Origin of the sequence: Streptomyces olivaceoviridis (assembly GCF_014650115.1) — a bacterium.
Lineage (GTDB): Bacteria > Actinomycetota > Actinomycetes > Streptomycetales > Streptomycetaceae > Streptomyces > Streptomyces olivaceoviridis.
The window spans coordinates 1-57,098 of record NZ_BMUI01000024.1; the positions used below are offsets into that span (position 1 = coordinate 1).

Sequence of the window (57,098 nt, forward strand, 5' to 3'; positions counted from 1 at the left end):
TCCACGTGGAAGATCTCCTGGTGGATCCGGTCCCGGGCCACGCCCAGTGCGCGCAGTGCCTGCTCCGCGCCCCGCACCAGCCCGTACGGCCCGCACAGGAACCAGCCCGCCACCTCGCCCACCGGCAGCAGCGCGGGCAGCAGCCCGGTGAGCCGCTCCCGGTCGAGGCGGCCGGACGGCAGGCCCGCCTGCTGCTCCTCCCGGGAGAGCACGGTCACCAGCTGGAGCCGCTCCGGGTAGCGGTCCTTCAGGTCGGCGACCTCCTCCAGGAACATCGTCGACGCGGCCGTGCGGTCGCCGCGTATCAGACAGAACCGGGCCGCCGGCTCGCGCGCCAGCAGCGTGGCGACGATGGAAAGCACCGGGGTGATGCCGCTGCCGCCGACGACCGCCGCGTACAGGCCCGGCGCCGGTTCCAGCGTGAAACGGCCCGCCGGGGTCATCACCTCCAGCTCGTCCCCGACGTTGATCTCCTTCAGCGCGTACGCCGAGAAGGCCCCGCCCTCGACCAGCCGCACCCCCACCCGCAGGCTGTCCGGGCCCTCGCCGTCCGGATCGGGGGCGGGGGAGCAGATCGAGTAGGTGCGCCGGATCTCCGTGCCGTCGACCCGGCGGCGCAGCGCGAGATGCTGGCCGGGCGCGTGCCGGTACTCCTCGCGCAGGTCGGGCGGGACGGAGAAGGTGAGGGCGACGGAGTCGTCGGTGATCCGGTCGACCGCGGCCACCGGGAGCGGGTGGAAACGGGCCATCACAACTCCTTGAAGTGGTCGAACGGTTCACGGCAGGCCAGGCAGCGGCGCAGCGCCTTGCACGCGGAGGAGGAGAACCGGCTCAGCAGTTCGGTGTCGGCCGACCCGCAGTGCGGGCAGCGGACCGGTTCGGTCGCGGTGTCCGTGGCGCGTAGGTCCAGGGCGACCGGCGTGGCGTGCAGGGCCTGCGTGGCGTGCGTGGCTTGCGTGGCGTGCGTGGCTTGCGTGGCGTGCGGGGCTTGTGTGCGGGTCGGGCCGAGGGTCAGCGGCACCGGGCCGTCCCCATGGCGCACCCGCGGCGGGGCGATGCCGAACTCCCTGAGTTTCTCGCGCCCTTCGGAGGTGATGTCGTCGGTGGACCAGGCGGGGCTGAGCACCGTGCGGACGGTGACCTCGCGCATGCCGTGGGCGCGCAGCACCCGCTCGATGTCGAGGCTCATCGCCTCGATGGCCGGGCAGCCGGTGTAGGTGGGGGTCAGGTCGACCTCCACCGCGTCGCCGGTGTGGACACGTACCGCGCGGAGCACGCCCAGTTCGCGCAGTGTGAGCACGGGCAGTTCGGGGTCGGGCACCGCGCCGGCCAGCTCCAGCAGCCGCTCCTCCAGGGAGGTGGCGGTCACCATGACGCCCCCGGGTGGCTGCGGTGCAGGTGCTGCATCTCGGCAAGCATCCGGCCGAACGGCTCGGTGTGCAGACCCTGCCGGCCGGCGCCCGCCGACCAGGCTCCGGTGCGCGGGCCCTGCGGGACCGGGAGGCCGGCCCGGCCGAGCACGTCGGTGACGGACTCCAGCCAGCGCTCCTCCAGGCGGGCCCAGTCGGCGGTCAGGCCCTCCACCGGCTGGAACATCTCGCCGGTGAACCGCCACAGCGCGTCGCAGGCCCGCCGCATCCGCTCGTGGCTGGTCTCGGTGCCGTCACCGAGCCGCAGCGTCCACTGCTCGGCGTGGTCGCGGTGGTAGGCGACCTCCTTCACCGCCTTCGCGGCCAGTGGCGCGAACGGGCCGTCGCCCGGGGCGAGTTCGGCGTAGAGCAGCTGCTGGTAGGTGGAGAAGTACAGCTGGCGGGCGATGGTGTGCGCGAAGTCGCCGTTCGGCTGCTCGACCAACTGGAGGTTGAGGAAGGCGCGTTCCTCGCGCAGATAGGCCAGTTCGTCCTCGTCGCCGGCCAGGGACAGCAGCACCCGGGCCTGCCCGAGCAGGTCCAGGGCGATGTTGGCGAGGGCGACCTCCTCCTCCAGGACGGGGGCGTGCCCGGCCCACTCCCCCAGGCGGTGGGAGAGCACCAGGGCGTCGTCGCCGAGAGCGAGCGCGGCGGTCACCGGGACGGGGGCGGAGCCGGTGGCGGGGCGGGCCGCGGGGCCGGTGGCGGTCACAGGTGCTTCACCCCTTCCGGGATCTCGTAGAAGGTCGGGTGCCGGTAGGGCTTGTCGGCGGCCGGCTCGAAGAACGGGTCCTTCTCGTCCGGCGAGGACGCGGTGATCGCGGCGGCGGGGACGACCCAGATGGAGACGCCCTCGCCGCGCCGGGTGTACAGGTCGCGGGCGTTGCGCAGGGCCAGCTCGGCGTCGGGCGCGTGCAGGCTGCCGGCGTGGGTGTGGGAGAGGCCGCGCCGGGAGCGCACGAAGACCTCCCACAGGGGCCAGTCGGTGGTGCTCATGCTCGCGTCGCTCCTGTCTCACCGGTGCCGCCGGTGTGCTTGGCCGCGTAGGCCGCGGCCGCTTCCCGTACCCACGCGCCCTCGTCGTGGGCGCGCCTGCGCTGGGTGATCCGCTGGTCGTTGCAGGGGCCGTTGCCCTTGAGGACCTCCCAGAACTCCGTCCAGTCGATCGGACCGAAGTCGTAGTGCCCCCGCTCCTCGTTCCACCGCAGCTCCGGGTCGGGGAGGGTGAGGCCCAGGGACTCGGCCTGCGGGACGCAGATGTCCACGAAGCGCTGGCGCAACTCGTCGTTGGAGTGGCGCTTGATCTTCCACTCCATCGACTGCGCGGAGTGCTGGGACTCGTCGTCGGGCGGGCCGAACATCATCAGTGACGGCCACCACCAGCGGTCCACGGCGTCCTGGGCCATGGCGTGCTGCTCGGGGGTGCCCTTGCCGAGGGCCAGCAGCAGTTCGTAGCCCTGGCGCTGGTGGAAGGACTCCTCCTTGCAGATCCGCACCATCGCGCGGGCGTAGGGGCCGTAGGAGCAGCGGCACAGGGGGACCTGGTTGGTGATCGCGGCGCCGTCCACCAGCCAGCCGATCGCGCCGACGTCGGCCCAGGTCAGGGTGGGGTAGTTGAAGATCGAGGAGTACTTCTGGCGGCCACTGTGCAGTTTGTCGAGCAGTTCGTCGCGGCTGGTGCCGAGGGTCTCGGCCGCGCTGTACAGGTACAGGCCGTGGCCGGCCTCGTCCTGGACCTTGGCCATCAGGATCGCCTTGCGGCGCAGGGAGGGCGCGCGGGTGATCCAGTTGGCCTCCGGCTGCATGCCGATGATCTCGGAGTGCGCGTGCTGGGCGATCTGCCGGACCAGGGTCGCGCGATAGGCGTCGGGCATCCAGTCGCGTGGTTCGATGCGTTCGTCGGCGGCCACGGCCGCGTCGAAGGCGCGCTGGTAGGCCGCCGTGCCGACGGTGTCCGGTGTGCCGTCCGCCTCGGTGCGGGCCGTGCGCTGCGCGGCTGCTGTGGCCATGCGATCCCCCTGACCTCGGGCTCTGCGGTGAACCTCGTCCGCTCCGTACGTCCCCGGACAAGGTCCCGACCGATCGTTCGGTCCGTGCGTAGTCCATGGTGTGCCGGGCCGCGGTGGGTGTCAACCGCTGTGGAAAACTGCGCCCACAGCCTGTGGACAAGGGCGGACAAGGCACGGCAGGTCGGACGCGCGACCGACGTCAGGAGCGGTGGCGCGTGGCGAGGACCACCACGGTGGCCCGTACCCGGGGCTGCGCCCGGTGCCCGGGGCTGAGTACCGTTCCGTGCGAGCGCCGAGAAGTGGCCCTCGTGAACCATGCGACGCCTGTGACGGGCGTCGCGGCCCCGCGCCGCCCCGCCCAGCCGACCGCCGGGCCGGACGACCGGGCCGCACGAAGCGCACGAGCCGAACGACTGACCAGCCATATGAGCCGAAGCGGGGGACGGGACGGAATGGACGCGTACGACGAGGACTCGCGGGGCCCGCAGGGCCCGGACGGGCCGGCCGGGGCGCGTCTCCCGGAAGAACCCGCGCAGCCGCCGGCCCCGCCGCCCGCCGAGGCGCCCCGGCCCCGCACCGGCGTCGCCGCGCTCTCCCCCGGCTACCAGGTCGGTGCGGCGCTGGCGCTCGCCGTCGTCGCCGTGGCCGCCTGTGTGCACCTGCTGATGGTCTTCCTCAGCCTCGCGCCCGCGAACACCGTGACGAAGCAGCACGGCAAGGCGATAGAGGAGTGGGTGTACCCGGAGTTCGAGCAGAACTGGAAGCTGTTCGCCCCGAACCCGTTGCAGCAGAACATCGCCGTACAGGTCCGCGCCCAGGTGCGGATGCGGGACGGCAGCCTGCGCACCACCGGCTGGACCGACCTGTCCGCCCAGGACGGCGCCGCCATCGACGGCAACCTGGCGCCCAGCCACACCCAGCAGAACGAGCTGCGCCGGGCCTGGGACTTCTTCACCGCCACGCACGCCGCCGACAACCGCCCCGTCGGCCTGCGCGGCTCCCTGTCCGAGCAGTACCTGCGCCGGATCGTGGTGATGCGCCTGTACCGGGACGATCCGACGAGCCGGGAAGGCGTGATACAGCGCGTGCAGGTCCGTTCCAGCACCACCAATGTGCAGCCGCCGCCGTGGAGCCGTGAGCGGATCTCCGACAAGCCCGTCTACCGCCTGTTGTCCTGGTGGTCCGTGACCGCCGACGAGGCCGCCGGAGGTGTGCGGTGAACCGTCTCTCGCTGACGCTGTCGCGCGGTATCGCCCGGGTCACCGAGGCGGCCCTCGGGCCCTACCAGAGCGCTGTGATCCGGATCGGCTTCGCCGGGACCTGGCTGCTGTTCCTGCTGCGCGAGTTCCCGCACCGCCAGGAGCTGTACGGCCCCGCCGGACCGTGGGGCTGGAACCTCGCCAGACAGTTGACCGCCGACAACCACGCCTTCACGGCGCTGCTGTGGTCGGACGGACAGCTCTGGTTCGAGTGCTGCTACGCGCTGGCCATCCTCGCCAGCGCGGCCCTGGTGCTCGGCTGGCGCACCCGGACCGCGTCCGTGCTGTTCATGGTGGGCGTGCTGTCGTTGCAGAACCGCAGTGTGTTCATCGGTGACGGCGGCGACAACGTCCTGCACCTGATGGCCATCTACCTGGTGTTCACGCGCTGCGGACAGGTGTGGTCCCTCGACGCGCGGCGGGCGGCCCACGGCGCGGCGGCACGCGCGCGGGGCGAGCGGGAGCCCGCCGACCGGGTGGGACCGGTGCTGTGGGCGGTGCTCGGCCTGGCGCTGGGCACGGCGACGGTGACCGGCCGGTTCGACAACGGCTGGCTGATCCAGGCGCTGCTGTGGACGGTCTGGGCGGTGCTCGGCCTGTGGTGGGCCGTCGGACGCCGGGAGGCCTGGCGGCAGCCGCGGACGCTGCTGGACGTCATCGCCAACATCCTGCACAACGGCGCCCTGGTCGTGATCATGGCGGAGGCCTGTCTGATCTACGCCACGGCCGGCTGGTACAAGGTGCAGGGCTCGCGCTGGCAGGACGGCACGGCCGTCTACTACCCGCTCCACCTGGACTACTTCTCGCCCTGGCCCGGCCTCGCCGACCTGATGTCGTCCAGCGGCACGATCCTGATGATCGTGGCCTACGGGACCGTCATGGTGCAGGTCGCCTTCCCGTTCACCCTGTTCAACCGGCGGGTCAAGAACGTCCTGCTGGTGCTGATGATGACCGAGCACGCGGTGATCGCCGTCGTCCTCGGACTGCCGTTCTTCTCGCTGGCGATGATCACCGCCGACGCGGTCTTCCTGCCGACGTCCTTCCTGCGCCGGCTGGGCGACCTGGCGGCACGCGCGCGGGGGCGGTTCGCCCGGCGCGGCGGCCGTACGGTCCCCGCGCCGCGCTCCCCGGAGGAGAGCACGGCGGACCACGTAGGGTTCACCTCATGAGCGATCCGCTGAGCCGCTGGCGCGAGCACGCGGACACCGCCGTGCTGCTCGACGGCTTCCACGTCCTGAAGCACGCGCTGCGCTTCGGGGCCGAGGTACCGGTCGCGGTCACCACCGACCGGCGGGCCGCCCTGGGCCTCGCCGAGGAACTGGCCGGGGACGTGCGCGACACCCTGGACGCCCTCCTCGTGGAGGTGCCCGGCCAGGCGTACGCCTCCATCGTCCCGCGCCCCCATCCGACCGGTGTGGCCGCCCTCGCGCTGCGGCCGTCCCGTGAGGCCGGCCTGCGCGCGCTCGCCCGCACGCCCCGCACCGCGCCCGTCGTGGTCCTGGACAACCCCCGCAACCTGGGCAACGCCGGGGCCGTGATCCGGCTGGCCGCCGGTTTCGGGGCGACCGGTGTGGTCACCACGGGCACGCTCGACCCCTGGCACCCCACGGTGGTGCGCGGCGGCGCGGGCCTGCACTTCGCGACCGCCGTCGAGCGCCTGGGCGTCGACGAGCTGCCCGCCGGGCCGCTGTTCGCCCTCGACCCGGAGGGTGAGGACATCCGCGGCACCAAGCTGCCCGACGACGCCCTGCTGGCCTTCGGCTCGGAACGCTCCGGCCTGTCGCCGGAACTGCGCGCCCGGGCCGACCACCTGCTGCGCCTCCCGATGCGCCCCCAGGTCTCCAGCTACAACCTGGCCACCAGCGTGGCGATGACGCTGTACCACTGGAGCGCGACCGGCGCCGCGCCCACGGCCTAGGCCTCCCGGCGCACCTCCACCACCCGGAAGCGGTTGGCGACGAACGCGCCGTCGGTGAGGGCCGCGTTGGCCGCCGGGTTGCCGCCCGAGCCGTGGAAGTCGGAGAACGCGGCCGTCTGGTTGACGTAGACCCCGCCGGTCAGGTTGAGGGAGAGCTGGGCCGCCTCCTCCATGCAGACTTCCTCGACGGCACGCTCGGTCTCCGCGTCCGTGGTGTACGCGCCGACCGTCATCGCGCCCTTCTCGCGGACCGTGCGGCGCAGCAGCTCCACCGCGTCCGTCACCGAGTCGACGGCGACGGCGAAGGAGACCGGGCCGAAGCACTCGCTCATGTACGCGGCCTCGTCGTCCGGCTTGGCGCCGTCCAGCTTGACGACGACCGGGGTGCGGACCACCGCGCCCGGGAACTCCGGGTTGGTGACCTCGCGGGAGGCGAGGGCGACCTCGCCGAGGCCGGCCGCGGCCTCCAGGCGGGCCTTGACGTCCGGGTTGACGATCGCGCCCAGCAGCGCGTTCGCCCGCGCGTCGTCGCCGAGCAGCCCGTCGACCGCGCGGGCGAGGTCGGCGGTGACCTCGTCGAACGTCTTGGGGCCCTGGTCGGTGGCGATGCCGTCGCGGGGGATGAGCAGGTTCTGCGGGGTGGTGCACATCTGGCCGCTGTACAGGGACAGCGAGAACGCCAGGTTGGACAGCATGCCCTTGTAGTCGTCCGTGGAGTGCACGAGCACCGTGTTGACGCCGGCCTTCTCCGTGTAGACCTGCGCCTGGCGGGCGTTGGCCTCCAGCCAGTCGCCGAAGGACGTCGACCCGGTGTAGTCGATGATCTTGATTTCCGGGCGGGTGGCGAGGGTCTTCGCGATGCCCTCGCCGGGGCGTTCGGCGGCCAGCGCCACCAGGTTCGGGTCGAAGCCCGCCCCGGCCAGGACCTCCCGGGCGACCTGGACGGTCAGCGCGAGCGGCAGCACCGCGCGCGGGTGCGGCTTGACCAGGACGGCGTTGCCGGTGGCGAGGGAGGCGAACAGGCCCGGGTAGCCGTTCCAGGTCGGGAAGGTGTTGCAGCCGATGACCAGGCCGATGCCGCGCGGGACCGCGGTGAACCGCTTGGTGAGGGTCAGCGGGTCGCGCTTGCCCTGCGGCTTGGTCCACTCCGCCGACTCCGGGGTGCGGACCTGCTCCGCGTACGCGTACGCCACCGCCTCCAGGCCGCGGTCCTGGGCGTGCGGGCCGCCCGCCTGGAACGCCATCATGAAGGCCTGCCCGCTGGTGTGCATGACGGCGTGCGCGAACTCGTGCGTCCGGTCGCTGATCCGCTTGAGGATCTCCAGACAGACCACCGCCCGGACCTCCGGGCCCGCGTCCCGCCAGGCCCGCTGCCCGGCCCGCATGGCCGGGAGCAGCACGTCGACGTCCGCGTGCGGGTACGTGACGCCCAGCTCGATGCCGTACGGCGAGACCTCGCCACCCACCCAGTCGTCCGTGCCGGGCTGGTCGAGGTCGAGGCGGGTGCCCAGCACGGCGTCGAAGGCGGCCTTGCCCGCCGCGGCGTCCAGGCTTCCGCTCTCGCCGTAAGCCTTGGGGTGCTCGGGGTGCGGGGACCAGTACGCGCGGGTGCGGATGGCCTCCAGGGCCTGGTCGAGCGTGGGCCGGTGATTTTCGATCAGCTCGGGCGCGGTCAGTTCGGCGGCCATGCGGGACCAACTCCTCGTCTGGAGAACTCGTCGTCGAGTTCGGACCTGGCAGAAAGAGCAGCGGGATGGGACGGTCAGAGCTAGAGTAACCGAACGATCGGTCGGTACAAGGGGGTCCGCCGCATCTGTGGAAAACCCCGTGCGGGAGGATCGCGCACATGACAGGACTCGACCTCAGCAGCCCCGTGGCCGTCGTCGGCACCGGCACCATGGGCCAGGGAATCGCCCAGGTCGCGCTGGTCGCCGGGCACCCCGTGCGGCTCTACGACGCCGCACCCGGGCGGGCCCGGGACGCGGCCGGAGCGATCGGCGCCCGGCTCGACCGGCTCGTGGCCAAGGACCGGCTCACGGCAGCCGCCCGCGACGCCGCCCGCGCCCGCCTGGAGCCCGTGGACAACCTCGCGGACCTGGCCGACTGCGGGCTGGTCGTGGAAGCCGTCCTGGAGCGGCTGGACGTCAAGCAGCGGCTCTTCGGCGAACTGGAGGAGATCGTCGCCGAGGACTGCCTGCTCGCCAGCAACACCTCCTCGCTCTCGGTGACGGCCGTCGGCGGCGCCCTGCGCAACCCCGGCCGCTTCGTCGGCCTGCACTTCTTCAACCCGGCGCCGCTGCTGCCGCTGGTCGAGGTGGTCTCCGGGTTCGCCACCGACGTCACGTCGGCCACGCGCGCGTACGAGATCGCCCGCGCCTGGGGCAAGACGCCGGTGGCCTGCGCGGACACCCCCGGCTTCATCGTCAACCGCATCGCCCGGCCCTTCTACGCCGAGGCGTTCGCGGTCCACGAGGCCCAGGCCGCCGACCCCGCCACCATCGACGCGGTGCTGCGGGAGTGCGGCGGCTTCAAGATGGGCGCGTTCGAGCTGACCGACCTGATCGGCCAGGACGTCAACGAGTCCGTCACCCACTCGGTGTGGCAGTCCTTCTTCCAGGACGCGCGCTTCACCCCCTCGCTCGCCCAGCGCCGGCTGGTGGAGTCCGGACGGCTCGGCCGCAAGAGCGGACGCGGCTGGTACGACTACGCCGACGGCGCCGAGCGGCCCGAGCCGCACACCGCCGACAAGGAGCAGCCGCCCGCCTACGTCATCGCCGAGGGCGGTCTCGGGCCGGCCGCCGAACTGCTGACCCTGATCCGCGAGGCGGGCATCCGGGTCCGCGAGGAGGACGAGGACCACGGCACCCGCCTGGTGCTCCCCAGCGGCGGCCAGCTCGTCCTCGCCGACGGCCAGACCTCGGCGGAGTTCCGGGACGTCGTCTACTTCGACCTCGCCCTGGACTACCGCACGGCCACCCGCGTCGCCCTGTCCGCCGCCCAGGACACCTCGCCGCGGACCCTCGCCGAGGCCACCGGCCTGTTCCAGGCGCTCGGCAAGGACGTCAGCGTCATCGGCGACGTCCCCGGCATGATCGTCGCCCGCACGGTCGCCCGGATCATCGACCTCGCCCACGACGCCGTCGCCAAGGGCGTGGCCACCGAGGAGGACATCGACACCGCGATGCGCCTCGGCGTGAACTACCCGCTCGGGCCCTTCGAGTGGGACCGCAGGCTCGGCCGCGACTTCGCCTTCGACGTCCTGGACGAGATGCACGAGCGCGACCCCTCCGGACGCTACGCGCCCTCCCTCGCGCTGTACCGCCACGCGTATGCCACCGACAAGCGGGAGGGCACCTCATGACCACGGCCAAGCGCGACACCTACACCCCGGAGACGCTGCTCTCCGTCGCCGTCCGCGTCTTCAACGAACGCGGCTACGACGGCACCTCCATGGAGCACCTGTCCAAGGCGGCCGGCATCTCCAAGTCGTCGATATACCACCACGTCAGCGGCAAGGAGGAGCTGCTGCGCCGGGCCGTCAGCCGCGCCCTGGACGGCCTGTTCGCCATCCTGGAGGAGGAGCACGCGCGCGCGGGGCGTCCGGCCGGACGGCTGGAGCACGTCGTGCGCCGCATGGTCGAGGTGCTCATAGCCGAGCTGCCCTATGTGACGCTGCTGCTGCGCGTGCGCGGCAACACCGAGACCGAGCGCTGGGCGCTGGAACGGCGCCGCGACTTCGACCACCGGGTCGCCGAGCTGCTGAAGGCGGCGGCGGCCGACGGGGACGTACGCGGCGACGTGGAGGTCCGCCTGGCCACCCGGCTGGTCTTCGGGATGATCAACTCGATCGTGGAGTGGTACCGGCCGGACACGCGGGGCGCGAGCGGCCAGGAGGTGGCCGACGCCGTCGTCCGGCTGGTCTTCTCGGGGCTGCGCCAGGACTGACCTCAGCCCTCCGGCTCCAGGTCCTCCTCCTCGAACACCAGCAGAGTGCGGGTGCTGAGCACCTCGGGGATCGCCTGGAGCCGGGTCAGCACCAGCTCGCGCAGCGCCCGGTTGTCGGGTGTGTGCACCAGCAGCAGCACATCGAAGTCGCCGCCCACCAGGGCGATGTGGGAGGCGCCGGGCAACTGCCTGAGCTGCTCGCGGACCGTGCGCCAGCTGTTCTGGACGATCTTCAGCGTGATGTACGCCGACGTGCCGTGACCCGCCCGTTCGTGGTCCACGCGCGCGCTGAAGCCCCGGATCACCCCGTCCTCGACGAGCCGGTTGATGCGCGCGTAGGCGTTGGCGCGCGAGACGTGGACGCGCTCGGCGACGGACCGTATCGAGGCCCGGCCGTCCGCCTGGAGGATCTTCAGGATGTCCTGGTCGATGGCGTCCAGCGGGCGCGGGGGCGGCAGCGCCGCGCCGTCCTGCGGCCCGGCGGCCATTTGTTCAGCTCCCATGTCCCCCCGCTTCCTCGCCATGGACGTCCTGCTGTCATTCCAGGTTGTGGAGAACCGTTTGTCCACAGCCTGGAGGCACCTGTAGCCAAAATGTGCCGACGACCGAACAATCGGTTGGTGAGGCGGGTCACAGGCGACGTGCCTCCCGTAGCCACCCCCACGAGGAGGTGCCGTCATGACGGTTCTGGAGCAGCGGGGCGCGTACCGGCCATCGCCGCCGCCCGCCTGGCAGCCCCGTATGGACGCCGCGCCGCTGCTGCCCGACGCCGAGCCCTACCGCGTCCTCGGCACCGAGGCGGCCGGCAAGGCCGACCCCGGCCTGCTGCGCCGGCTGTACGCCGAGCTGGTGCGTGGCCGCCGGTACAACACGCAGGCCACCGCCCTCACCAAGCAGGGCCGGCTCGCCGTCTATCCGTCCAGCACCGGCCAGGAGGCCTGCGAGATCGCCGCCGCCCTGGCACTGGAGGAGCGCGACTGGCTCTTCCCCAGCTACCGCGACACGCTCGCCGTCGTCGCCCGGGGCGTGGACCCCGCCGAGGCGCTCACCCTGCTGCGCGGCGACTGGCACCACGGCTACGACCCCTACGCCCACCGGGTGGCCCCGCTGAGCACCCCGCTCGCCACCCAGCTCCCGCACGCCGTCGGCCTCGCCCACGCCGCCCGCCTCAAGGGTGACGACGTGGTCGCGCTGGCCATGGTCGGCGACGGCGGCACCAGCGAGGGCGACTTCCACGAGGCGCTGAACTTCGCCGCCGTCTGGCAGGCACCGGTCGTCTTCCTGGTGCAGAACAACGGCTTCGCCATCTCCGTACCGCTCGCCAAGCAGACCGCCGCGCCCTCCCTGGCCCACAAGGCCGTCGGGTACGGCATGCCGGGCCGGCTGGTCGACGGCAACGACGCCGCGGCCGTGCACGAGGTCCTCGGCGACGCCGTACGGCACGCGCGCGCGGGCGGCGGCCCGACCCTGGTGGAAGCGGTGACGTACCGCGTCGACGCCCACACCAACGCCGACGACGCCACCCGCTACCGGGGCGAGGCCGAGGTCGCGGCCTGGCGCGCCCACGACCCCATCGAGCTGCTGGAGCGCGAACTGACCACGCGCGGGCTGCTGGACGACGCCGGCATCGAGGCGGCCCGCCAGGACGCCGAGACGATGGCCGCCTCCCTGCGGGAACGCATGAACCGGGACCCCGAGCTCGACCCCATGGACCTCTTCGACCACGTCTACGCGGAGACCACCTCCCAACTGCGCGAACAGCGCGCCCTGCTGCGTGCCGAGCTGGAGGCCGAGCAGGAGCAGCACGGCGAGCCCGGCCCACCGGAAGGCGGGGCCCGATGACCACCGTCGCCGTCAAGCCCGCCACCATGGCGCAGGCCCTCACGCGCGCGATGCGCGACGCGATGGCCGCCGACCCGACCGTGCACGTCATGGGCGAGGACGTCGGCACCCTCGGCGGGGTCTTCCGCGTCACCGACGGGCTCGCCAAGGAGTTCGGCGAGGACCGCTGCACCGACACCCCCCTCGCCGAGGCCGGCATCCTCGGCACCGCCGTCGGCATGGCCATGTACGGCCTCAGGCCGGTGGTGGAGATGCAGTTCGACGCCTTCGCCTACCCGGCGTTCGAGCAGCTCGTCAGCCATGTCTCCCGGATGCGCAACCGCACGCGCGGCAGGATGCCCCTGCCGATCACCGTCCGCATCCCCTACGGCGGCGGCATCGGCGGCGTCGAGCACCACAGCGACTCCTCCGAGGCCTACTACATGGCGACGCCCGGGCTCCACGTCGTCACCCCCGCCACCGTCGCCGACGCCTACGGGCTGCTGCGCCGGGCCATCGCCTCCGACGACCCGGTCGTCTTCCTGGAGCCCAAGCGGCTGTACTGGTCGAAGGACAGCTGGAACCCCGAGCAGCCGACGGACGTCGAGCCCATCGGCCGGGCCGTGGTCCGCCGGACCGGCCGCAGCGCCACGCTCATCACCTACGGCCCCTCGCTGCCGGTCTGCATGGAGGCCGCCGAGGCCGCCCAGGCCGAAGGATGGGACCTGGAGGTCGTCGACCTGCGCTCCCTGGTGCCGTTCGACGACGAGACGGTCTGCGCGTCCGTCCGGCGCACCGGCCGCGCCGTCGTCGTCCACGAGTCCACCGGGTTCGGCGGGCCGGGCGGCGAGATCGCGGCCCGCGTCACCGAACGCTGCTTCCACCACCTGGAGGCGCCGGTGCTGCGCGTGGCCGGGTTCGACATCCCCTACCCGCCGCCCATGCTGGAGCGGCACCACCTGCCCGGTGTCGACCGCATCCTGGACGCCGTGGCCCGGCTGCAATGGGAGGCCGAGGGCTGATGGCTCAGGTGCTGGAGTTCAAGCTGCCCGACCTCGGTGAAGGGCTCACCGAGGCGGAGATCGTCCGCTGGCTGGTCCAGGTCGGGGACGTGGTCGCCGTGGACCAGCCGGTGGTCGAGGTCGAGACGGCCAAGGCGATGGTCGAGGTGCCCTGTCCGTACGGCGGTGTGGTCACCGCCCGCTTCGGCGAGGAGGGCGCCGAACTGCCCGTCGGCGCCCCGCTCCTGACGGTGGCCGTGGGCGAACGGGCACCGGAGCCGGAGGGCTCCGGCAACGTCCTGGTGGGGTACGGCACCCAGGCCCCGGCGGCCCGCCGGCGCCGGGTGCGGGCGGGCACGGCCGCGGTCGACGGACAGGGCGTCCGGAGCGCGACCGAGGGCAGCGGACAGGCGGCGCCGACCGGAACCCCGGGCAACGGGCAGGCCGCCCGGCGCGGGACCGCCCGGGCCGGCGCCCACGCCCCCGCACGCGTGGCCGCACCGGCGGCGGCGCAGGCACCCGCCCCCGCTTCCGCCCCCACCGCCGCGCCGGCCAGGCCCACCGCCGCCCCCACCGAGGGCCCGGTCCCCGTGATCTCCCCCCTCGTGCGCAAGCTCGCCCGGGACAACGGCGTCGATCTGCGGCGGCTGGCCGGGTCGGGGCCGGACGGACTCATCCTGCGCGCGGACGTCGAGAACGCGCTGCGGGTCGGGGCGGCACCGGTCCGCACGGCCGAGGAGCCGGTCGTACGGACACCCGCGGCGCCCGTCGCGCAGGGCGGCGGGACCCGGATCCCGCTCAAGGGCGTGCGCGGTGCCGTCGCCGACAAGCTCTCCCGCAGCCGCCGGGAGATCCCGGACGCGACCTGCTGGGTCGACGCCGACGCGACGGAACTCATGCGCGCCCGCGCCGCGATGAACGCGGCCGGAGGCCCGAAGATCTCGCTCCTCGCGCTGCTCGCCCGCATCTGCACGGCCGGCCTCGCCCGGTTCCCCGAGCTGAACTCCTTCGTCGACACCGAGGCCCGCGAGGTCGTCCGGCTCGACCAGGTCCACCTCGGGTTCGCGGCGCAGACGGAACGCGGCCTGGTCGTGCCGGTCGTCCGGGACGCCCACGCGCGCGACGCCGAATCCCTGACCGCCGAGTTCGCCCGGCTCACCGAGGCGGCCCGCACCGGGACGCTGAGGCCCGGGGAACTCACCGGCGGCACCTTCACGCTGAACAACTACGGCGTCTTCGGCGTCGACGGCTCCACCCCGATCATCAACCACCCCGAGGCGGCGATGCTCGGCGTCGGCCGCATCGTCCCCAAACCGTGGGTGCACGAGGGCGAGCTGGCCGTCCGCCAGGTCGTCCAGCTCTCGCTCACCTTCGACCACCGGGTGTGCGACGGCGGTACGGCGGGCGGCTTCCTGCGGTACGTGGCGGACTGTGTGGAACAACCGGCGGTGCTGCTGCGCACCCTGTGAGACCCGGCCGTCCCCGAGACACGGGTTCGGGAGGAGGAACCGGCACGACATACTCGGAGGATGACCGACACCGCCCCCGCCGCACCCGGGACCCCCGCGTCCGGGACCCCCGCGCCGTACGACGCCGTCGTGCTGGCCGGCGGTGCCGCCCGGCGGCTCGGCGGGGCCGACAAGCCAGGGCTCCGGGTCGGTGGCCGCGCGCTGCTCGACCGGGTGCTCGCGGCCTGCGCGGACGCCGGCGTGACCGTCGTCGTGGCCGCGCCCCGGCCCACCGCACGCCCGGTGCGCTGGGCACGCGAGGAGCCACCCGGCGGCGGACCGGTCGCCGCGCTGGAGGCCGGCCTGCGGCTCACCACCGCCGGGTACACCGTCGTCCTCTCCGCGGACCTGCCCTTCCTGGAACAGCCCACGCTGCGCCGTCTGTTGACCGCCCTTCAGGACACCGGGGCCGACGGTGCGCTGCTCGCCGACGCCGACGGCCGTGACCAGCCGCTCGTGGCCGCCTACCGCACCCCCGCCCTGCGCCGCGAGCTGACCGCCCTCGCCGCCACGCACGGCGGCCTCTGCGGACTGCCGCTGCGCCGGCTGACCGGTGCCCTGCGCCTCACCCGCGTCCCGGACCCGCTCGCCTCCTTCGACTGCGACACCTGGGACGACATCGCGACGGCCAGGGCACGCATCAGGGAGCATGGGTCCGTGTTGGATGAATGGATCTCCGCAGTCAAGGACGAGTTGGGCATCGAACTGGACGTCGACACCGGCGTCCTCCTCGATCTGGCCCGGGACGCCGCGCACGGCGTGGCCCGGCCCGCCGCCCCGCTGACCACCTTCCTCGTCGGCTACGCCGCCGCCCAGGGCAAGGGCGGCCCCGAGGCCGTCGCCGAGGCCGCGCGCAAGGCCGCCGCACTGGCGCTGCGCTGGGAGGAAGAGAACGGTGGGGGCAGTGCGGACGCGAGGAGCGGGGGCCCGAGCGCCCCGGACGCCGGATGACCGCCCCCGGCACCCGGGCCGAGGCGTCCGCCGAAGACACCGACGACCTCGACGTCGAGGAGGCTCTGGCGCTCGTGAGGGATGCCCACAGGGAGCCGCGGGACGACAGCACGGACGACGGTGCGGGCCGGGCGTCCGCCCCGGCCGGCCAGTCGCCCGGTGCGCGGCCCGCGGAACGGCACCGGGCCACCCCCTGGCCCCAGGCCCGGGAGGCGGCGGCGCGTGCCGCACGTTCCCGCGCCCGCCGCGCCCCCGTCTCCGTGCCGCTCGGCGACGCCCTCGGGCTGGCCCTGGCCGCGCCCCTGGACGCGCTCACCGACCTGCCCTCCTTCGACACCTCGGCGATGGACGGCTGGGCGGTCGCCGGGCCCGGACCCTGGCAGGTGCGCGAGGAGGGTGTGCTCGCCGGGCACACACAGCCCGGACCCCTCACCGACGGCGAGGCGGTCCGCATCGCCACCGGTGCCCGTGTCCCCGCCGACACCACCGCCGTCCTGCGCACCGAGCACGGCCGGATCGACGCCCAGAGCCGCCTGCACACCACCCGCGAGATGCTGCACGGCCAGGACATCCGCCCGCGCGGCCAGGAGTGCCGCAGCGGCGACCAGCTGCTGCCCGTCGGCACCCTGGTCACCCCCGCCGTCCTGGGCCTCGCCGCGGCGGCCGGCTACGACACGGTCACCGTCGTCCCCCGCCCCCGCGCCGAAGTCCTCGTCCTGGGTGACGAGTTGCTCACCGAGGGCCTGCCGCACGACGGGCTGATCCGGGACGCCCTCGGCCCCATGCTGCCGCCCTGGCTGCGCGCGCTCGGCGCCGACGTCATCGCCGTACGCCGGATCGGCGACGACGCCAAGGCCCTCCAGAAGGCCGTCACCCGCTCCGCCGCCGACCTGATCGTCACCACGGGCGGCACCGCGGCCGGGCCCGTCGACCACGTCCACCCGGTCCTGGAACGCGTCGGCGCCGAACTCCTCGTCGACGGCGTCAAGGTGCGCCCCGGCCATCCCATGCTGCTGGCCCGCACCAAGGACCACCAGCACCTCGTCGGCCTGCCCGGCAACCCCCTGGCGGCCGTCTCCGGCCTGCTCACCCTCGCCGAGCCGCTGCTGCGGACCCTTGCCGCACACCCCGCCCCCGAGCCGTACACGCTGCCGCTCCGGGAGGCGGTGCACGGGCACCCGCACGACACCCGGCTCATCCCCGTGGTGCTGCGCGGTGACCACGCCATGCCGCTGCACTACAACGGTCCGGCCATGCTCCGGGGCGTCGCCGCCGCCGACGCGCTGGCCGTCGTACCGCCGGGCGGGGCCCGACAGGGCGAGGAGGCCGAGCTGCTGGACCTGCCATGGGCGACCGCCGGAATCGGGGTGTGTTTCACGTGAAACTTCCGGGCCATGACGCCATCGCCCGCCAGGCGGGCGAACATCTGGTGACCCATCGGGTGAAACTCCCGAGAACAGTGGTGGAGCGTCCGATCCGCCAGGTCGTCAAGCGGCTCGTCATGGCCCTGGTGGTGCTGGTCGCCACCGCGTTCGTCGTCTACGCCGACCGCGAGGGCTACCGCGACAGCTCCGACGGCCCCGTCGATCTGCTCGACGCGTTCTACTACGCGACCGTCACCCTCTCCACCACCGGATACGGCGACATCACCCCGGTCAGCGACAGCGCCCGGCTCACCAACATCCTCGTCATCACACCCCTGCGCGTGCTGTTCCTGATCATCCTGGTCGGCACCACGCTGGAGGTCCTCACCGAACGCACCCGTGAGGAATGGCGCCTGAACCGCTGGAGGTCCACCTTGCGCGACCACACCGTCGTCATCGGCTTCGGCACGAAGGGCCGGTCGGCCATCCAGACCGTCTGCGCTACCGGGCTGAAGAAGGAGCAGGTGGTCGTGGTCGACCCCAGCTCCAAGGTGATCGACGCGGCCACCGCCCATGGCTACGCGGGCGTCATAGGCGACGCCACCCGCAGTGACGTCCTCAAACGGGCCGAGGTGCACAAGGCCCGGCAGATCATCGTCGCCCCGCAGCGCGACGACACCTCCGTCCTGGTCACGCTGACCGCCCGCCAGCTCAACCGCACCGCCAAGATCGTGGCCGCGGTGCGCGAGGAGGAGAACGCCCCGCTGCTCAAGCAGTCCGGCGCCGACGCCGTCATCACCAGCTCCGGCGCGGCCGGCCGCCTGCTCGGCCTGTCCGTGCTCAGCCCCGCGGCCGGCATGGTCATGGAGGACCTGATCCAGCAGGGCAGCGGGCTGGACCTCGTCGAACGGCCGGTGGTCCGCGGCGAGGTCGGCAAGACGCCGCGCGAGACGGACGACCTGGTGGTGAGCGTCCTCCGCGGACACCGGGTGCTCGGCTACGACGATCCGTCCGTCGGCACGCTCCAGCTGACGGACCGGCTCATCACCATCGTCCGCGCCACCCCCGGAACCCAGGTCACCCCGGACATCCGCCCGCTGCCACCAGGATGACCGGTCGCCGGGGGAGTAGCGTCACCGGCATGCATGCGATCACGATTCCCGAACCTGGTGGTCCCGAGGCACTGGTGTGGGACGAGGTCCCCGATCCGGTGCCCGGCGAGGGCGAGGTGCTGGTCGAGGTGGTGGCCAGCGCCGTCAACCGTGCCGACATCCTGCAACGCCAGGGCTTCTACAACCCCCCGCCCGGCGCCTCCCCCTACCCCGGCCTGGAATGCTCCGGCACGATCGCCGCGCTCGGCCCCGGCGTCTCCGGCTGGGCCGTCGGTGACCCGGTGTGCGCGCTGCTCGCGGGCGGCGGCTACGCCGAGAAGGTCGCCGTACCGGCCGGACAGCTGCTGCCCGCGCCCGAGGGCGTGGAGCTCACGCGCGCCGCGGCACTGCCCGAGGTGGTCTGCACGGTCTGGTCCAACGTGTTCATGGTCGCCCACCTGCGTCCCGGCGAGACGCTGCTGGTGCACGGCGGCTCCAGCGGCATCGGCACCATGGCGATCCAGCTCGCCAAGGCCGTCGGCGCCAAGGTCGCGGTGACCGCCGGGACGAAGGAGAAGCTCGACCGGTGCGCCGAACTGGGCGCGGACGTACTGATCAACTACCGCGAGCAGGACTTCGTCGCCGAGATCAAGCAGGCCACGGACGGCGCGGGCGCCGACGTCATCCTCGACAACATGGGCGCGAAGTACCTGGACCGCAATGTCCAGGCGCTCGCCGTCAACGGACGCCTCGCCATCATCGGCATGCAGGGCGGTGTGAAGGGCGAGCTGAACATCGGCACGCTGCTCAGCAAGCGGGCCGCGATCAGCGCGACCTCGTTGCGCGCCCGCCCGCTGGGGGAGAAGGCCGCCATCGTCGCCGCCGTACGCGAGCACGTGTGGCCGTTGCTCGCCGCCGGGCACGTCGGCCCGGTCGTGGACCGCGAGCTGCCGATGCCGGAGGCGGCCGAGGCGCACCGGCTGGTGGAGGCGAGCGGCCACATCGGCAAGGTGCTGCTGGTCGCGCCGTAGCGGGAGGCGGTGCGGGGCGGTGCTGCGAGGCCCCGGCCGTTCCGGGCCGTCCAGGCAGGGCGCGGGCCGTCCCGGGCGGTCAGCTCTTGCGGAGTCTCAGGCCGAGGAGGGCCAGCCCCAGGCCCAGACCGATGAGGACCAGGCCGCTGCCGAGCGGGAGGATGCGGAGCACCGGCTCCGTGGGGGCCTCTCCCGGTGGGGCCGCCTGCTCGGCGGCGGGCCCCTGCGGGGAACCGGTGGGGTCCGGGCCGGTCTCCAGGGGCGAGGGGGAGATGCCCGGCACCTCCGCGGTCTCCGGCTCCTCCGGCTGGGCGGCAGGGGTGGCGGGAGGGGGGTCGTCGTCGCCCTCGTCCTCGATCTCGGGCCCGTCCGGCCGCCCCGGCCGTATCCGTCCCTCACCGGCCCGGCTGCCCGCCCGGGACGGCTCTACGGAGGCGAGAGGGCGGTAGGGGCGGACCGACGCCGAGGCGGAGTCGGACGGCATCGGGACGGCGGCGGACGTCTCCTCCGAGGACGTCTCGTCGGACGCGTCCTCCGAGGAGGTCTCGTCCGGGGACGTCTCGTCGGACGTCTCCTGCGGGGACGTCTCCTCCGAGGACGCTTCCTCCGGGGACGCCTCCTTGGGGGGACCCTGGTCCGGGCGTCCGCGGTCCGGGGCGGTGTGCTCCGGAGCCGTGTGCTCGACGGGCGCGTGCTCCGGCACGGCCGTCCGAGGACGCGCGTGCCCCGGGGCCGTGCCCTGCCTGGTTCCCTGCCGTGTGCCGGCCTGCTCCCGGTGTCCGGTGGCGGGCGGGCGGGCGGTGTCCGGCTCCGCGGCGAGGACGGGCGTGCCGCCGTACGCGACGGCGGTGCCGGGCGCCGGCAGCGCCGTCGCCGTGAGGACGACCAGCAGCCGGAGACAGCGCAGCGTGAGTCGTGGGCGTGCAGTCACGTCGGTGACCTCCCGGGGCCCAGGTGCCGTGACCGATGGAAAACCGACGGGAACAAGCCTCACATTCCATGGCGACGAAGGCATTCCGGATTGGGCCGTCGGGTCTAAACGGTGGATCAGCCCCACGAGGGGGCACCACGGTGATGAGGTGGTGGCGTGCGAGAGAATGGCGGCATGGAGATGCCGAGGAACGAACGGTCGCCGGGGAACCCCCAGATCCTTGTCGTGGGTCAGGACGGGATGGCGCTCGGCGGTGGCGACGGGCACGAGGACTCCCGTGAGACCCCGGTGACGGAGCAGGTGGAACAGCCGGCCAAGGTCATGCGGATCGGCAGCATGATCAAGCAGCTCTTGGAGGAGGTGCGGGCCGCTCCCCTCGACGAGGCCAGCCGGGTGCGACTCAAGGAGATCCACGCCAGCTCGGTGAAGGAGCTGGAGGACGGCCTGGCCCCCGAGCTGGTCGAGGAACTGGAACGGCTCTCCCTGCCGTTCACCGACGACGTCACCCCGAGCGACGCGGAACTGCGGATCGCGCAGGCACAGTTGGTGGGCTGGCTGGAGGGTCTCTTCCACGGGATCCAGACCACGCTGTTCGCCCAGCAGATGGCCGCCCGGGCCCAGTTGGAGCAGATGCGCCGCGCGCTCCCGCCGGGCGTGACCGGCCACGAGGGCGGCGACGACCAGCACACCGGCGGTCGCTCGGGCGGGCCGTACCTGTAAGAACCGTAAGAACCCCTGACTCGGCCAGACACACCAAGGGCCCGGCGGACGACCGCCGGGCCCGACTCGTGCCCCGGACCGCCGGGGGGCGGCTCACTGCGGCGGATTGCCCGTCGACACCCTCAGCTCGATGGTGCCCACGTCGTCCTGGTCGACGTCGGTGCCCTGTTCGGGGAACTGGTTGAGGACCGTCCCGTCACCCCAGGTGTTGTCGTTCTCATGCTTGATGTCCCACTTCCAGCCCGCGGCCTGGAGGCACTGCTTCACGGAGCCGATGTCCTTGTACCGGAAGTCGGGCAGCTCGATCTTGTCCGGATCGCTGTAGGACTCCTGCGGGTCGGTGCACTTGGTCTTGTCGATCCGCCGGGTGGTGTCCGGACCGCGGTAGCCCGTCTGGTGCGACGCGGACGCGGAGGCGCTCGATCCGCCGCTGCCGCCCCTGGTGCCCTCGCCGGTGTTCCTCAGCGTGAGCGCGACGATCAGGCCGACGGCCACGACGGCCGCCACCGCGACCGATCCGACGACCACCGGTCGCCTGTTCCGGCCGCCATCGGGCCGGCCCGTCTGCTGCGGCGCCATCGTGTACGGCGGCGGGGTCGGGGCGGCGCCCCGCGGGCCGTAGCCCACGGGCGTCGTCTGGTAGCCGCCCTGCTGCGGGTAGCCGTAACCCGGGGCGGGATTCGGGTGGCCGTACGGGTTCGGAACCGGTGCCGGAGCCGGCGGGTACGGCGTCTGCACCTGCCCGTGCGGCGCAGCCGGGGCCGTCCGGTCCACCGGCGGGAACACCGCGGAGCCGACGCCCGAGCCGCTCTGCGCCGGTCCGGCGCCCGGCACGATGCTCGGCGGGGCCGCCTGGAGGGAGGCAGCGATCCGCAGGCACTCGTCGCGCATGGACTCGGCGGTCGGGAAGCGCTCGTTCGGGTTCTTCCTCAGCGCGCGGGCGACCAGCGCGTCCACGGCGGGCGGCAGCGCGCGGTTGACCGAGGAGGGCGCCACCGGCTCCTCCTGCACATGCGCGTACGCGATGGCCAGCGGCGAGTCCGCGTCGAACGGCAGCCGCCCGGTGACCAGCTGGAACAGCATGATGCCGACCGAGTACAGGTCGGAGCGGGCGTCCACGCCGCGGCCGAGGGCCTGCTCGGGCGAGAGGTACTGCGGGGTGCCGACGACCATGCCGGTCTGGGTCATCGAGGTGACGCCGGACTGCATGGCGCGGGCGATGCCGAAGTCCATGACCTTGACCACGCCCCGCCTGGTCACCATCACGTTGCCCGGTTTGATGTCGCGGTGGACCAGCCCCTTCTCGTGGCTTATCTCCAGGGCCGCGAGCACGTCGGCGGTGACCTTCAGGGCCTTGTCCGCGGGCATCGCGCCGTACTGGCGGATGTCCTCCTCCAGGACGGAGCCCAGCGGCCGGCCCTCGACGTACTCCATGACGATGTACGGCGTCGCCATGCCGTTCAACTCGTCCTCGCCCGTGTCGAAGACGGAGACGATGTTGGTGTGCGTGAGCTTGGCCACGGCCTGGGCCTCGCGGCGGAAGCGCTCGCGGAAGGCCTGTTCCCGGCCGAGTTCGGTGTGGAGCGTCTTGATGGCGACCTGGCGGTCCAGCACGGCGTCGTACGCGAGGTGCACGGAGGCCATGCCGCCCTCGCCCAGCAAGTCGCGCAGCTGGTAGCGGCCCCCGGCCAGCGCCTGCCCCGCGTACCGGCCGTGTGCGCCGTCCTGGCTCATCTCTCCGCGTCCCCCACCGGCCGTGCGGCGCCGTCAGCCGGCGGACAGGCCTTGATCGAATGTGTCATTCCCGGCCAAGTCTGCCCGAGGGCCCCGGCACGTCAAGCTCGGTGCCCGTTCCGTGACCGTACGCGCAAGAAGCGTCGCGCAAGCGTTACAGGGGACGGACGACCGGCGCACAGAATTTGCACGACAACGCGTGCTAGAGGTTTCATGACCGGTCCGTCTCGGGTCGGTCCCGGTTGCCGTTCCGAACCGGTGGCCCCCGCGGAGGCTGTAGCGTGGCGGACGGAGACCGTGACAACACCGCGCGCACCGCGGGCAGAAACGACGGCGAGGACTGATGGCACAGACGCAGCGCTCTCAGGGCCCGTCCGACCCCGAGGCGACTGGCGGCGGCATGTCAGACGCGCCGGAGATGTGGGGCAACGGCGGGCTCGTCGGCGACGGCCGGTACCGGCTCACGCACCGGCTGGGCCGGGGCGGCATGGCCGAGGTGTTCGCGGCCGAGGACGTCCGTCTGGGCCGGACGGTCGCGGTCAAGCTGCTCCGCGCGGACCTGGCCGAGGACCCGGTCTCCAAGGCCCGCTTCACCCGCGAGGCACAGTCGGTCGCCGGCCTCAACCACCACGCGATCGTCGCCGTGTACGACTCCGGCGAGGACACGGTGGGCGGCCAGTCCGTGCCGTACATCGTCATGGAGCTGGTCGAGGGCCGCACCATCCGCGACCTGCTGCTGAACGCCGAGGCGCCGGGCCCCGAGCAGGCCCTGATCATCGTCTCCGGCGTGCTGGAGGCGCTCGCCTACTCGCATCAGCACGGCATCGTGCACCGTGACATCAAGCCGGCGAACGTCATCATCACCCACAGCGGTGCCGTCAAGGTGATGGACTTCGGCATCGCCCGCGCCCTGCACGGCGCGTCGACGACGATGACGCAGACCGGCATGGTCATGGGCACCCCGCAGTACCTCTCCCCGGAGCAGGCGCTCGGCAAGGCCGTCGACCACCGCTCCGACCTGTACGCCACCGGCTGCCTGCTGTACGAACTCCTCGCGCTGCGGCCCCCCTTCACCGGCGAGACCCCGCTGTCGGTGGTCTACCAGCACGTCCAGGACATGCCGGTGCCGCCGTCGCAGGTCTCCGAGGGGACCTGCCCGCCGGAGCTCGACGGCCTGGTCATGCGCTCGCTCGCCAAGGACCCCGACGACCGGTTCCAGACGGCCGAGGAGATGCGCGGGCTCGTCCAGTACGGCCTCCAGATGCTCTACGACCAGGGCGGGCACACAGGCACCTGGAACACCGGCCCGGTGGAGGCGCACGACGGGCGGCAGACCCCGGCGGGCGGCTTCGCCGGGACGACCGTCATGCCGCACCCGGCGGACGCCTCGGGCACCACGCAGATCCCGCAGCCGATCCTGCCCGCGGGCTACGGCAGCGGCGACGACGGCGGCTTCGAGGGGCACGGCAACAAGGGCGGCGGACGCGGCAAGCTGTGGCTCCTCGCCGTGTTCGCGGTCATCGCCATCGCGGCGGGCGTGGCGCTGGCGCTGAAGGGCGCGGGCGGCAGCGGCGGCAACGGCACCGACATCGAGCCGACGAAGACCCACTCCACGAGCACGAAGCACGAGTCGCCGACCCCGACCCCGACCGACGACAAGACCGACCAGCAGCCCTCGGACCCCGAGACGAACAGCGGCTCCGACACGGGCACCGGCTCCGGCTGGCCGCCGGCGACGACGCCGTCGTACACCCCGTCGAGGACGGCGAGTTCCACCCCGAGCACCGAGCCGTCGCAGCCACAGACCTCGCAGTCGCAGCCCACGGACCCGACGAACGGCGGCACGGACGCGGGGACGGACGCCGGCGGCACGGACGCAGGTGGCACGGACACCGGTGGCACGGACACGGGCGGCACGGACACCGGTGGCACGGACGCGGGTGGCACCACGACGGACGGCAGCACCGGCGTCACCACCGGTTGAAGGACACCCACGGCGGCCGGGACGGCGTCCCCCTGAGGTGACGCCGCCGGTCCGCCGCACGCATGCGCCCTGCCCGGTCACGTCTCATCACCCGCGCGGGGCTTCTCGCTCGTCCGGGACCTGATGTCCGCCTGTCGGCGGCGCCTATTGCACGAACGCGTCGCACACCGCGTCGTACCCGCGGGTCCACCACACCGCGAGGGCCGACGCGGCCGGGAACTGGGTGTCCGCGCGCGTGTCGCCGCGCTCGTAGTGCCAGCGCAGCATCCAGAAGTCGTTCAGCCGCTCCCACCACACCCGGTGCACGGCCGCGGACAGTTCCGAGGGCGTGGCGCCGGCCGCGCGCCGGTACGCGCGCGCGTAGGCACGCACTTTCGGCAGGTCCAGGGTCCCGCCGGGCGCCACGAAGAAGATCGCGGCGGCGCGTACGGCCTCCTCCGCGCGCGGCTGCACACCGAGCCGGTCCCAGTCCACGATGGCGGCCGGGGCGTCGTCCTTGTAGAGCAGGTTGAACGGGTGGAAGTCGCCGTGCACCCAGCCCACCGAACCGCCGCGCGGCGGGCGCCGGTCCGCGTGCTGTTCCAGGAGCGCGCGGCGTTCCAGCAGCCGGTGCCGGGCGAGTTCGTCGAAGGCGTCGGCGGGGCGGTGCCGGCGCACATGGGCGAGCAGGTCGTCGATGAGGGCGAAGGTGTCGGCCGGGTCCGCGCTCTCCACCGGGTGGGGGCTCGTCGCCGGGCGCGTGCGCCCCTTGGGGGGCATCACGCGCTCCAGACAGGCGTGCACGGCGCCCAGGAGCGCCCCCAGACGCGCGCTCTCCCCTCGGGTGAGCTGGCCGCCGTGCCGGTGCCTGCCGTCGATCCAGGGGTGCAGGGCGTAGGCGTGGCCGCCGACGACGGCGACCGTGCGGCCCTCGCGGTGCGCGAGCGGTACGGCGACCGGGACGCCGAGGTCGGCGAGGCGCTGGGTGGCCAGGTGCCGGCGTTCGATGGCGGCCGGGTCGGCGGTGTCCGGGTCGAAGTGGTGCTTGAGGAAGTAACGGCCGCTCGTGGTGCACAGCCGGTAGCCGCGGTTGAGCAGGCCCTGGTCGACCGGGTCACAGGCAAGGGCGGTACCCGCGGCGTACAGGCGGAGCAGGGCGCCCAAGGGGAGTGCGTGGGGCACGGGGGGTGGTACACATGAGCGCGGCACGCGCCAGATGCTAGGGCACGCGCGGCCCCTGTGAGCTGGGGCTTGTCACAGGCAGTCGCCAGCGGTCGCTTTCGGTCACGAGGTGGGCGTTTCCGTCTCCCGCGCGGGCCGCAGCGAGGTCTTCGTCCGTACGCGCCCCAGGGCCTCATCCGTATGCAGGAGAAATACCGCGACTTTTCCCTCTTCGTGTGCGAGGCCGGTCTCACATGAAACTCTTCCCGTGACCTGGGTGCGCGGGATAACGTGCGGTTGCTCCGGACTGCCGCAAGGCTGTGACCAGCGCGCTTCCACATCGCCTCGATTTACTTGGAAATCCAAGCAAAATCGCAGGTCAAACGGGGTTTCACAGAAATGTGGGGCACTGGGTAACGTGATGGTTGCAGGGCGCTCGCCGGGGCACCTGTCACGCCTGTTCCCGGCCGAGTGGCACCCACCCCGTGCCCGGTGGTCGAAACAGGTGAGCCGCACTGGCCTACCGGCAACCCCGGGGGCCGGAACGACGGAGGAGCACACGTGACCGTGGAGAGCAGTGCCGCGCGCAAGCCGCGACGCACCGCCGCAGGCAAGGCCGGCACCACCGGCGGCAAGACCGGCACCGCCGGCGCCGCGACCGGAGCCACCGGCACCAAGCGCACCACCCGCAGCACCGCCAGGAAGAGCACCGATCCGGAGCTCGTACAGCTCCTGACGCCGGAGGGCAAGCGGGTCAAGAACGCCGAGTACGACGCCTACGTCGCCGGCATCACCCCCGAAGAGCTGCGCGGCCTGTACCGCGACATGGTGCTCACCCGCCGCTTCGACGCCGAGGCCACCGCCCTCCAGCGCCAGGGCGAACTGGGCCTGTGGGCGTCCCTGCTGGGCCAGGAGGCCGCCCAGATCGGCTCCGGCCGGGCCACCCGCGAGGACGACTACGTCTTCCCGACCTACCGGGAGCACGGCGTCGCCTGGTGCCGCGGCGTCGACCCGGCCAACCTGCTCGGCATGTTCCGCGGAGTGAACAACGGCGGCTGGGACCCGAACAGCAACAACTTCCACCTGTACACGATCGTCATCGGCTCCCAGACGCTGCACGCCACCGGCTACGCGATGGGCGTCGCCAAGGACGGCGCGGACTCGGCGGTCATCGCCTACTTCGGCGACGGCGCCTCCAGCCAGGGCGACGTCGCCGAATCGTTCACCTTCTCCGCGGTCTACAACGCCCCCGTGGTGTTCTTCTGCCAGAACAACCAGTGGGCGATCTCCGAGCCGACCGAGCGCCAGACCCGCGTCCCGCTCTACCAGCGCGCGCAGGGCTACGGCTTCCCCGGCGTCCGCGTCGACGGCAACGACGTCCTGGCCTGTCTCGCGGTCACCAAGTGGGCGCTGGAGCGCGCCCGCAACGGCGAGGGCCCCACCCTGGTGGAGGCGTACACCTACCGCATGGGCGCCCACACCACCTCCGACGACCCCACTCGCTACCGGGGCGACGAGGAGCGGCTGGCCTGGGAGGCGAAGGACCCGATCCTGCGGCTCCGCCGGTACCTGGAGGCCTCAAACCACGCGGACGAGGGATTCTTCGCGGAACTTGAGACCGAGTCCGAGGCGTTGGGCAAACGAGTGCGCGAAGCGGTCCGCGCCATGCCCGACCCGGACCACTTCGCCATCTTCGAGAACGCGTACGCGGACGGGCACGCGCTCGTCGACGAGGAGCGCGCCCAGTTCGCCGCCTACCAGGCGTCGTTCGCCGATGAAGGGGGTCACTGAGATGGCCGAGAAGATGGCGATGGCCAAGGCCATCAACGAGTCGCTGCGCCGTGCCCTGGACACCGACCCCAAGGTGCTGATCATGGGTGAGGACGTCGGCAAGCTCGGCGGCGTCTTCCGGGTGACGGACGGGTTGCAGAAGGACTTCGGCGAGAGCCGGGTCATCGACACCCCGCTCGCCGAGTCCGGCATCGTCGGCACCGCGATCGGCCTGGCCCTGCGCGGCTACCGCCCGGTGGTGGAGATCCAGTTCGACGGCTTCGTCTTCCCGGCCTACGACCAGATCGTCACCCAGCTGGCCAAGATGCACGCCCGCTCGCTGGGCAAGGTCAAGCTGCCGGTCGTCGTCCGCATCCCCTACGGCGGCGGCATCGGCGCGGTCGAGCACCACTCGGAGTCGCCGGAAGCGCTGTTCGCGCACGTGGCCGGCCTGAAGGTGGTCTCCCCGTCCAACGCGTCGGACGCGTACTGGATGATGCAGCAGGCCATCCAGAGCGACGACCCGGTGATCTACTTCGAGCCCAAGCGGCGCTACTGGGACAAGGCCGAGGTCGACTTCGAGGCGATCCCCGCCCCGCTGCACAAGGCGCGCGTGGTCCGCGAGGGCACCGACCTGACGCTGGCGGCCTACGGCCCCATGGTGAAGCTGTGCCAGGAGGCGGCGGACGCGGCGGCCGAGGAGGGCAAGTCCCTGGAGGTCCTGGACCTTCGCTCGGTCAGCCCCCTCGACTTCGACTCCGTCCAGGCCTCGGTGGAGAAGACCCGCCGCCTGGTCGTGGTGCACGAGGCACCGGTGTTCTTCGGCTCCGGCGCGGAGATCGCCGCCCGGATCACCGAGCGCTGCTTCTACCACCTGGAGGCACCGGTCCTGCGGGTCGGCGGCTACCACGCCCCGTATCCGCCGGCGCGCCTGGAAGAGGAGTACCTGCCGGACCTGGACCGTGTGCTCGACGCCGTCGACCGCTCGCTGGCGTACTGAGGAGAGGGTCGTGACGACGATGACGGACGCGTCCGTACGCGAGTTCAAGATGCCCGACGTGGGCGAGGGACTCACCGAGGCCGAGATCCTCAAGTGGTACGTCCAGCCGGGCGACACGGTGACGGACGGCCAGGTGGTCTGCGAGGTGGAGACGGCGAAGGCGGCCGTCGAACTGCCCATTCCCTACGACGGCGTGGTCCGCGAACTGCGCTTCCCCGAGGGCACCACGGTGGACGTGGGCACGCCCATCATCGCGGTGGCGGTGGCCGGGGCCGGCGGTGCCGCGCCGGAGGCCCCCGCCGAGCAGCCCGCGGCGGCACCCGCCCCGGCGAAGGACGAGCCGAAGCCGGAGGGCCGTCAGCCGGTCCTCGTCGGGTACGGCGTGGCGGCCTCCTCCACCAGGCGCCGCCCGCGCAAGGGCCCCGAGGTCACCGTCCCGGCGCCGGCGCAGGCGGTCCAGGCGGAGCTGAACGGCCACGGCGGCGCGGTCGCCGGGAAGTCCCGCCCGCTGGCCAAGCCCCCGGTGCGCAAGCTGGCCAAGGACCTGGGCGTCGACCTGGCCGCGATCACCCCGTCCGGCCCGGACGGCGTCATCACGCGTGAGGACGTCCACGCGGCGGCCACGCCCCGGACGGCCGAGCCGGCCGCCCCGGTCACGGCGGCGCCCGCCGCTCCCGCGGCCCCGGCGCCCGTGGCGTCGTACGACACCGCGCGGGAGACCCGCATCCCGGTCAAGGGGGTCCGCAAGGCCACCGCGCAGGCGATGGTCGGCTCGGCGTTCACCGCGCCGCACGTCACCGAGTTCGTGACGGTGGACGTGACCCGCACGATGAAGCTGGTCGAGGAGCTGAAGCAGGACAAGGAGATGCAGGGCCTGCGGGTGAACCCGCTGCTGCTGATCGCCAAGGCCCTGCTGGTCGCCATCAAGCGCAACCCGGACATCAACGCGTCCTGGGACGAGGCGAACCAGGAGATCGTGCGCAAGCACTACGTCAACCTGGGCATCGCGGCGGCCACCCCGCGCGGTCTGATCGTCCCGAACATCAAGGACGCGCAGGACAAGACGCTCCCCGAACTGGCTCAGGCGCTGGGCGAGCTGGTGTCCACGGCGCGCGAGGGCAAGACCTCCCCCGCGGCGATGCAGGGCGGCACGGTGACCATCACCAACGTCGGCGTCTTCGGCGTCGACACGGGCACCCCGATCCTCAACCCGGGCGAGTCGGCGATCCTCGCGGTCGGTGCGATCAAGCTCCAGCCGTGGGTCCACAAGGGCAAGGTGAAGCCGCGTCAGGTCATCACGCTGGCCCTGAGCTTCGACCACCGGCTGGTGGACGGCGAGCTGGGCTCGAAGGTGCTCGCGGATGTCGCGGCGATCCTGGAGCAGCCGAAGCGGCTGATCACCTGGGCCTGACCGCCCGACGACTCGCCGGCGCACGGCGAAGGGCCCGCCGCACGGGGTGCGGCGGGCCCTTGTCGTCGGTGCGTCAGCCGAGCTTGGCGAAGCCGTAATTGAGGAGCTTCTTCGCGTCCGCCTCGCGCTGGGCGATGGAGGAGGAGGCGAGGACGGTGCCGATGACCGTCTTGCCGTTCCGGGTCGCGGCGAAGACCAGGCAGTACTTGGCCTCGGGGCCGGAACCGGTCTTCACGCCGATGGTGCCGCTGTAGCTGCTGAGGAGCCCGTTGGTGTTCTTCCACGGGTTCATCGTGCGGGTGCTGCCCGTCTTGGTGATCGTCTTCGCGGTGTACGACTTCGTCTTGACGATCGTGCGGAACGTGGAGCTCTTCATCGCGCTGCTGGCGATCTTCGTCAGGTCGCGCGGCGTCGAGTAGTTGGAGCCGTTGCCGATGCCGTCGAACGAGTCGAAGTGGGTGTTCTTCAGACCCAGGTTCCTGGCGGCGGTGTTCATCTTGCCGATGAAGGACTTCACCCGCGCGGCCCGCGTGGAGCCGGAGCCGAACTTGTCGGCGAGCGCGTAGGCGGCGTCGCAGCCGGACGGCAGCATCAGGCCGTACAGCAGCTGGCGGACCGTCACCTTGTCGCCGACGATCAGGTGGGCCTGGGAGGCGTTGTTCTTGACGACGTAGTCGCTGTACGCCTTCTGGATCGTGACCTTGGCGTCGAGGTTCAGGTTCGACTGCGCGAGCACGACCTTGGCGGTCATGATCTTGGTGGTGGAGCCGGTGGAGCGCCTGGTGTCCGCCGCCTTCCCGTACAGCGTCTTGGCGTTGGCGTTGTTCATCACGAACCCGCCCTTGGCCACGATCGTCGGCGCGGTGACGGCCTGTGCGGGCGCTGCGGTGAGGGCACCGGTCGCGAGCAGCGCGCCGGACGTGACGGCGACGGCAGTTGCTCTGCGGAGGCGGATGCCCTTGATGCCGGTAATCAAAGTGATGTACCTCGAATGTCTTGAATGCCCCTGGAATGCGGCCGAGTTGAGGTGGCAAGCGGGAGGGGGCCGCATAGGTGTGACACGTAAGTAGCACAGAAGGTTGTGCGGTTGCCGAGAGAGACGTGCGTCACGTCCGCATGGTGGACGGTCCCGCCCTTGCGTACGTGTTGTATCTATGCTGTGGGCATGAACACGGCCGTCGAGCAGTCCGCCCCGCAGTCCCTCAAGCCGCCACCCGCCGCCGACCGCGTGTACACCCACGTCAAGCAGGGTGTGCTCGACCGCCGCTACGAGGGCGGCACCCTGCTCACCGAGGGGGAGCTGGCCGAGGCCGTCGGGGTCTCGCGCACGCCCGTCCGGGAGGCGCTGCTGCGGCTGGAGGTCGAGGGCCTCATCCGGCTCTACCCGAAGAAGGGCGCCCTGGTCCTGCCGGTCTCCGCGCAGGAGATCGCCGATGTGGTGGAGACCCGGCTGCTGGTCGAGGAGCACGCGGCCCGCAAGGCGGTACCCGCACCGGCGGGCCTGCTGGAGCGGCTGGCCGAGCTGCTGGAGCAGCAGAAGGCGCAGGCCGCCGCCGGCGACCTGGCCGCCGCCGCGGTCACCGACCGCTGCTTCCACGCCGAGATCGTGCGCAGCGGGGGCAACGAGATCCTCTCCCGGCTCTACGACCAGCTGCGCGACCGGCAGCTGCGGATGGGCGTCGCCGTCATGCACTCCCACCCCGACCGGATCGCCAAGACGCTCGCCGAGCACGAGGAGATCCTGGACGCGCTGCGCGCCGGTGACGCCGAGGCGGCCGTCGGGATCGTGCACCGGCATGTGGGCTGGTTCTCGCACCTCGCACGGGGTGAGGTCCGATGAGCCTTCCCGGGCGCGGCGCCACCCTTCCGGGCGATCCGCCGGGCGGGCGCCGGGCCGTCGCCGTGTGGTCCATAGGCGTGGCCGTCTACTTCGTCGCCGTCATCTTCCGTACGTCGCTGGGGGTGGCCGGCCTCGACGCGGCCGACCGCTTCCACGTGGGCGCCTCCGCGCTCTCCACGTTCTCCATCCTCCAACTGCTGGTCTACGCGGGCATGCAGATACCCGTCGGCCTGCTCGTGGACCATCTCGGCACCAAGAAGGTGCTGAGCATCGGTGCGGTGCTCTTCACCGCCGGACAGCTGGGCTTCGCCTTCTCCCCCTCGTACGGCACCGCGCTCGCCTCCCGGGCGCTGCTGGGCTGCGGCGACGCGATGACCTTCATCAGCGTGCTGCGGCTCGGCACCCGCTGGTTCCCGGCCCGGCGCGGCCCGCTGGTCGCGCAGCTCGCGGGCCTGGTCGGGATGGCGGGCAACCTGGTCTCCACCCTGGTCCTGTCCCGGCTGCTGCACGGCATCGGCTGGACCCCGGCGTTCGCGGGCAGCGCGCTGGCGGGCGCGGTCGTCCTCGTGCTCACCCTGCTGTTCCTGAAGGACCACCCGGAGGGGCAGGAGCCGGAGCCGTCCCCGCACCGGGGCGCGGCCTACGTCCGCCGGCAGATCGCCGCGTCCTGGCGGGAGCCCGGCACCCGGCTGGGCCTGTGGGTGCACTTCACCACCCAGTTCCCGGCGATGGTGTTCCTGCTGCTGTGGGGCCTGCCGTTCCTGGTCGAGGCGCAGGGCCTCAGCCGCGCCACGGCCGGCGAGCTGCTCACTCTCGTCGTGCTGTCCAACATGGTGATCGGGCTGGTCTTCGGCCAGATCGTCGCCCGGCACCACGCGGCGCGGCTGCCGCTGGCGCTGGGCACGGTGGCCGCCACCGCGCTGCTGTGGGCGGCGACCCTGGCCTACCCCGGGGAGCACGCGCCGATGTGGCTGCTGCTGGTGCTGTGCGCGGTGCTCGGGGCGTGCGGTCCGGCGTCGATGCTCGGCTTCGACTTCGCCCGGCCGGCCAACCCGCCCGAGCGACAGGGCACGGCGTCCGGCATCACCAACATGGGTGGCTTCATCGCCTCCATGACGACGCTCTTCGCGATCGGCGTGCTGCTGGACGCGACCGGGGACGACTACACCGTGGCGTTCAGCGCCGTGTTCGTGCTCCAGGCGCTCGGGATCGGTCAGATCCTGCGGCTGCGGGGGCGGGCGGCCCGGCGGGAGCGCGAGCGGCTGGTCGCCAGCCGCGTGGAGACGGTGCACGTGCCCGCGGCGTGAGCCGCGGGGCATCCCGCCCGCCCGTGCTTCTCCGGTCGGCCGGGAGGCCGGCCGGGTGCCGTCACGGCGTCACCGCGAAGTGGCGCAGGATGGCCGCCGCCAGCTCCTGGTCGCCCTCCGTCTTCACCCGGTCCGCCACCGCCTCGGGGCTCACCCGGCCGCAGGCCAGACGGACGTAGGTCTCCCAGTCGAGGGTGAGGGTGGCCGCCGGGCCGAGGGCGGGGACGGTCTCCAGGGTGCCGCGGCCCTGGATGTCCACGCGGACCGTGCGCAGGAACTCGACCGGGCCGTGCACGTCGAACACGATCGCCGAGCTGCGCGGGGCGTTCGCGTCGTGCGCCACGACCTTGGGCAGCGCCTCCAGCAGGACGTCCCGGGTGACGTAGGCGCCCGGCGAGTCCAGGTTGCCGGGGCGGCCGAGGGCCGCGCGCAGGTCCTGCTCGTGCACCCACACGTCGAACGCGCGGGCGCGGTAGGCCTGTTCCAGGGTGATCTCCGTGCCCAGCGGCCCGCGCACCTTGGTGCCGGGGTCCCGGGCCTCGTTGCGCAGCTGGCGGTTGCGGCGGATGACCGTGTACTCCAGCTCGGCCGTCATCTCCGGCGCCGTGTGGTGGCGGCGGACGTCGACCTGCATCTCCATGTAGCGCTGGTGCTCGGTGGTGACGTGGAAGAGGTCGCGGGGCAGGGAGTGGATGGGGCGCGGGTCGCCGAGCATCTCGCAGTCCAGGCCGATGACATGGGACACGACGTCCCGCACCGACCAGCCGGGGCAGGGTGTCCGCCGGTTCCACTCGCCTTCGACGAGCGACTGCACCATCTCGGATATCGCTTCGATGGAGTGGGTCCAGGCGTCGGCGTAGGGCTGGAGGGTGGGATGCAGACTCACGGAACGGGACCCCTCGGCGGTCGGTACACGGGCAGGTTGTGGCGGCATGGCCAGCGGGCGGCTGCACTTCGGCGGGTGTCTTGGAGTCCCCCAGGTTCTCGACTGTGCTCGAACTGGGGGCACCCCCAAGTTACGCTGCTGAAAGGCACCCCGGCAGTGCTTTCGTGTGACGATCGTAGGCCCGTGTGGACGACTCGAATGCCAGGACGGTGGTAGTGTGCGCGCCTCGCTGATCCAGATCGCCGTGGACGAGGGCGAACCGGTCGACTCCCGGCGCCGGCGCGTGGCCGCGCTGGTGCGGGAGCAGAGCGGAGCCGACCTCGTCGTACTGCCCGAACTGTGGACCACCGGTGCCTTCGCCTTCGAGGAGTTCGGCCGGGCGGCCGAGCCGCTCGAAGGGCCGACGTACGAGGCGATGGCCAAGGCGGCGAGCGACGCGGGCGTGTGGCTGCACGCCGGCTCCGTTCCCGAGAGGGACCCTGACGGCACCCTCTACAACACGTCCCTCCTCTTCTCCCCCTCCGGTGAGCCGGCCGCGGCCTACCGCAAGATCCACCGCTTCGGATTCGACAAGGGCGAGGCGGTGCTGATGGGCGCCGGCCGGGACCTGGTGACGGTCCGGCTGCCCGGGACCACGCTCGGCCTGGCCACCTGCTACGACCTCCGTTTCCCCGAACTCTTCCGCGGTCTGGTCGACGCCGGCGCCGAGACGCTGGTGATCCCGGCGGGCTGGCCCGAGCGGCGACGCGCGCACTGGACGCTGCTGGCTCAGGCGCGGGCGGTGGAGAACCAGGCGTTCGTGCTCGCCTGTGGAACGGCCGGGACCCACGCCGGAGTTCCGCAGGCGGGTCACTCGATCGTGGTGGATCCGTGGGGCGAGGTGCTCGCCGAGGCCGGCCCCGGAGAAGAGGTCCTCACGGTCGACCTGGACCCGGCGAAGGTCGGCGCGACCCGCGAACAGTTCCCGGCGCTCAAGGACCGGGTGCTGGGTCTGGAACCGCCCCGGCGCCCGTGCTAGTCCCCGTCAGTCCTCCTCTTCCTTCTCGGCGAGGTGGATCACGCACACCGCCACCGCGATCAGCAGCGCCGGGTCGGCGTCCTCCCGTACGACGTCCACGCCGTACGTGTCGCGGACGCTCAGCCAGCGGCGGGAGATCACCGCGAGGAGTTCGCCGTCGTACTCGACGGCGAACTCGCGGTCCAGGATCTTTCCGCTGACGTCGAGTTCGGTCCCGTCCACCAGGGAGACCCGGTAGTGGTTGCGCAGCAGGGACAGCCGCTTGCGCCGGATCCTGGCCAGGGGCTCGCCCTCGCGTTCGATCAGCATGGTGTCGCGCAGGGCGAACATCTTCTGGTGGATGTCGATCAGGACCCGCCCCTCGGTGTCCTTCAGCTCGAAGGTGTCCCGCAGGCGCATCGCCTTGCCGTCGACGAGGAACACCTTCCGGCCGTGTTCGTCCTCGATCCACCAGTCGTCACCGATGCCGAGGATCCGGTCGCGTACGAGGAATCTCATACGGGTCATGCTTCCCCGGCGCCGGTCGATCGTCACAGGTCGTGCCGGTTCGTCAGGCCGGCCCGAGGCGTCGTGCGTGACCCCGACGCCGCACCGCCTGGGGCGAGCGGGCCGGATCGCGGGCGACCGCGGACCCGGGCCCGGGCCCGTCTCACGCCGTCCTGACCCGGCCCTGCCGACCGGCCGCACCTTCCACGGGCGCCGCCCCGAACCGCCTGCGGTACTGCGAGGGGCTCAGCCCCGTCTCCCGCCGCAGCCGCGCCCGCAGATTGGCCGCCGTGCCCAGGCCGCTGCGCGCCGCCACGACGTCCAGCCGCTCCTCACCCCGCTCGATCAGCCGGCACGCCAGCGCCACCCGCTCCGCGGTGAGCCAGGCCAGCGGGGTCGTACCCAGCTGGCTGCGGAAGCGCCGGTGCAGCGTGGCGGGGCTGACCGCCGCGCGGGACGCCAGGCCGGCCACCGTCAACGGCTCGTCCAGCCGTTCCTGCGCCCACGCCAGCAGCGGGCCGAGGGACTCGTCGGGCACCTCGGGCACCGGCCGCTCCACGAACTGCCGCTGCCCGCCGTCCCGGTGTGCGGCGAAGACGAGCCGCCGGGAGACGTGGTTGGCGATCTCCGCGCCGTGGTCCCGGCGGACCAGGTGCAGACCGAGGTCGAGCGCGGAGGCGCTGCCGGAGGCGGTGAGGATGTCGCCGTCGTCCACGAAGAGCACGTCCGGTTCCAGGCGCACCGCGGGGAAGCGGGACCGGAAGGACTCCGCCCACATCCAGTGACAGGCCGCGCGGCGCCCGTCCAGCAGCCCGGCCTCCGCGATCGTGAACGCGCCCGAGCAGAAGCCGACGAGGCGGGCGCCACGCGCGTGTGCCCGGCGTACGGCGTCCAGGACGCGCTCCGCGCGCGGGACCTCGGTGTCCGGGCGGTTCGGCACGATCAGCGTGTCGGCCTCCTCGGCGGCCTCCAGGCCGGCCACTCCGCCCAGCGTGAAGAAACCGTCCCGCATCCGGGTGTGCGGCTCGGCCGCGCACAGCCGGAAGTCGTACAGGTCCCGCCCCAGCTCGGGCCGTGGCAGCCCGAAGATCTCGATGGCACAGCTCATCTCGAAGGGGTTGGAGTTCTCGTCGACCACCAGGACGACACGGTGAGAGGATCCTTGCGGCATATGCGATTCCTAGCACTCGTGCGGCGCTCCGTCACCCCTCACGATGAGCGCATGGAACCGATCTCCCTGGACGCGGCCCTCGCCTCCTTCTCCGAGCAGTGGAGCCCCCGCATCGTCACCGCCGTCAACGACTACGACGTCCGCGTGGCGAAGGTGGAGGGCGCACACCTCTGGCACGCGCACGAACACACCGACGAGTTCTTCCTGGTCCTCTCCGGTGAGCTGCACATCGGCCTGCGCGAACCGGCCGGCGAACGCACGGTGGTCCTGCCCAGGGGGTCGGTGTTCACCGTCCCGCGCGGCACCGAACACAAGCCGTACGCGCCCGTGCCCACCGAGATCCTGGTCTTCGAGCCCACCGGGACGCTGACCGTCGGCGACCGGCACGAGGAGGTCCCCGGCCACGTGGACGCGACCACGGGTCACGCGCTGTCGTGACCCGATCCTGACGGGACGCCGGAATCCACCGGGACACCAGGTGTTCCGTGGATGAACTTCCGGTTCCCCCACGGGCGTTGGCCAACCAACGGGGCCGGCCCCGAGTCGAACGGTGCGGACGCCGGCGGAAGCCGGCCGAACAGTCCGCCCGTTCCTCCCGGAGGTCCACCATGTCCGCTCGCGCCCACCACCGCCGGCCCGTCCGCGCGCTCGCCCTGGCCGTCGGCACGGCCGCCGCGCTGGCCGTGCCGTTCGCCCTGTCCGGCACCGCGTCGGCGGCCACCTCGCCCGCCACCGCCGAGGTCAACCCGTACGACTGGCAGCTCACCTACAGGGCCGCCCCCGGCCAGACCAACAAGGCCAGCGTCACCGCGTCGCTCACCGCCGACCGCACCGGCATCACCTACGTGATCGACGACGCCGTCGCGATCAAGGCGGGCCACGGCTGCGCCCACCCGGACGGCGCGGACCACACGAAGGTCTCCTGCACGGTCACCATGCTCGACAGCCAGGACCCGTACGCCGCCCTGGTCGTGGACCTCGGCGACCGCGACGACACCCTCACGTACAAGAACGCCACCGACCAGATCTACTACTACGCCCAGATCTCCCTGGGCCCCGGCAACGACAAGGCGACCGACTCCGGCCGCCTCGACGGCGCCTACGTCTCGGGCGACGCGGGCAACGACCGGCTGACGGTCGGCAAGGAGGGCCTGGCCTGGGGCGGCGACGGGAACGACACGATCAACGCGAGCGGCGGCGACAACATCGTGCAGGGCGGCAAGGGCGACGACGTGCTGCACGGCGGCGCCGGCGCCCAGGACCTGGCCGGTGACGACGGCAAGGACACGATCACCGGCGGCACCGGCGACGACACCCTGTACGGCGGCAAGGGCGACGACGTCCTGTACGGCAACAGCGGCAACGACAGGCTGTACGGCAACAGCGGGAACGACAGGCTCTACGGCGGCCCGGGCCGGGACACGCTCTCCGGCGGCCCCGGCCGGAACGTGGTCCACCAGGGCTGACGGCCGCGCCGGTCACGGGCGGGCCGCCCCGCGCCCGGGTTATCCACAGGCGCCGAAACGGCTGTCGGCGTCAGGTGGCACTCTTGGAGCCATGACCGACTCCGCACCCCGACGCGCCCGAGTCCGCGCCCCCGAGCTGATCGGAAAGGGCGGCTGGCTGAACACGGGAGACCAGCAGTACACCCTCGCCGACCTGCGCGGACGCATAGTCGTCCTGGACTTCTGGACCTTCTGCTGCATCAACTGCCTGCACGTCCTGGACGAGCTGCGCGAGCTGGAGGAGAAGCACCAGGACACGCTCGTGGTGATCGGGGTGCACTCGCCGAAGTTCGTGCACGAGGCGGAGCACCAGGCGGTCGTGGACGCCGTGGAGCGCTACGGCCTGGCGCACCCGGTCCTGGACGACCCCGAGCTGGCCACCTGGAAGCAGTACGCGGTCCGCGCCTGGCCGACGCTCGTGGTGATCGACCCCGAGGGGTACGTCGTCGCGCAGCACGCGGGCGAGGGGCATGTGCACGCCATCGAGCGGCTGGTGACCGAGCTGGAGGCCGAGCACGAGGCCAAGGGCACCCTGCGCCGTGGCGACGGGCCGTACGTCGCACCGGAGCCGGAGCCGACGGCGCTGCGCTTCCCGGGCAAGGCCCTGCTGCTGCCGTCCGGCACCTTCCTGGTCAGCGACACCACCCGGCACCAGCTGGTGGAGCTGGCCGAGGACGCCGAGACCGTCGTACGACGCATCGGCTCCGGCACGCGCGGATTCGCCGACGGCGGTCCGCGGGAGGCGTCCTTCAACGAGCCGCAGGGCCTCGCCCTCCTCGACGACGGCTCGGTGGTGGTCGCCGACACCGTCAACCACGCCCTGCGCCGCCTGGACCCGGTCACGGGCGAGGTGACCACCCTGGCGGGCACCGGGAAGCAGTGGTGGCAGGGCTCGGCGACCTCCGGCCCGGCCCGCGAGGTGGACCTCTCCTCGCCGTGGGACGTGGCGGTCTTCGGCGGCAAGGTGTGGATCGCGATGGCGGGTGTCCACCAGCTGTGGACGTACGATCCGGCCGAGCGCACGGTCGCCGTGGCGGCCGGCACCACCAACGAGGGCCTGGTGGACGGGCCCGCGGCCGAGGCCTGGTTCGCCCAGCCCTCCGGCCTCGCGGCCACCGCCGACCGGCTGTGGCTCGCCGACTCCGAGACGAGCGCCCTGCGCTGGGTCGGCCTCGACGGGCAGGTGCACACCGCCGTCGGCACCGGCCTGTTCGACTTCGGCCACCGGGACGGCGCCGCCGGCCAGGCCCTGCTCCAGCACCCGCTGGGCGTCACCGCCCTGCCGGACGGCTCGGTCGCCGTCGCCGACACCTACAACCACGCCCTGCGCCGCTACGACCCGGCGACCGGCGAGGTCACCACGCTCGCCACCGATCTGCGCGAGCCCAGCGACGCCGTCCTGGTCGGTGAGGACATCGTGGTCGTGGAGTCGGCCCGGCACCGGCTGACCCGGCTGCGGCTGCCGGAGGAGGCGGTGCGCGTGGAGTCGGTCGCCCACCGCACCCAGCGCGCCGCGACCGAGGTCGTCCCCGGCGCACTGCGCCTGGACGTGATCTTCCAGGCCCCGGCCGGCCAGAAGCTCGACATGCGCTACGGCCCCTCGACCCGGCTGCTGGTCTCCGCCACCCCGCCCGAGCTGCTGCTCAAGGGCGAGGGAGCGGACACCGACCTGTCCCGCGACCTGGAACTGAACCCGGACGTCACGGAGGGCGTCCTGCACGTCTCCGCGATGGCGGCGTCCTGCGACGACGATCCGGCCAACGCGTACCCGGCCTGCCACGTCCATCAGCAGGACTGGGGCGTCCCGGTCCGCCTCACCGAGGGCGGTGCGGACCGGTTGCCCCTGGTGCTGGCCGGGATGGACGACGCCGCCCCCGGACAGGGCTGAGCGGCGCGGTCGGCGGGCACGGTGCCGGGCAACGGTCGAACCCACCTGCACGGGCCGGTGGGTTCAGCCGTCAGACGCCGTAGCCGTCGGAGTAGCCGTCGACGCGGTGGTGGCGGGGTTCCTCCTCCACCACCGGCGTCGTCGGCGGGACCACCACGCGGCGGCGCCGGGCTATTCCGCTGAACGTCGCCACGCCGATCAGGCCCACGGCCATCAGGATCAGGCCGACGACAGTGAGGTTGACGCCCTGCATGTGCCAGTCGGTCGCGAACGTCAGAATGGCCCCCACGGCGATGAGGATGATGCATCCGCCGAGACCCATGAGACCTCGCCTCCCCTTCTGGTTCCGGAATCTCCGGTGCCCTCCGGGTACCCGGCGAGGCCCCGACTAGCCCTCCAGGAAGGCGGTCAGGGCGTTCGCCAGGAGGAAGGGGTCGTCGGCGCCGCACAGTTCACGGACGCTGTGCATGGAGAGGATCGCCACGCCGATGTCGACCGTGCGGATGCCGTGCCGGGCCGCGGTGATCGGGCCGATGGTGGTGCCGCACGGCATGGAGTTGTTGGAGACGAAGCTCTGGAAGGGGACGTTCGCCTTCTCGCAGGCAGCGGCGAACACCGCGCGGCCCGAACCATCGGTGGCGTAGCGGTTGTTGACGTTGACCTTGAGGATCGGACCGCCGTTGACCCGCGGATGGTGCGTCGGGTCGTGCCGCTCGGCGTAGTTGGGGTGCACGGCGTGGCCCGTGTCGGAGGACAGGCAGACCGTTGCGGCGAAGGCGCGGGCCCGGTCCTCGAACGACCCGCCGCGCGCGAGGACCGAGCGCTCCAGGACGGTGCCGAGCAGCGGGCCGTCCGCGCCGGTGTCCGACTGGGAGCCGTTCTCCTCGTGGTCGAAGGCGGCCAGAACCGGGATGCGGGTGAGCGCGGCACCGGAGGCCGCCGCGGCGACGAGGGCGGCGACGCCGGCGTGCACGGACAGCAGGTTGTCCATCCGCGGACCGGCGACCAGCTCGCGGTCCCGGCCGAGGTAGGCGGGCGGCTCCACCGGATACGTCATCAGGTCCCAGCCGGCCACCGAGCCCGCCGTCAGCCCGGCCTCCTGCTCCAGAAAGGCGATGAGTTCGCCGTCCCGCACCTCGTTGCCGAGGCCCCACACCGGCTGGAGGTGCCGCTGCTTGTCCAGCTTGAGCCCCTCCGAGCTGACCGAACGGTCCAGGTGGATGGCGAGCTGCGGCACCCGCAGCAGCGGCCGGTCCACGTCGACCAGGACCGAGGAGCCGTCGCGCAGGGTCAGCCGGCCGGCCAGGCCGAGATCCCGGTCCAGCCAGGAGTTCAGCAGCGGGCCGCCGTAGATCTCGACGGCGACCTGGCGCCAGCCGTGCGCCCCGCTGTCCGGGCGCGGCTTGACCCTGAGGTTCGGGGAGTCGGTGTGCGCGCCGATGATGTGGAAGGGGGTGTGCGGCTCGGCGCCCTCGGGCACGTACCAGGCCACGATCGCGCCGCCGCGCAGCACGTACTTGCCGCCGTACGTCCCGTCCCAGGCGTCCGTCTCCGCCACCTGCCGGAAGCCCGCCTTCTCCAGCCGGGCGGCGGCGTTCGCCACGGCGTGGTACGGCGTCGGGCTCGCCGCCAGGAAGGACATCAGGTCGTCGGTGTGGCCGCGGTCGAAGGTGAGAGGCGCGCGCGAAGCGCTCCCGGGAGGGGCGGCGGCGGATGACGGGCGGGCTGGTGCGCTCATGGGATTCACCTTAACGACGTGCACGGGCCCGCTCCCGGTAAGGAGCGGGCCCGTGCGAGGAATCGGCGGGGTCGTCCGGAACGTCCGGACGGGCCGTTTAGAACGCCGCCTCGTCCAGCTCCATCAGGTCCAGCTCGACGCCCGCGGCGACCTTGCGGGCGAGGGTGACGCCCGGCAGGACGTTCGCCGCGAAGAACTTCGCCGCGGCGATCTTGCCCGTGTAGAACGCCTTGTCCTTCGCCGAGGCCGTGGCCAGCTTCTCGGCGGCGATCGCGGCGCCCCGCAGGAGCAGGTAGCCGACGACGACGTCACCGGAGGCCATGAGCAGGCGGGTGGTGTTCAGGCCGACCTTGTAGATGTTCTTGGTGTCCTGCTCGGTGGCGGCGAGGTCGGTCAGCATCAGGCCGACGATCGCCTCCAGCTCCACGGCCGCCTTGGCCAGGTGCTCGCGGGCGCCGGCCAGCTCCTCGCCGCCGGTGCCGAGCGCCAGGAACTTCTTGATGTCCTCGGCGAGGGAGTTCAGCGCGGCGCCCTGGTTGCGGACGATCTTCCGGAAGAAGAAGTCCTGGCCCTGGATCGCCGTGGTGCCCTCGTACAGGGTGTCGATCTTGGAGTCCCGGATGTACTGCTCGATCGGGTACTCCTGGAGGAAGCCGGAGCCGCCGAAGGTCTGGAGCGACTGGGCGAGCTGCTCGTAGCCCTTCTCGGAGCCGTAGCCCTTGACGATGGGCAGCAGCAGGTCGTTCAGCGCGTGCTCGGCGGAGGCGTCCTCGCCGTTCGCCTCCTTGATCTGGATCGCGTCCTGGACCGAGGCGGTGTGGAGGACGAGGGCGCGCATGCCCTCCGCGTACGCCTTCTGCGTCATCAGCGAGCGGCGCACATCGGGGTGGTGGGTGATGGTGACCTTGGGCGCGGTCTTGTCCATGAAATTGGCCAGGTCCGGGCCCTGGACGCGCTCCTTGGCGTACTCCAGCGCGTTGAGGTAGCCGGTGGACAGCGTGGAGATCGCCTTCGTGCCGACCATCATGCGGGCGAACTCGATGATGCGGAACATCTGGCGGATGCCGTCGTGCCTGTCGCCGATCAGCCAGCCCTTGGCGGGGTGCTTGTCGCCGAAGGTCATCTCGCACGTGTTGGACGCCTTCAGGCCCATCTTGTGCTCGACGTTGGTCGCGTAGACGCCGTTGCGCTCGCCCAGCTCGCCGGTCTCGAAGTCGAAGGTGTACTTCGGGACGAGGAAGAGGGACAGGCCCTTGGTGCCGGGGCCGGCGCCCTCGGGACGCGCGAGCACGTAGTGGAGGATGTTCTCCGACATGTCGTGCTCACCGGAGGTGATGAAGCGCTTCACGCCCTCGATGTGCCAGGAGCCGTCCTCCTGCTGCACGGCCTTGGTGCGGCCGGCGCCGACGTCCGAGCCCGCGTCGGGCTCGGTGAGGACCATCGTCGAGCCCCACTGCTTCTCGACGGCGATCTTGGCGATGTGCTTCTGGACCTCGTTGCCCTCCTCGAAGAGGATGCCGGCGAACGCGGGGCCGGAGGAGTACATCCACACGGCCGGGTTGGCGCCCAGGATCAGCTCGGCGTAGGCCCAGATCAGGGAGCGCGGCGAGGTGGTGCCGCCGATCTCCTCGGGCAGGCCGAGCCGCCAGTACTCGGAGTCCATGAAGGCCTGGTAGCTCTTCCTGAAGGACGCGGGCACGGGCGCGGTGTTGGTCTCCGGGTCGAAGACCGGCGGGTTGCGGTCGGCGTCGGCGAAGGACTCGGCCAGCTCGTTCTCGGAGAGGCGGGTCAGCTCCTCCAGGACGCTCTTGGCGGTCTCGACGTCCATCTCCTCGAACGGGCCGGTGCCGTACACCTTGTCGCGCCCCAGTACTTCGAAGAGGTTGAACTCGATGTCGCGGAGATTCGACTTGTAGTGCCCCATGGCGACGGCTCCGTAGAGGGATCGGCGAGGCACTTGCTCCTCGCACCTAGTTCACATACCAACAAGTAGCTCCGATGATGCTACCCGCCGGTAATAAGAAGCAACCCCGATCCGGGCATCTGTGACCCACCCCTCGCCCGGCGCTCAGTACTCTTACGCGCATGTACGGATACGGCCAGCCCATGGACGGGGGTGCTGCCCAGCAGCAGTACGCCTCGTCGCAGCAGCAGATGCCGGGTGGTGCCGGCGGGTACGGGCAGCAGCCGCCGCTGTACCCCGAGCCGTCGCCGCCCTCGCTCGCGGACGCGGTGCGCGCCTTCACGACCGGGCAGATGTCCGCCGAGGACTTCCAGCAGATCTTCGCCACGTCGAAGGTGTACTGCCCGCGCGGCGACACCCCCGGCTTCCTGGCGCTGCACAACACCCAGCAGCCGGTGATCCCGATGTTCACCTCGCTGAAGGAGCTGCGCCGGTACGCCGGCAAGGAGTCCAAGTACTTCGTCATCACCGGCGCCGAGGTGATCGACCTGCTCCCGACCGGCTACGGCTTCGTCCTGGACATGGAGGGCGAGCACCGGATGGTCTTCGACGCGAAGGCCGTCGAGCAGATGGTCGACTTCGCGATGCGCCGCATGTACGGCTAGACGCCACTGCCGCGCGGACGGCGGTTGATCCGTGCCCGCGCACCGTGAGCCCGGAGGGAATGCCCTCCGGGCTTTCTCTGTTCTGGGTGGCAAGAAGTTCAACGCTCAACTAAAGTGGGCGTACCAAGGAGGTACCCACCATGCCTGCACACTTACATCATCGACGGCGTCTTCGACCACCATGACAGCAACGGTGGCGGCGGCACCATCACCAACGGCGACACCCAGTGGATGACCGCGGGCTCGGGCCTGCTGCACATCGAGGCCCCGCCGGAGTCCCTCGTCGTGTCCGGCGGCCTCTTCCACGGGCTCCAGCTGTGGGTGAACCTCCCCGCCAAGGACAAGATGATGGCCCCGCGCTACCAGGACATCCGCGGCGGCAACGTCCAGCTGCTCACCACCCCCGACGGCGGCGCGCTGCTGCGTGTCATCGCCGGCGAGCTGGACGGCCACCAGGGCCCCGGCATCACCCACACCCCGATCACGATGATCCACGCGACCGTCGCCCCGGGCGCGGAGATCACCCTGCCGTGGCGCGAGGACTTCAACGGTCTGGCGTACGTCCTCGCGGGCCGCGGCAGCGTCGGTGCGGAGCGCCGCCCGATCCACCTGGGCCAGACGGCCGTCTTCGGCGCCGGCTCCTCGCTCACCGTCCGCGCGGACGAGAAGCAGGACTCGCACACCCCGGACCTGGAGGTCGTCCTCCTCGGCGGACAGCCCATCCGGGAGCCGATGGCCCACTACGGCCCGTTCGTCATGAACACCAAGGACGAACTGATGCAGGCCTTCGAGGACTTCCAGAAGGGCCGGCTCGGCAGCATCCCGGCGGTCCACGGGATGACCGAGGGCGGCATCTGACCGCTCCCCGGCGAAGGCGGCGGTCCGCGGACGACCCGCGGGGCGCCGCCGGCTCCCCCTGACGACCCCGGCCGCACACCGGCCGGGGTCGGCGTCTTCTCACCCGCCCGGACCCGTGTCACAGGACAGTTCCGGTGCCCCGTGATCCGCTGGACGCGTGCAGTTCCTCCCTGTCGCCGTCCGCCGGTTCGCCGCCTGGTGTGTCGTGCTGCTGCTCGCCGCCGGGGTCGGATGGGTCGGTGTGCGGCTGTGCGCGGAGTTCCGTACGGCCGTCACACCGGTGCTGCTCGCCCTGCTCGGGACCGCGCTGCTCGGGCCGCTGTACCGGCAGCTGGTGCGGGCGGGGGTGCAGACGTCGGTGGCGGCCGGGCTCACCTGCGTCGCCGTCGTGGCCGTCGTCGGCGGTGCCGTGTACATCGTCGTCGCCGCGCTCGTCGACACCGGCGCGGAGATCCTCGCCTCGCTGCGGCACGCGGCCAAGGGGGTCGCACGGCACTTCGGCGCCGCCGGGACGAGTCTGGACGACCTCGCCGCCAACGCCCGGCAACTGCTGGGCAAGTTCGGCAGCACCGCCGCGTCCAACGTCATCAGCGGCGTCAGCGTCGTCGCCGAGTCCATCGCCATGGCCGTGCTCGCCCTGCTGCTCGTCTTCTTCTTCCTGCGCGACTCCCACCGCGCCATGGCCGGCCTGCGCTCGCTCGCGCCCGGCGGCAGCGCCGAGCTCCTGGAGGCCATCGCCCGGCGGTCCTTCGCCGCGGTGGAGGGCTTCATGCGCGGCACGACCTTCATCGCGCTCATCGACGCCCTGTGCATCACCGTCGGCCTGCTGATCCTGCGCGTGCCCGGTGCGATCGGGCTCGGCGCGCTCGTCTTCGTCGGCGCCTACATCCCCTACCTCGGCGCCTTCCTCTCCGGCGCGGTGGCCGTGCTGGTCGCCCTCGCCGACCGGGGCTTCGTCATCGCGCTGTGGGTGCTCGGGGTGGTGCTGGCGGTGCAGGTGCTGGAGGGGCATGTGCTGCAACCGGTGATCCAGAGCCGGACCGTGCAGATGCACCCGGCCGTGGTGATGGTGACGATCACCGCGGGCGCCTCCGTCGCGGGCGTCCTCGGCATGCTCCTCGCCGTCCCGCTGACCGCGGCGGCCTTCGGGGCCGTCCAGGAGCTGCGGGGGCGTCAGGCCACCTCCTCCGACGCGCCGGCCCCGGAGCCCCCCGGTTCGTAGAGCTCGAACCAGATGCTCTTGCCCTCGCCCCGCGGGTCCACCCCCCAGCCGTCCGCGAGGAGTTCGATCAGCATCAGGCCGCGCCCGGAGGAGGCCAGTTCACCGGGGCGGCGCTTGTGCGGGAGGTCGTCGCCGGTGTCGAAGACCTCCACCCGCAGCCGCCGCCCGGTGCCCTCACCCATGACCTCCGCGAGCAGCAGCGCGTCGGCGTCCGTGTGCACCAGCACGTTGGTGACCATCTCCGAGACCAGCAGCACCGCCGAGTCCACCTGCTCGGCCGCCGCCCAGTCGTGCAGCAGCCCGCGCAGGTGCTGGCGGGCCTCGGCGATCCGCTCCGGCTCGTCCTGCGCCACCGACAGCAGTGTGCGCCGTACCGCCGGCCGTACCGCGACGGTGCCGCCGCACTCGCTGCCCTCCCCCGGCCGGCACAGCAGCAACAGCGCGATGTCGTCCTCACGGCGGTCGGCCAGCGGGCCGGTGGTGTGGTGCGAGGACGGCCCGTGCACCCCCTGCACCAGCGCGTCGGCCAGCGACTCCAGGTCGCCCTCGTGGTCCTCCAGGATCGCCCGCAGCCGGCGCCAGCCGCTCTCCATGTCGTGCCCGCCGGTCTCGATCAGGCCGTCGGTGCACAGCATCAGCGTCTCGCCGGGTTCTAGCGTGAACCGGGTCGTCGGGTAGTCGGCGTCCGGGTCGAGGCCCAGCGGCAGCCCGCCCGCCGTCGGCCGCGTCATCACCGTGCCGTCCGTCATCCGGATCACCGGGTCGGGGTGCCCGGCGCGGGCGATCTCCAGCCGGCCGGTCGGCGGGTCGGCCTCCACGTACAGGCAGGTCGCGAAGCGGAGGTCGGCCAGCGCGTCCTCCCCGGCGTCCTGGGTGAGGCCGTGCAGGAAGCGGGAGGCGCGGGTGAGGACCGCGTCCGGGCGGTGCCCCTCGGAGGCGTAGGCGCGCAGCGCGATCCGCAGCTGGCCCATCAGGCCGGCCGCGCGCACGTCATGGCCCTGGACGTCCCCGATGACCAGCGCGAAGCGGCCGGAGGGCAGCGGGATCATGTCGTACCAGTCGCCGCCGACCTGGAGTCCGCCGCCGGTCGGGATGTACCGGGCGGCCACCCGCATCCCGGGGACCTCGGGGCCGAGCGAGGGCAGCATGGAGCGCTGGAGGCCCTCCGTCAGCTCCCGCGCGGACTCGGCGGCACCGGCCCGGGACAGCGCCTGGGCGAGCATCCGGGCGACCGTCGTCAGGACCGCGCGCTCGTCCGGGGTGAACGCCACCGGATAGGTGAAGGCGGCCATCCAGGCGCCCATCGTGCGCCCGCCCGCCGTCAGTGGCAGGAACGCCCAGGAGCGGCGCCCGAAGTGCCGGGCGAGCGGCCAGGTCGCCGGGTAGCGGTCCCGGTATTCCTCGGGTGAGGACAGGTACACCGCACGGCCCGTGCGGACGACCTCGGCCGCCGGATAGTCGGTGGCCAGCGGCATGTTCGAGAAGGGGCCCATGTCGGCGGGGGTGTGTCCGTGCTGCCCGGTGATCGTCAGCCGGTCGCCCTCGACGCCGAACACCACGAGCCCGTCCGGCGAGAACCCCGGCATCGACAGGGCGCCCGCGACCCGCAGCACCTCCGCCGTGGACCGGGCCTCCGCCAGCGCCCGGCCCGCGTCCAGCAGGAACGCCTCCCGGGAGCGCCGCCAGTCCCCGGTGACCGCGCTGCGGCCGGCCGCCGTGCCCGGGGTCGGCTCGGTCACCTCCTGGAGGGTGCCGATCAGCTCGTACGTATGCCGCTCGGGGTCGAAGGACGGCTTCGACCGGCTGCGGACGACCCGCAGGATGCTGCCGTCCCCGTCCATGATCCGGATGCGCACCTCGGCGAGGGTGCCCTCGGCGACGGCCAGCCGCACCACGCCGGTGATCTCGTTCCAGTCGACCGGATGGAAGCGGGCCCGGGTCTGCGCCTCCGTGAGGGTGGCCGGCTCCGCGGGAAGGCCGAGCAGCCGCGCCGCCTCCGCGTCGACGGTGACCAGCCCGGTGTCCGTGTCCCAGTGCCAGAGCCCGGTCGCCAGGGCGGCGAGGACGTCCTCCACGGAGGGCAGTGGCTCACCTGTGCGCATTGCCCCACTTTATGGAGAGGTGTGCGAAGCCTGCCACCGTAGGCGGGCGAGCGGTACGGGCGGTAATGGTGGGAGCCGATCTTGGGGTGCCCGGTACCCTTGGGATGGCCTAGGCCGTACCCGCCTGGCGACACCCGATCCGCAAAGACTGGATGAACGACGATGCATCGGTACAGGTCCCACACCTGCGGCCAGCTCCGCGCCTCTGACGTCGGCACCGACGTCCGGCTGAGTGGCTGGCTGCACAATCGGCGCGACCTGGGCGGCATCCTCTTCATCGATCTCCGTGACCACTACGGCATCACGCAGCTGGTCGCGCGCCCGGGCACCCCGGCGTACGAGGCCCTGGACAAGATCTCCAAGGAGTCCTCGGTCCGTGTCGACGGCCGCGTTGTTTCACGTGGAACCGAGAACGTGAACCCCGACCTGCCCACCGGCGAGATCGAGGTCGAGGTCGCCGAGGTCGAGCTGCTCGGCGCGGCGCAGCCCCTGCCCTTCACCATCAACACCGAGGACGGGGTCAACGAGGAGCGGCGCCTGGAGTACCGCTTCCTGGACCTGCGCCGCGAGCGCATGCACCGCAACATCATGCTGCGCACGTCCGTGATCTCCGCGATCCGCCAGAAGATGGCGGCGATGGGCTTCAACGAGATGGCGACGCCGATCCTGTCCGCCACCTCCCCCGAGGGCGCCCGCGACTACGTGGTCCCCTCCCGTGTGCACCCGGGCAAGTTCTACGCGCTGCCGCAGGCGCCGCAGCAGTTCAAGCAGCTGCTGATGATCTCCGGCTTCGACCGCTACTTCCAGATCGCGCCCTGCTTCCGTGACGAGGACGCCCGCGCCGACCGCTCGCCCGGCGAGTTCTACCAGCTCGACGTGGAGATGAGCTTCGTCGAGCAGGAGGACGTCTTCCAGCCGATCGAGAAGCTCATGACGGAGCTGTTCGAGGAGTTCGGAGGCGGCCGTCACGTCACCTCTCCGTTCCCCCGTATCCCGTTCCGCGAGGCGATGCTGAAGTACGGCTCGGACAAGCCGGACCTGCGCGCCAAGCTGGAGCTGGTCGACATCACCGACGTCTTCGAGGGCTCGGAGTTCAAGGCCTTCGCGGGCAAGCACGTGCGCGCGCTGCCGGTGCCGGACGTCTCCGCGCAGCCCCGCAAGTTCTTCGACCAGCTCGGTGAGTACGCCGTCGAGCAGGGTGCCAAGGGCCTGGCCTGGGTGCGCGTGGCCGAGGACGGCTCGCTCTCCGGCCCGATCGCGAAGTTCCTCACCGAGGCGAACGTCGCCGAGCTGACCAAGCGCCTCTCCCTGGCCCCCGGCCACGCCGTCTTCTTCGGCGCCGGCGAGTACGACGAGGTCTCGAAGATCATGGGCGCGGTCCGTGTGGAGGCGGCCAAGCGTGCCGGCCACTTCGAGGACGGCGTGTTCCGGTTCTGCTGGATCGTCGACTTCCCGATGTACGAGAAGGACGAGGAGACCGGCGGGATCGACTTCTCCCACAACCCCTTCTCGATGCCGCAGGGCGGCCTGGAGGCCCTCCAGACCCAGGACCCGCTGGACGTCCTGGGCTGGCAGTACGACATCGTCTGCAACGGCGTCGAGCTGTCCTCCGGCGCGATCCGGAACCACGACCCGGAGATCATGCTCAAGGCCTTCGAGATCGCGGGCTACGACCGGGAGACCGTCGAGGAGAAGTTCGCGGGCATGCTGCGCGCGTTCCGCTTCGGCGCCCCGCCGCACGGTGGCATCGCCCCGGGTGTGGACCGGATCGTCATGCTCCTCGCGGACGAGCCCAACATCCGCGAGACGATCGCCTTCCCGCTCAACGGCAACGCCCAGGACCTGATGATGGGCGCCCCGACCGAGCTGGACGAGTCCCGCCTGCGCGAGCTGCACCTGACCATCCGGAAGCCGCAGCCGAAGTAAGCAACCGGGAATTCCCCGGCCGTGCGCGCCGATCCGTCCTGACCCGCTCCGGACGATCGGCGCGCACAGCCGTCTCCGGGCCCGGTGACAGCTTCCGCTCCTACGGTCCCGGCCCATGACAGACGGACGACGACACCACCGCGGACCTCTGTTACATGGGCGGCGGAGGCGGTGGCCCGGCCCCGACCGGCACCCCGACGGCAACCCCGACCGGTACGCCCACGGGCGCGCCTCCGTCGTACGACCGCAAGCGCGTCGCCGTGGTGTGCGGGCCCGGCTCATCCTGGGCGTGGCCCCGGACGAGACGCACGACGGCGGCTGATCCGGTTCACTCGCCCTGCTCGTCGGTCTCGGTGTCCGGGGACGCGCCCTCCTCCAGCAGCCGCTCGGCGATGTCGTCGGACCAGTGCTGGGCCCAGGCGCGCAGGGCGGCGACGGCGGCCTCGTCCAGGCCGTGGCGGAGGAAGTCCCTGTCGGAGTAGAAGTCCGTGCCCGTCAGCCGGGACTGGAGGGTCGGCAGGTCGAACGGGTCATGGGCGTGCCGACGGCCCAGTTCCTCCAGGGCGGGCAGGGGGAACCGGGCCGCCGCGGCCTGCGCGTCGATGAGGTCGACGGCCGCGCCCCGGTCGTACAGGGCGCGGATCTTCGTGCCGACGGCGTCCGCCAGGGAGAGCGCCGGACCGTACCCGGTCAGTTCCGGCGGCTGCCAGAACGCCTCCTTGTGCAGCGCGAGCGCGCACGGCTCGCCGGTCGGCGGGTCCGTGACCGTCAGCTGTGCGGTGCGCGCGGTGACCGCGCCGGTCCGCACCCGCCGCCCCCGCGCCTCCAGGGCCGCGCCGACGGCACCGGCGATGTGCTCGATGGCCTCGGCGCTCTCGGTGGCGAAGTCCAGGTCGGCGTGCGGGCGGCGGAGCAGTCCGTGCGCCTGGAGGGCGTAGCCGCCGGCCAGGACCAGACCGTACGGGCCGCCCACGGCGACGACGTCCGCGAGGAGTCGGCGATGGGGTTCGGGGATGTCCACACCAAGATCTTTCCGGCTTCCGGCCGCTCATGCGCGACGAGCGGCAACTTTCCCCGCCGCGGCGGCCACTGAGGAGGTGTGGGGCACGTACGACAGCCCCCTGAGGACTCCTCCGTGGCAGCTCCCTCCCACCGCCGGTCCCTCCGCGGGCGGCGCGCCCTCGTCGTCTGCGGCGAAGGGCCCGGGGAGCGTGTGCTCCCCGGGCCCTTCCGCTCGTGCCACGGCTCAGGCGGCCGGCTTCTCCTCAAGGCGCGGGAAGAGGACCGCGCCCTTGGTGATCGTCGAACCCGCGGGCAGCTTGCCCCACTCGCCCGCGTCCTGGATCCGCTGCGTGGCCAGTGCGCCGAGGCCGGCCTCCGCGCCCAGGGAGTCCCAGAGCTTCTGGGAGGTCTCCGGCATGACCGGGTTCAGCAGCACGGCCACCGCGCGGAGGGCTTCCGCGGCCGTGTAGAGGATCGTCGCGAGGCGGGCCCTGCCCTCCTCGGACTCGTCCTTGGCCACCTTCCACGGCTCCTGCTCCGTGATGTAGCCGTTGACCTGCTTGACGAAGTCGAAGACGGCCAGGATGCCGCCCTGGAAGTCCAGCTCCTCGCCGATGCGGCGGTCCGCCTCGGCCACGGCCTTGGCCAGGCCGTCGTGGACCGCCTTCTCCGCCTCGCCGTCGGCGGCCGACTCCGGCAGCGTGCCGCCGAAGTACTTGCCGACCATGGCGGCCACGCGGGAGGCGAGGTTGCCGAAGTCGTTGGCCAGCTCGGAGGTGTACCGGGCGGAGAAGTCCTCCCAGGAGAAGGAGCCGTCCTGGCCGAAGGCGATGGCCCGCAGGAAGTACCAGCGGTAGGCGTCCACGCCGAAGTGCGAGGTGAGGTCCTGCGGCTTGATGCCGGTCAGGTTCGACTTCGACATCTTCTCGCCGCCGACCATCAGCCAGCCGTTGGCCGCGATCCTGCCGGGGAGCGGGAGACCCTGCGCCATCAGCATGGCGGGCCAGATCACCGCGTGGAAGCGGAGGATGTCCTTGCCGACCAGGTGGACGTCGGCGGGGAACGTGGCCTCGAACTTCTCCTGGTTCTCGTTGTAGCCGACCGCCGTGGCGTAGTTGAGCAGCGCGTCGACCCACACGTAGATCACGTGCTTGTCGTCCCAGGGGATCGGGATGCCCCAGTCGAAGGTCGAGCGGGAGATGGAGAGGTCCTGGAGGCCCTGGCGGACGAAGTTCACGACCTCGTTGCGCGCGGACTCGGGCTGGATGAAGCCCGGGTTGGCCTCGTAGTGGGCGAGGAGCTTGTCGGTGTACTCGCTCAGCTTGAAGAAGTAGTTCTCCTCGCTGAGGATCTCCACCGGCTTCTTGTGGATCGGGCACAGCTTCTGGCCCGCGTACTCGCCCTCGCCGTCGAGCAGTTCGCCGGGGAGCTTGTACTCCTCGCAGCCGACGCAGTACGGGCCCTCGTAGCCGCCCTTGTAGATCTCGCCCTTGTCGTACAGGTCCTGGACGAATTCCTGGACGCGGTCGGTGTGCCGCTTCTGCGTGGTGCGGATGAAGTCGTCGTTCGCGATCTCCAGGTGCTCCCAGAGAGGCTTCCAGGCCTCGGTGACGAGCTTGTCCGCCCACTGCTGGGGCGTGACCCCGTTCGCCTCGGCCGTGCGCATGATCTTCTGACCGTGCTCGTCCGTGCCGGTGAGGTACCACACCTTCTCGCCGCGCTGACGGTGCCAGCGGGTGAGCACGTCGCCTGCGACGGTCGTATAGGCGTGGCCCAGGTGAGGAGCGTCGTTGACGTAGTAGATGGGGGTGGAGACGTAGTACGCCTTGCCACCCTGCTTCTCGGATCCAGTGGCCGCCATAAGTCGAAATCCTACTGGCCCGCCGGAGATCGACTCACATGCGTTTCGGGGGGTGGACGGGTGTCCACCCCCCGGTGGGGCTCACGGGCGCCAGGTGGCCAGTACGCCCTCGTAGAGCTCCGTGTCGGTGAGCTCGCGCGGGGTCGGGCCCGCGTGGAAGAAGGACGTGTTGCCGGTCTTCAGCTTGCGGAGGTAGTCGAAGGCCTTGTTGTCGTGGTCGCCGAAGGCGACGAAGGAGAAGAAGAGGGCGGGGTGCCGGGTGGCGGCCTCGGTGAGCGACTGGGTGGCGGGGGTCTTGGCGTCCGGGGCGCCGTCGGTCTGGAACACGACCAGGGCGGGGGTGCCGGGGGCGGCGTTCTCCTCGTAGTGCGTGACGACGGCCTCTACGGCGGCGTGGTAGCTGGTGCGGCCCATGCGGCCGAGGCCGGCGTGCACGTCGTCGATCTTCGTCTCGTGGTCCGGGGTGAGGGTGAGGTCGGCGGTGCCGTCGACCTCCGTGGAGAAGAAGACGACGTGGACCGTGGCCTCGGGGTCGAGGTGGGCGGCGAGGGCGAGGGTCTGGTCGGCGAGGGCCTGGGCGGAGCCGTCCTTGTAGTACGGCCGCATGCTCGCGGAGCGGTCGAGGACGAGGTAGACCTTGGCGCGGGTGCCGGTGAGGTCGGTCTTCTTGAGGGTGGTCGTGGCGGCCTTGTAGGCGGTGGTGAGGGACGGGGTGCGGTTCCGTACCCGGGTGAGCGGGACGGCCGGCTGGGGCTTGGGCTCCGCCTCGGCTTCGCCGGTTGCCTGCGGCGCCGCTGCCGTGGCGGGTGCGGGCTCCGGTGCGGGTGCGGGTGCGGGTGCCGGGTCCTGGTCCGCCTCGGCTTCGCCGGTTGCCTGCGGCGCCGAGTCCGCCTCGGCTTCGCCTTCGGCGTCCGGGTTCCCACCCGCACCACCCGTGCGGCTTTCGTCGTCGGCTGCGGGTGGCCCCTGGGGGGTGTCCTCGCCGTCGGCGGCCTGCGGGGCGGTGGTCGTCTCGGCGGCTACGGCCGCTTCGTCGGCCTCCGCTTCCGCGTCCGCCTCCGCCGTAGCAGCAACCTCCACCTCTGCCTCCGGCTCCGGCTCGGTCGCCGGTTCCGCTTCTGTCGGAGCCGCAGCCTTCGCTTCCGCCTCCGGCTCGGTCGCCGGTTCCGCCTCTGCCTCCGGCTCGGTTGTCTCCGTGCCGGCCGCCGACTCGGGCTCAGGCTCCTCGGTCGTTTCCTCGGTCTTCGGCTCGGCTTCCTCGGTCGGCTGCTCGGCCTTCGGCTCGGGCTCCTCGGTCGGCTGCTCGGCCTTCGGCTCGGGCTCCTCGGTCGGCTGCTCGGCCTTCGGCTCGGGCTCCTCGGTCGGCTGCTCGGCCTTCGGCTCGGGCTCCTCGGTCGGCGGCTCGGGCTCTGTCGGAGTTGTCGGCGCGGTGTTCTCGTCCGTCTCGGCCGGAGGCTGCTGGTCGGGCTTGTCCTCGGGGCGGGCGGGGGTGGGCGCTTCGCTCTTCTCCTCCTCGGCCGTCACCGGGTCCGTCTCCTCGGTCCCGGCCGGAGTCGGGTCCGCCGGCTGGGCAGGGGCGGTCTTCACCTTGTCGAAAGCCGCTGCCACCAGCTCGTGTTCCTCGGCCGCCGCCACCGGTTCGTGTTCCTCGGTGGGGGTGCGGCGGGGTTCCGGGACCGAGGGGGAGTGCGCGGGGGTCTCGGTCGCACCCTCCGGCTCGGTGGCTCGTGCTTTGCGTGAGCGGCCGAACGCGTTCCGCAGGAGAGTGAGAATGCCCATGTGCGCAACCCTTCGTGAGGTGTAGCCGTCAATCCCTGGCCAGGACGGACACGTAAGGTTAGCGGCCCCGGATTACGGGGGCGGTCAGCGCGGGGACGCGATCGAGCGGGCCGCCGCGACCTCCTGACGCAGGGGTTCCAGGACGCTGCCCGCCGGGCCGGTCAGGTCGGTGCGGACGGCGATGAGGGTCTCCGCGTTCCGTACGCCCTCCGACAGTTCCCGCAGTTGCAGGGTGACCTGGGTGATCTCGGCCGTGGAGGGCGCCGCCGCCCCGTGGCGGACACGCACGCGGGCCGCCGTCGTGGCGTCCACGATCCGTTCCACGGCGACGACCAGCGGCCACCACGCGGCGGCGCGCCGGCCGGTCGGCGGGGGTTCGGTCAGGGCCCGCTGGAACTCGGTGCGGATGACGGACAGGTCGCGGTAGAGGCGGCGGCGCATGCGGGCCCGGGCGGGCGGGTCGGCGTGCGGGCCGAAGGCGGCCTCGACGTACGCCGCCGTGTCGGCCACCGCGTCGGCGAGGCGGTCGCCGACCCGGGTGTGCCAGCTCTCGGGCCACAGGAGGTAGCCGGCGGTCAGGGCGATGGCGCAGCCCAGGAGGGAGTCGGCCAGCCGGGGCACCAGCAGGGCCGTGCCCTGGTGGTTGAGGACGTCGGACAGGATGAGGATCACCGGGGTGATGGCGGCGGTCTGGTAGCCGTAGCCCCGGGGGGTGAGGGCCGGGATGAGGGGGGCCAGGAGGAAGAGGACGGGGACGTCCCACCAGCCGAGCGGGACCTCGGCCAGCACCACCGCCGCGATCAGCAGACCGGCCACCGTGCCGAGCGCGCGCAGCAGCGCGCGGGAGAAGACCGAGCCGAAGTCGGGCTTGAGGACGAAGGTGATGGTCAGGGCGACCCAGTAGGAACGCGGGACGGGGATCAGGGAGACCAGGGCCTGCGCGATGCCGATGCAGACGGCGAGCCGTACGCCGTAGCGCCAGGAGTTGGCGGACAGTACGACGTTGCGGGCCGCGCGGGCGGTGCGGATGCCGAGGGCGGCCGGCCGGCCGAGGCGGTCGTCGATGCCCCGGGGGTCCACGTCGGGGGCGGTGACGACCTCGGCGGTGTGGCGCAGGGCATGGTCCACCGCCCGGGCCGTCTCCGTGGTCGGCACGGGCAGGTGCAGGGGCGGGAGGGTGCTCGCCCCGGTGGCGACGGCGTCGGCCAGGTGGCGGAAGGCTTCCGGGATCTCCGGGGGGAGCGGGCGGGCCGCCAGGTGGGCCGCGGGGGCCGCCTCGATCACCGGGGTGATCGCGTTCAGCTGGGCGAGGAGGCGGGTGAGGTCCGGGCTGCGGCCGTGGTGGCGGGCGCGCCGGGCCAGGATCAGGTCGTACGACTGGTTCAGGGAGTGGGTGACGGTGCGGCGGGCCGCCTCGTACTCCTCGGTGCGGTCGGTGCCGGCGGTGGCGAGGAGGGTGGCGACCGTGCGGTAGGTGGCCGCGACCGCGGCCCGTTCGGGCACGCCCGCGCGCAGCGGCCAGGCCAGCAGCCCGAAGGCGAGGACGAGGAGGCCGCCGCCGGTCAGCAGGGTCGGGGCGAGCCACCAGGGGGAGGGGAGCGGGAGTCCCGCGCCCACCACGCAGTTCAGCAGCAGGAGCAGGCCGGAGACCGAGGCGACCGCGCCGATCGTGGAGATCATGCCGGAGACCAGGGCGACGCCGGTGACCGCGGCCACCGCGTACCAGCCGTGCCCGTACACCAGGGTGCCCAGGGTCACGCCGACCGCGCCGAAGAACTGCGGTACGGCGATGTTGAGGACGCGCATGCGGTAGGCGTCGGCGGTGTCGCCGATGACGCCGGACAGGGCGCCCATGGAGGCGAGGGCGCCGTAGGCCGGGTGGCCGGCGGCGAGGCCGAGCGCCAGCGGGAGGGCCATGGCGAGGGCGGCGCGGGCCACGGCGGC

General features: G+C 72.3%; 48 protein-coding genes and 1 pseudogene (1 of these 49 running past the window's edge). 27 read left to right on the forward strand and 22 right to left on the reverse strand.

Features of this window, described 5'->3' with window-relative positions:
- From IE273_RS33195 to paaA, 5 genes are all read right to left on the reverse strand, one after another.
- A partial coding sequence (locus IE273_RS33195) for an FAD-binding oxidoreductase (protein WP_189818840.1) occupies positions 1-749 on the reverse strand: 749 nt, incomplete at its 3' end.
- Positions 749-1,372: a 1,2-phenylacetyl-CoA epoxidase subunit PaaD gene (gene paaD, locus IE273_RS33200; protein WP_189818841.1), complete on the reverse strand. Its 624-nt coding sequence runs from the start codon at positions 1,370-1,372 to the stop codon at positions 749-751. The genes paaD and IE273_RS33195, both read right to left, overlap by 1 nt.
- Positions 1,366-2,121 carry a 1,2-phenylacetyl-CoA epoxidase subunit PaaC gene (gene paaC / locus IE273_RS33205; protein WP_189818842.1) on the reverse strand — a complete coding sequence of 252 codons (756 nt, stop codon included), beginning with the start codon at positions 2,119-2,121 and terminating at the stop codon, positions 1,366-1,368. The genes paaD and paaC overlap by 7 nt, the downstream gene beginning before the upstream one ends.
- A complete protein-coding gene (gene paaB / locus IE273_RS33210) occupies positions 2,118-2,405 on the reverse strand; it encodes a 1,2-phenylacetyl-CoA epoxidase subunit PaaB (protein WP_014673816.1) in 288 nt (95 codons plus the stop codon). Before paaB ends, paaC begins: the two co-directional genes overlap by 4 nt.
- Positions 2,402-3,418, reverse strand: coding sequence for a 1,2-phenylacetyl-CoA epoxidase subunit PaaA (paaA, locus tag IE273_RS33215; RefSeq protein WP_189818843.1), 1,017 nt, complete (start codon positions 3,416-3,418; stop codon positions 2,402-2,404). Before paaA ends, paaB begins: the two co-directional genes overlap by 4 nt.
- A 452-nt stretch (positions 3,419-3,870) precedes the next feature.
- On the opposite strand from paaA, the gene IE273_RS33220 reads away from it, so the two are divergent.
- From IE273_RS33220 to IE273_RS33230, 3 genes are read left to right on the forward strand one after another with little or no spacing between them, the layout of a single operon-like run.
- Positions 3,871-4,638: a DUF5819 family protein gene (locus tag IE273_RS33220; RefSeq protein ID WP_189818844.1), complete on the forward strand. Its 768-nt coding sequence runs from the start codon at positions 3,871-3,873 to the stop codon at positions 4,636-4,638.
- On the forward strand, positions 4,635-5,846 hold the full coding sequence (locus IE273_RS33225; RefSeq protein ID WP_189818845.1) for an HTTM domain-containing protein: 1,212 nt from the start codon (positions 4,635-4,637) through the stop codon (positions 5,844-5,846). Before IE273_RS33220 ends, IE273_RS33225 begins: the two co-directional genes overlap by 4 nt.
- Positions 5,843-6,595 (forward strand): TrmH family RNA methyltransferase, encoded by a 753-nt coding sequence (locus tag IE273_RS33230; protein ID WP_189818846.1) that lies wholly within the window; start codon positions 5,843-5,845, stop codon positions 6,593-6,595. The genes IE273_RS33225 and IE273_RS33230 overlap by 4 nt, the downstream gene beginning before the upstream one ends.
- Here the strand turns inward: IE273_RS33230 and paaN are convergent.
- Entirely contained in the window at positions 6,592-8,283 is a 1,692-nt protein-coding gene (gene paaN, locus IE273_RS33235; protein ID WP_189818847.1) for a phenylacetic acid degradation protein PaaN, read from the reverse strand. The two genes, IE273_RS33230 and paaN, sit on opposite strands and share 4 nt — an antisense overlap.
- Positions 8,284-8,441: 158 nt before the next feature.
- Between paaN and IE273_RS33240 the strand changes: the two genes are divergently transcribed.
- Entirely contained in the window at positions 8,442-9,956 is a 1,515-nt protein-coding gene (locus IE273_RS33240; protein ID WP_189818848.1) for a 3-hydroxyacyl-CoA dehydrogenase, read from the forward strand.
- The gene (locus IE273_RS33245; RefSeq protein WP_189818849.1) at positions 9,953-10,540 is read left to right on the forward strand and encodes a TetR/AcrR family transcriptional regulator; all 588 of its coding nucleotides are present in this window, start codon (positions 9,953-9,955) and stop codon (positions 10,538-10,540) included. Before IE273_RS33240 ends, IE273_RS33245 begins: the two co-directional genes overlap by 4 nt.
- 2 nt (positions 10,541-10,542) lie before the next feature.
- Here the strand turns inward: IE273_RS33245 and IE273_RS33250 are convergent, their stop codons facing one another.
- Positions 10,543-11,028 (reverse strand): Lrp/AsnC family transcriptional regulator, encoded by a 486-nt coding sequence (locus IE273_RS33250; RefSeq protein WP_030640264.1) that lies wholly within the window; start codon positions 11,026-11,028, stop codon positions 10,543-10,545.
- Positions 11,029-11,218: 190 nt separating this feature from the next.
- Here IE273_RS33250 and pdhA (IE273_RS33255) point away from each other — a divergent pair, with 190 nt between their 5' ends.
- From pdhA (IE273_RS33255) to IE273_RS33285, 7 genes are read left to right on the forward strand one after another with little or no spacing between them, the layout of a single operon-like run.
- On the forward strand, positions 11,219-12,382 hold the full coding sequence (gene pdhA / locus IE273_RS33255; protein ID WP_189818850.1) for a pyruvate dehydrogenase (acetyl-transferring) E1 component subunit alpha: 1,164 nt from the start codon (positions 11,219-11,221) through the stop codon (positions 12,380-12,382).
- Positions 12,379-13,383: an alpha-ketoacid dehydrogenase subunit beta gene (locus IE273_RS33260; protein ID WP_103813540.1), complete on the forward strand. Its 1,005-nt coding sequence runs from the start codon at positions 12,379-12,381 to the stop codon at positions 13,381-13,383. The genes pdhA (IE273_RS33255) and IE273_RS33260 overlap by 4 nt, the downstream gene beginning before the upstream one ends.
- Positions 13,383-14,831 carry a dihydrolipoamide acetyltransferase family protein gene (locus IE273_RS33265; RefSeq protein ID WP_189818851.1) on the forward strand — a complete coding sequence of 483 codons (1,449 nt, stop codon included), beginning with the start codon at positions 13,383-13,385 and terminating at the stop codon, positions 14,829-14,831. The genes IE273_RS33260 and IE273_RS33265 overlap by 1 nt, the downstream gene beginning before the upstream one ends.
- A 60-nt stretch (positions 14,832-14,891) precedes the next feature.
- Complete coding sequence (locus IE273_RS33270; protein ID WP_189818852.1) at positions 14,892-15,821, forward strand: NTP transferase domain-containing protein; 930 nt, start codon at positions 14,892-14,894, stop codon at positions 15,819-15,821.
- Positions 15,818-17,203: a molybdopterin molybdotransferase MoeA gene (locus IE273_RS33275; RefSeq protein ID WP_189818853.1), complete on the forward strand. Its 1,386-nt coding sequence runs from the start codon at positions 15,818-15,820 to the stop codon at positions 17,201-17,203. The genes IE273_RS33270 and IE273_RS33275 overlap by 4 nt, the downstream gene beginning before the upstream one ends.
- Positions 17,200-18,297, forward strand: a complete 1,098-nt coding sequence (locus IE273_RS33280; protein WP_189818854.1) for a potassium channel family protein — start codon at positions 17,200-17,202, stop codon at positions 18,295-18,297. The genes IE273_RS33275 and IE273_RS33280 overlap by 4 nt, the downstream gene beginning before the upstream one ends.
- A 29-nt stretch (positions 18,298-18,326) precedes the next feature.
- On the forward strand, positions 18,327-19,307 hold the full coding sequence (locus IE273_RS33285; protein ID WP_189818855.1) for an NAD(P)H-quinone oxidoreductase: 981 nt from the start codon (positions 18,327-18,329) through the stop codon (positions 19,305-19,307).
- Positions 19,308-19,386: 79 nt separating this feature from the next.
- On the opposite strand, the gene IE273_RS33290 is transcribed toward IE273_RS33285, so the two are convergent.
- Positions 19,387-20,238, reverse strand: coding sequence for a hypothetical protein (locus IE273_RS33290; protein ID WP_189818856.1), 852 nt, complete (start codon positions 20,236-20,238; stop codon positions 19,387-19,389).
- A gap of 174 nt (positions 20,239-20,412) precedes the next feature.
- Here IE273_RS33290 and IE273_RS33295 point away from each other — a divergent pair, with 174 nt between their 5' ends.
- On the forward strand, positions 20,413-20,958 hold the full coding sequence (locus IE273_RS33295; RefSeq protein WP_189818857.1) for a bacterial proteasome activator family protein: 546 nt from the start codon (positions 20,413-20,415) through the stop codon (positions 20,956-20,958).
- 93 nt (positions 20,959-21,051) lie between these two features.
- On the opposite strand, the gene IE273_RS33300 is transcribed toward IE273_RS33295, so the two are convergent.
- Positions 21,052-22,692 carry a Stk1 family PASTA domain-containing Ser/Thr kinase gene (locus IE273_RS33300; protein WP_189818858.1) on the reverse strand — a complete coding sequence of 547 codons (1,641 nt, stop codon included), beginning with the start codon at positions 22,690-22,692 and terminating at the stop codon, positions 21,052-21,054.
- Positions 22,693-23,035: 343 nt separating this feature from the next.
- Between IE273_RS33300 and IE273_RS33305 the strand changes: the two genes are divergently transcribed.
- Complete coding sequence (locus tag IE273_RS33305) at positions 23,036-24,676, forward strand: protein kinase domain-containing protein (RefSeq protein WP_189818859.1); 1,641 nt, start codon at positions 23,036-23,038, stop codon at positions 24,674-24,676.
- Between the two features lie 144 nt (positions 24,677-24,820).
- On the opposite strand, the gene IE273_RS33310 is transcribed toward IE273_RS33305, so the two are convergent.
- The gene (locus IE273_RS33310) at positions 24,821-25,837 is read right to left on the reverse strand and encodes a phosphotransferase (protein ID WP_189818860.1); all 1,017 of its coding nucleotides are present in this window, start codon (positions 25,835-25,837) and stop codon (positions 24,821-24,823) included.
- A gap of 540 nt (positions 25,838-26,377) precedes the next feature.
- On the opposite strand from IE273_RS33310, the gene pdhA (IE273_RS33315) reads away from it, so the two are divergent.
- From pdhA (IE273_RS33315) to IE273_RS33325, 3 genes are read left to right on the forward strand one after another with little or no spacing between them, the layout of a single operon-like run.
- Positions 26,378-27,607: a pyruvate dehydrogenase (acetyl-transferring) E1 component subunit alpha gene (gene pdhA / locus IE273_RS33315; RefSeq protein ID WP_189818861.1), complete on the forward strand. Its 1,230-nt coding sequence runs from the start codon at positions 26,378-26,380 to the stop codon at positions 27,605-27,607.
- A 1-nt stretch (position 27,608) separates the two neighbouring features.
- Positions 27,609-28,586, forward strand: coding sequence for an alpha-ketoacid dehydrogenase subunit beta (locus IE273_RS33320; protein ID WP_014673838.1), 978 nt, complete (start codon positions 27,609-27,611; stop codon positions 28,584-28,586).
- Between the two features lie 10 nt (positions 28,587-28,596).
- Positions 28,597-29,997, forward strand: coding sequence for a dihydrolipoamide acetyltransferase family protein (locus IE273_RS33325; RefSeq protein WP_189818862.1), 1,401 nt, complete (start codon positions 28,597-28,599; stop codon positions 29,995-29,997).
- 73 nt (positions 29,998-30,070) lie between these two features.
- Here the strand turns inward: IE273_RS33325 and IE273_RS33330 are convergent, their stop codons facing one another.
- The gene (locus IE273_RS33330; protein ID WP_189818863.1) at positions 30,071-30,973 is read right to left on the reverse strand and encodes a D-alanyl-D-alanine carboxypeptidase family protein; all 903 of its coding nucleotides are present in this window, start codon (positions 30,971-30,973) and stop codon (positions 30,071-30,073) included.
- A gap of 189 nt (positions 30,974-31,162) precedes the next feature.
- On the opposite strand from IE273_RS33330, the gene IE273_RS33335 reads away from it, so the two are divergent.
- A complete protein-coding gene (locus IE273_RS33335) occupies positions 31,163-31,837 on the forward strand; it encodes a GntR family transcriptional regulator (RefSeq protein ID WP_189818864.1) in 675 nt (224 codons plus the stop codon).
- Positions 31,834-33,144, forward strand: coding sequence for an MFS transporter (locus IE273_RS33340; RefSeq protein ID WP_189818865.1), 1,311 nt, complete (start codon positions 31,834-31,836; stop codon positions 33,142-33,144). Before IE273_RS33335 ends, IE273_RS33340 begins: the two co-directional genes overlap by 4 nt.
- 61 nt (positions 33,145-33,205) lie before the next feature.
- On the opposite strand, the gene IE273_RS33345 is transcribed toward IE273_RS33340, so the two are convergent.
- Entirely contained in the window at positions 33,206-34,030 is an 825-nt protein-coding gene (locus IE273_RS33345) for a maleylpyruvate isomerase family mycothiol-dependent enzyme (RefSeq protein WP_014673845.1), read from the reverse strand.
- A gap of 217 nt (positions 34,031-34,247) precedes the next feature.
- Between IE273_RS33345 and IE273_RS33350 the strand changes: the two genes are divergently transcribed.
- Positions 34,248-35,048 (forward strand): carbon-nitrogen family hydrolase, encoded by an 801-nt coding sequence (locus tag IE273_RS33350; RefSeq protein WP_189818866.1) that lies wholly within the window; start codon positions 34,248-34,250, stop codon positions 35,046-35,048.
- A gap of 6 nt (positions 35,049-35,054) precedes the next feature.
- Here IE273_RS33350 and IE273_RS33355 read toward each other — a convergent pair whose 3' ends face one another.
- Entirely contained in the window at positions 35,055-35,546 is a 492-nt protein-coding gene (locus tag IE273_RS33355; RefSeq protein ID WP_189818921.1) for an LURP-one-related/scramblase family protein, read from the reverse strand.
- Between the two features lie 151 nt (positions 35,547-35,697).
- Positions 35,698-36,705 carry a helix-turn-helix domain-containing protein gene (locus tag IE273_RS33360; RefSeq protein WP_189818867.1) on the reverse strand — a complete coding sequence of 336 codons (1,008 nt, stop codon included), beginning with the start codon at positions 36,703-36,705 and terminating at the stop codon, positions 35,698-35,700.
- Between the two features lie 51 nt (positions 36,706-36,756).
- Between IE273_RS33360 and IE273_RS33365 the strand changes: the two genes are divergently transcribed.
- The 3 genes from IE273_RS33365 (at position 36,757) to IE273_RS33375 (ending at position 40,098) form a co-directional block, all read left to right on the forward strand.
- Positions 36,757-37,143 (forward strand): cupin domain-containing protein, encoded by a 387-nt coding sequence (locus tag IE273_RS33365; protein ID WP_229887788.1) that lies wholly within the window; start codon positions 36,757-36,759, stop codon positions 37,141-37,143.
- A gap of 170 nt (positions 37,144-37,313) precedes the next feature.
- Complete coding sequence (locus IE273_RS33370; RefSeq protein WP_189818869.1) at positions 37,314-38,171, forward strand: calcium-binding protein; 858 nt, start codon at positions 37,314-37,316, stop codon at positions 38,169-38,171.
- Between the two features lie 91 nt (positions 38,172-38,262).
- Positions 38,263-40,098 carry a thioredoxin-like domain-containing protein gene (locus IE273_RS33375; RefSeq protein WP_189818870.1) on the forward strand — a complete coding sequence of 612 codons (1,836 nt, stop codon included), beginning with the start codon at positions 38,263-38,265 and terminating at the stop codon, positions 40,096-40,098.
- 70 nt (positions 40,099-40,168) lie between these two features.
- Here the strand turns inward: IE273_RS33375 and IE273_RS33380 are convergent, their stop codons facing one another.
- From IE273_RS33380 to IE273_RS33390, 3 genes are all read right to left on the reverse strand, one after another.
- Complete coding sequence (locus IE273_RS33380) at positions 40,169-40,420, reverse strand: DUF6458 family protein (protein WP_014673852.1); 252 nt, start codon at positions 40,418-40,420, stop codon at positions 40,169-40,171.
- A 66-nt stretch (positions 40,421-40,486) separates the two neighbouring features.
- A complete protein-coding gene (locus IE273_RS33385) occupies positions 40,487-41,836 on the reverse strand; it encodes a M18 family aminopeptidase (protein WP_189818871.1) in 1,350 nt (449 codons plus the stop codon).
- 97 nt (positions 41,837-41,933) lie between these two features.
- On the reverse strand, positions 41,934-43,760 hold the full coding sequence (locus IE273_RS33390; RefSeq protein ID WP_189818922.1) for an acyl-CoA dehydrogenase: 1,827 nt from the start codon (positions 43,758-43,760) through the stop codon (positions 41,934-41,936).
- Between the two features lie 161 nt (positions 43,761-43,921).
- Between IE273_RS33390 and IE273_RS33395 the strand changes: the two genes are divergently transcribed.
- The 3 genes and pseudogenes from IE273_RS33395 to IE273_RS33405 all read left to right on the forward strand — a co-directional run bounded on the left by IE273_RS33395 (position 43,922) and on the right by IE273_RS33405 (position 46,484).
- Positions 43,922-44,404, forward strand: a complete 483-nt coding sequence (locus tag IE273_RS33395) for an SseB family protein (RefSeq protein ID WP_189818872.1) — start codon at positions 43,922-43,924, stop codon at positions 44,402-44,404.
- Positions 44,405-44,554: 150 nt separating this feature from the next.
- Positions 44,555-45,262, forward strand: a pseudogene (locus IE273_RS33400) (pirin family protein); the annotation flags it as partial.
- Positions 45,263-45,419: 157 nt separating this feature from the next.
- Positions 45,420-46,484, forward strand: a complete 1,065-nt coding sequence (locus tag IE273_RS33405) for an AI-2E family transporter (protein ID WP_189818873.1) — start codon at positions 45,420-45,422, stop codon at positions 46,482-46,484.
- Here the strand turns inward: IE273_RS33405 and IE273_RS33410 are convergent.
- Positions 46,436-48,586 (reverse strand): SpoIIE family protein phosphatase, encoded by a 2,151-nt coding sequence (locus IE273_RS33410; RefSeq protein WP_189818874.1) that lies wholly within the window; start codon positions 48,584-48,586, stop codon positions 46,436-46,438. The genes IE273_RS33405 and IE273_RS33410 overlap by 49 nt on opposite strands.
- A 162-nt stretch (positions 48,587-48,748) precedes the next feature.
- On the opposite strand from IE273_RS33410, the gene aspS reads away from it, so the two are divergent.
- Complete coding sequence (gene aspS / locus IE273_RS33415; protein ID WP_014673860.1) at positions 48,749-50,512, forward strand: aspartate--tRNA ligase; 1,764 nt, start codon at positions 48,749-48,751, stop codon at positions 50,510-50,512.
- Positions 50,513-50,840: 328 nt separating this feature from the next.
- Here aspS and IE273_RS33420 read toward each other — a convergent pair whose 3' ends face one another.
- The 4 genes from IE273_RS33420 to IE273_RS33435 all read right to left on the reverse strand — a co-directional run.
- Complete coding sequence (locus tag IE273_RS33420; RefSeq protein WP_189818875.1) at positions 50,841-51,533, reverse strand: nucleotidyl transferase AbiEii/AbiGii toxin family protein; 693 nt, start codon at positions 51,531-51,533, stop codon at positions 50,841-50,843.
- Positions 51,534-51,758: 225 nt separating this feature from the next.
- Complete coding sequence (gene metG / locus IE273_RS33425) at positions 51,759-53,375, reverse strand: methionine--tRNA ligase (RefSeq protein ID WP_189818876.1); 1,617 nt, start codon at positions 53,373-53,375, stop codon at positions 51,759-51,761.
- 81 nt (positions 53,376-53,456) lie between these two features.
- A complete protein-coding gene (locus tag IE273_RS33430; protein ID WP_189818877.1) occupies positions 53,457-55,154 on the reverse strand; it encodes a VWA domain-containing protein in 1,698 nt (565 codons plus the stop codon).
- Positions 55,155-55,238: 84 nt separating this feature from the next.
- Positions 55,239-57,098 carry the 3' portion of an FUSC family protein gene (locus tag IE273_RS33435; RefSeq protein WP_189818878.1) on the reverse strand. Its footprint extends 84 nt past the window's final position, so only the last 1,860 of its 1,944 coding nucleotides appear in the window; its start codon lies beyond the right edge, outside the window; it ends in the stop codon at positions 55,239-55,241.

Excerpts from the sequence above, each read along its gene's own strand:
- paaD (WP_189818841.1), bottom strand. The coding sequence starts at position 1,372 with ATGGTGACCGCCACCTCCCTGGAGGAGCGGCTGCTGGAGCTGGCCGGC.
- paaB (WP_014673816.1), bottom strand. The coding sequence starts at position 2,405 with ATGAGCACCACCGACTGGCCCCTGTGGGAGGTCTTCGTGCGCTCCCGG.
- paaA (WP_189818843.1), bottom strand. The coding sequence starts at position 3,418 with ATGGCCACAGCAGCCGCGCAGCGCACGGCCCGCACCGAGGCGGACGGC.
- IE273_RS33220 (WP_189818844.1), top strand. The coding sequence starts at position 3,871 with ATGGACGCGTACGACGAGGACTCGCGGGGCCCGCAGGGCCCGGACGGG.
- IE273_RS33230 (WP_189818846.1), top strand. The coding sequence starts at position 5,843 with ATGAGCGATCCGCTGAGCCGCTGGCGCGAGCACGCGGACACCGCCGTG.
- paaN (WP_189818847.1), bottom strand. The coding sequence starts at position 8,283 with ATGGCCGCCGAACTGACCGCGCCCGAGCTGATCGAAAATCACCGGCCC.
- IE273_RS33240 (WP_189818848.1), top strand. The coding sequence starts at position 8,442 with ATGACAGGACTCGACCTCAGCAGCCCCGTGGCCGTCGTCGGCACCGGC.
- IE273_RS33245 (WP_189818849.1), top strand. The coding sequence starts at position 9,953 with ATGACCACGGCCAAGCGCGACACCTACACCCCGGAGACGCTGCTCTCC.
- IE273_RS33250 (WP_030640264.1), bottom strand. The coding sequence starts at position 11,028 with ATGGCCGCCGGGCCGCAGGACGGCGCGGCGCTGCCGCCCCCGCGCCCG.
- pdhA (WP_189818850.1), top strand. The coding sequence starts at position 11,219 with ATGACGGTTCTGGAGCAGCGGGGCGCGTACCGGCCATCGCCGCCGCCC.
- IE273_RS33260 (WP_103813540.1), top strand. The coding sequence starts at position 12,379 with ATGACCACCGTCGCCGTCAAGCCCGCCACCATGGCGCAGGCCCTCACG.
- IE273_RS33265 (WP_189818851.1), top strand. The coding sequence starts at position 13,383 with ATGGCTCAGGTGCTGGAGTTCAAGCTGCCCGACCTCGGTGAAGGGCTC.
- IE273_RS33270 (WP_189818852.1), top strand. The coding sequence starts at position 14,892 with ATGACCGACACCGCCCCCGCCGCACCCGGGACCCCCGCGTCCGGGACC.
- IE273_RS33275 (WP_189818853.1), top strand. The coding sequence starts at position 15,818 with ATGACCGCCCCCGGCACCCGGGCCGAGGCGTCCGCCGAAGACACCGAC.
- IE273_RS33285 (WP_189818855.1), top strand. The coding sequence starts at position 18,327 with ATGCATGCGATCACGATTCCCGAACCTGGTGGTCCCGAGGCACTGGTG.
- IE273_RS33295 (WP_189818857.1), top strand. The coding sequence starts at position 20,413 with ATGGAGATGCCGAGGAACGAACGGTCGCCGGGGAACCCCCAGATCCTT.
- IE273_RS33300 (WP_189818858.1), bottom strand. The coding sequence starts at position 22,692 with ATGAGCCAGGACGGCGCACACGGCCGGTACGCGGGGCAGGCGCTGGCC.
- IE273_RS33305 (WP_189818859.1), top strand. The coding sequence starts at position 23,036 with ATGGCACAGACGCAGCGCTCTCAGGGCCCGTCCGACCCCGAGGCGACT.
- IE273_RS33320 (WP_014673838.1), top strand. The coding sequence starts at position 27,609 with ATGGCCGAGAAGATGGCGATGGCCAAGGCCATCAACGAGTCGCTGCGC.
- IE273_RS33335 (WP_189818864.1), top strand. The coding sequence starts at position 31,163 with ATGAACACGGCCGTCGAGCAGTCCGCCCCGCAGTCCCTCAAGCCGCCA.
- IE273_RS33340 (WP_189818865.1), top strand. The coding sequence starts at position 31,834 with ATGAGCCTTCCCGGGCGCGGCGCCACCCTTCCGGGCGATCCGCCGGGC.
- IE273_RS33355 (WP_189818921.1), bottom strand. The coding sequence starts at position 35,546 with ATGAGATTCCTCGTACGCGACCGGATCCTCGGCATCGGTGACGACTGG.
- IE273_RS33360 (WP_189818867.1), bottom strand. The coding sequence starts at position 36,705 with ATGCCGCAAGGATCCTCTCACCGTGTCGTCCTGGTGGTCGACGAGAAC.
- IE273_RS33365 (WP_229887788.1), top strand. The coding sequence starts at position 36,757 with ATGGAACCGATCTCCCTGGACGCGGCCCTCGCCTCCTTCTCCGAGCAG.
- IE273_RS33370 (WP_189818869.1), top strand. The coding sequence starts at position 37,314 with ATGTCCGCTCGCGCCCACCACCGCCGGCCCGTCCGCGCGCTCGCCCTG.
- IE273_RS33375 (WP_189818870.1), top strand. The coding sequence starts at position 38,263 with ATGACCGACTCCGCACCCCGACGCGCCCGAGTCCGCGCCCCCGAGCTG.
- IE273_RS33380 (WP_014673852.1), bottom strand. The coding sequence starts at position 40,420 with ATGGGTCTCGGCGGATGCATCATCCTCATCGCCGTGGGGGCCATTCTG.
- IE273_RS33385 (WP_189818871.1), bottom strand. The coding sequence starts at position 41,836 with ATGAGCGCACCAGCCCGCCCGTCATCCGCCGCCGCCCCTCCCGGGAGC.
- IE273_RS33390 (WP_189818922.1), bottom strand. The coding sequence starts at position 43,760 with ATGGGGCACTACAAGTCGAATCTCCGCGACATCGAGTTCAACCTCTTC.
- IE273_RS33395 (WP_189818872.1), top strand. The coding sequence starts at position 43,922 with ATGTACGGATACGGCCAGCCCATGGACGGGGGTGCTGCCCAGCAGCAG.
- IE273_RS33410 (WP_189818874.1), bottom strand. The coding sequence starts at position 48,586 with ATGCGCACAGGTGAGCCACTGCCCTCCGTGGAGGACGTCCTCGCCGCC.
- aspS (WP_014673860.1), top strand. The coding sequence starts at position 48,749 with ATGCATCGGTACAGGTCCCACACCTGCGGCCAGCTCCGCGCCTCTGAC.
- metG (WP_189818876.1), bottom strand. The coding sequence starts at position 53,375 with ATGGCGGCCACTGGATCCGAGAAGCAGGGTGGCAAGGCGTACTACGTC.
- IE273_RS33430 (WP_189818877.1), bottom strand. The coding sequence starts at position 55,154 with ATGGGCATTCTCACTCTCCTGCGGAACGCGTTCGGCCGCTCACGCAAA.